This is a genomic window from Streptomyces sp. NBC_00659 (assembly GCF_036226925.1).
In the GTDB taxonomy this organism is placed as follows: Bacteria; Actinomycetota; Actinomycetes; order Streptomycetales; family Streptomycetaceae; genus Streptomyces.
Map to the genome: position 1 here is coordinate 6,371,185 of NZ_CP109031.1, position 57,087 is coordinate 6,428,271.

The 57,087-nt window shown below is 68.6% G+C and carries 54 protein-coding genes, 1 tRNA gene and 5 pseudogenes (2 of these 60 cut by a window edge); 42 read left to right on the forward strand and 18 right to left on the reverse strand.

What is annotated here, in order from left to right:
• Window positions 1-436: the final stretch of a ferritin-like domain-containing protein gene (locus OG410_RS27940; protein ID WP_329301641.1), read on the forward strand. It extends 674 nt beyond the left edge of the window; the window shows 436 of its 1,110 coding nt (coding positions 675-1,110); its start codon lies beyond the left edge, outside the window; the stop codon is at window positions 434-436.
• Here the strand turns inward: OG410_RS27940 and OG410_RS27945 are convergent, their stop codons facing one another.
• From OG410_RS27945 to OG410_RS27970, 6 genes and pseudogenes are all read right to left on the reverse strand, one after another.
• Entirely contained in the window at window positions 437-901 is a 465-nt protein-coding gene (locus OG410_RS27945; RefSeq protein ID WP_329301642.1) for a DUF3291 domain-containing protein, read from the reverse strand.
• 259 nt (window positions 902-1,160) lie between these two features.
• Complete coding sequence (locus tag OG410_RS27950; RefSeq protein WP_329301643.1) at window positions 1,161-2,618, reverse strand: penicillin-binding transpeptidase domain-containing protein; 1,458 nt, start codon at window positions 2,616-2,618, stop codon at window positions 1,161-1,163.
• Window positions 2,615-4,000: an FtsW/RodA/SpoVE family cell cycle protein gene (locus OG410_RS27955; protein WP_443063801.1), complete on the reverse strand. Its 1,386-nt coding sequence runs from the start codon at window positions 3,998-4,000 to the stop codon at window positions 2,615-2,617. Before OG410_RS27955 ends, OG410_RS27950 begins: the two co-directional genes overlap by 4 nt.
• 97 nt (window positions 4,001-4,097) lie before the next feature.
• A complete protein-coding gene (locus tag OG410_RS27960; protein WP_329301644.1) occupies window positions 4,098-4,763 on the reverse strand; it encodes an SH3 domain-containing protein in 666 nt (221 codons plus the stop codon).
• Between the two features lie 71 nt (window positions 4,764-4,834).
• Window positions 4,835-5,164 (reverse strand): annotated as a pseudogene (locus tag OG410_RS27965) (ATP-binding protein); the annotation flags it as partial.
• Between the two features lie 158 nt (window positions 5,165-5,322).
• Complete coding sequence (locus OG410_RS27970) at window positions 5,323-5,829, reverse strand: protein-tyrosine phosphatase family protein (protein WP_329301645.1); 507 nt, start codon at window positions 5,827-5,829, stop codon at window positions 5,323-5,325.
• 98 nt (window positions 5,830-5,927) lie between these two features.
• Here OG410_RS27970 and OG410_RS27975 point away from each other — a divergent pair, with 98 nt between their 5' ends.
• Entirely contained in the window at window positions 5,928-6,731 is an 804-nt protein-coding gene (locus OG410_RS27975; protein WP_329301646.1) for a nuclease-related domain-containing protein, read from the forward strand.
• A 137-nt stretch (window positions 6,732-6,868) separates the two neighbouring features.
• Here the strand turns inward: OG410_RS27975 and ligD are convergent, their stop codons facing one another.
• A complete protein-coding gene (ligD, locus tag OG410_RS27980) occupies window positions 6,869-7,750 on the reverse strand; it encodes a non-homologous end-joining DNA ligase (RefSeq protein ID WP_329301647.1) in 882 nt (293 codons plus the stop codon).
• A 62-nt stretch (window positions 7,751-7,812) separates the two neighbouring features.
• Here ligD and ku point away from each other — a divergent pair, with 62 nt between their 5' ends.
• The 3 genes from ku (at window position 7,813) to OG410_RS27995 (ending at window position 10,608) form a co-directional block, all read left to right on the forward strand.
• Entirely contained in the window at window positions 7,813-8,994 is a 1,182-nt protein-coding gene (ku, locus tag OG410_RS27985) for a non-homologous end joining protein Ku (protein WP_329301648.1), read from the forward strand.
• A gap of 259 nt (window positions 8,995-9,253) precedes the next feature.
• Window positions 9,254-9,385 carry a hypothetical protein gene (locus tag OG410_RS27990; RefSeq protein ID WP_329301649.1) on the forward strand — a complete coding sequence of 44 codons (132 nt, stop codon included), beginning with the start codon at window positions 9,254-9,256 and terminating at the stop codon, window positions 9,383-9,385.
• 263 nt (window positions 9,386-9,648) lie between these two features.
• Window positions 9,649-10,608, forward strand: a complete 960-nt coding sequence (locus tag OG410_RS27995; protein WP_329301650.1) for a hypothetical protein — start codon at window positions 9,649-9,651, stop codon at window positions 10,606-10,608.
• A 242-nt stretch (window positions 10,609-10,850) separates the two neighbouring features.
• Here the strand turns inward: OG410_RS27995 and OG410_RS28000 are convergent.
• A pseudogene (locus OG410_RS28000) lies at window positions 10,851-11,034 on the reverse strand (IS5/IS1182 family transposase); the annotation flags it as partial.
• Window positions 11,035-11,107: 73 nt separating this feature from the next.
• Here OG410_RS28000 and OG410_RS28005 point away from each other — a divergent pair.
• Window positions 11,108-11,491, forward strand: a complete 384-nt coding sequence (locus OG410_RS28005) for a hypothetical protein (RefSeq protein ID WP_329301651.1) — start codon at window positions 11,108-11,110, stop codon at window positions 11,489-11,491.
• 440 nt (window positions 11,492-11,931) lie between these two features.
• Here the strand turns inward: OG410_RS28005 and OG410_RS28010 are convergent, their stop codons facing one another.
• Window positions 11,932-12,525 (reverse strand): ferredoxin, encoded by a 594-nt coding sequence (locus OG410_RS28010; protein WP_329301652.1) that lies wholly within the window; start codon window positions 12,523-12,525, stop codon window positions 11,932-11,934.
• A gap of 389 nt (window positions 12,526-12,914) precedes the next feature.
• Here OG410_RS28010 and OG410_RS28015 point away from each other — a divergent pair, with 389 nt between their 5' ends.
• The gene (locus OG410_RS28015; RefSeq protein WP_329301653.1) at window positions 12,915-13,676 is read left to right on the forward strand and encodes a tetratricopeptide repeat protein; all 762 of its coding nucleotides are present in this window, start codon (window positions 12,915-12,917) and stop codon (window positions 13,674-13,676) included.
• A gap of 75 nt (window positions 13,677-13,751) precedes the next feature.
• Window positions 13,752-13,861 (forward strand): annotated as a pseudogene (locus OG410_RS42640) (IS5/IS1182 family transposase); the annotation flags it as partial.
• Window positions 13,862-13,869: 8 nt separating this feature from the next.
• Here the strand turns inward: OG410_RS42640 and OG410_RS28020 are convergent.
• The 3 genes from OG410_RS28020 to OG410_RS28030 all read right to left on the reverse strand — a co-directional run bounded on the left by OG410_RS28020 (window position 13,870) and on the right by OG410_RS28030 (window position 15,585).
• Window positions 13,870-14,187 (reverse strand): hypothetical protein, encoded by a 318-nt coding sequence (locus OG410_RS28020; RefSeq protein WP_329301654.1) that lies wholly within the window; start codon window positions 14,185-14,187, stop codon window positions 13,870-13,872.
• Window positions 14,188-14,559: 372 nt separating this feature from the next.
• Window positions 14,560-15,120 (reverse strand): PIN domain-containing protein, encoded by a 561-nt coding sequence (locus OG410_RS28025; RefSeq protein WP_329301655.1) that lies wholly within the window; start codon window positions 15,118-15,120, stop codon window positions 14,560-14,562.
• A gap of 3 nt (window positions 15,121-15,123) precedes the next feature.
• Window positions 15,124-15,585, reverse strand: coding sequence for a helix-turn-helix domain-containing protein (locus OG410_RS28030; protein ID WP_329301656.1), 462 nt, complete (start codon window positions 15,583-15,585; stop codon window positions 15,124-15,126).
• Window positions 15,586-16,283: 698 nt separating this feature from the next.
• Here OG410_RS28030 and OG410_RS28035 point away from each other — a divergent pair.
• Entirely contained in the window at window positions 16,284-17,345 is a 1,062-nt protein-coding gene (locus OG410_RS28035) for a beta family protein (protein ID WP_329301657.1), read from the forward strand.
• On the opposite strand, the gene OG410_RS28040 is transcribed toward OG410_RS28035, so the two are convergent.
• Window positions 17,295-18,593 (reverse strand): VanZ family protein, encoded by a 1,299-nt coding sequence (locus tag OG410_RS28040; protein ID WP_329301658.1) that lies wholly within the window; start codon window positions 18,591-18,593, stop codon window positions 17,295-17,297. The genes OG410_RS28035 and OG410_RS28040 overlap by 51 nt on opposite strands.
• A 237-nt stretch (window positions 18,594-18,830) precedes the next feature.
• Between OG410_RS28040 and OG410_RS28045 the strand changes: the two genes are divergently transcribed.
• From OG410_RS28045 to OG410_RS28070, 6 genes and pseudogenes are all read left to right on the forward strand, one after another.
• A complete protein-coding gene (locus tag OG410_RS28045; RefSeq protein ID WP_329301659.1) occupies window positions 18,831-19,490 on the forward strand; it encodes a hypothetical protein in 660 nt (219 codons plus the stop codon).
• Window positions 19,487-19,681, forward strand: a complete 195-nt coding sequence (locus tag OG410_RS28050; RefSeq protein ID WP_329301660.1) for a helix-turn-helix transcriptional regulator — start codon at window positions 19,487-19,489, stop codon at window positions 19,679-19,681. The genes OG410_RS28045 and OG410_RS28050 overlap by 4 nt, the downstream gene beginning before the upstream one ends.
• Entirely contained in the window at window positions 19,678-21,129 is a 1,452-nt protein-coding gene (locus tag OG410_RS28055; RefSeq protein WP_329301661.1) for a tyrosine-type recombinase/integrase, read from the forward strand. Before OG410_RS28050 ends, OG410_RS28055 begins: the two co-directional genes overlap by 4 nt.
• Before the next feature lie 39 nt (window positions 21,130-21,168).
• Window positions 21,169-21,422 (forward strand): annotated as a pseudogene (locus tag OG410_RS28060) (helix-turn-helix domain-containing protein); the annotation flags it as partial.
• Between the two features lie 191 nt (window positions 21,423-21,613).
• Window positions 21,614-22,204 carry a hypothetical protein gene (locus tag OG410_RS28065; RefSeq protein WP_329301662.1) on the forward strand — a complete coding sequence of 197 codons (591 nt, stop codon included), beginning with the start codon at window positions 21,614-21,616 and terminating at the stop codon, window positions 22,202-22,204.
• 149 nt (window positions 22,205-22,353) lie between these two features.
• A pseudogene (locus tag OG410_RS28070) lies at window positions 22,354-22,510 on the forward strand (IS5/IS1182 family transposase); the annotation flags it as partial.
• 608 nt (window positions 22,511-23,118) lie between these two features.
• On the opposite strand, the gene OG410_RS28075 reads toward OG410_RS28070, so the two are convergent.
• A tRNA-Arg gene (locus OG410_RS28075) sits at window positions 23,119-23,190 on the reverse strand.
• A gap of 178 nt (window positions 23,191-23,368) precedes the next feature.
• Between OG410_RS28075 and OG410_RS28080 the strand changes: the two genes are divergently transcribed.
• From OG410_RS28080 to OG410_RS28210, 27 genes are all read left to right on the forward strand, one after another.
• Window positions 23,369-23,857, forward strand: a complete 489-nt coding sequence (locus OG410_RS28080) for a response regulator (protein ID WP_443063802.1) — start codon at window positions 23,369-23,371, stop codon at window positions 23,855-23,857.
• 687 nt (window positions 23,858-24,544) lie between these two features.
• Complete coding sequence (gene nrtL / locus OG410_RS28085; RefSeq protein WP_329301664.1) at window positions 24,545-25,723, forward strand: ArgS-related anticodon-binding protein NrtL; 1,179 nt, start codon at window positions 24,545-24,547, stop codon at window positions 25,721-25,723.
• Window positions 25,724-25,765: 42 nt separating this feature from the next.
• Window positions 25,766-27,157 carry a diaminopimelate decarboxylase gene (gene lysA / locus OG410_RS28090; RefSeq protein WP_329301665.1) on the forward strand — a complete coding sequence of 464 codons (1,392 nt, stop codon included), beginning with the start codon at window positions 25,766-25,768 and terminating at the stop codon, window positions 27,155-27,157.
• Window positions 27,158-27,413: 256 nt separating this feature from the next.
• A complete protein-coding gene (locus OG410_RS28095; protein WP_329301666.1) occupies window positions 27,414-28,706 on the forward strand; it encodes a homoserine dehydrogenase in 1,293 nt (430 codons plus the stop codon).
• Between the two features lie 6 nt (window positions 28,707-28,712).
• Window positions 28,713-29,771: a threonine synthase gene (thrC, locus tag OG410_RS28100; protein ID WP_326785500.1), complete on the forward strand. Its 1,059-nt coding sequence runs from the start codon at window positions 28,713-28,715 to the stop codon at window positions 29,769-29,771.
• Between the two features lie 719 nt (window positions 29,772-30,490).
• Window positions 30,491-31,420 (forward strand): homoserine kinase, encoded by a 930-nt coding sequence (gene thrB, locus OG410_RS28105; protein WP_037624966.1) that lies wholly within the window; start codon window positions 30,491-30,493, stop codon window positions 31,418-31,420.
• 388 nt (window positions 31,421-31,808) lie between these two features.
• Window positions 31,809-33,863 carry a transcription termination factor Rho gene (rho, locus tag OG410_RS28110; RefSeq protein WP_329301667.1) on the forward strand — a complete coding sequence of 685 codons (2,055 nt, stop codon included), beginning with the start codon at window positions 31,809-31,811 and terminating at the stop codon, window positions 33,861-33,863.
• Between the two features lie 178 nt (window positions 33,864-34,041).
• A complete protein-coding gene (locus OG410_RS28115; RefSeq protein ID WP_329301668.1) occupies window positions 34,042-35,868 on the forward strand; it encodes a trypsin-like serine protease in 1,827 nt (608 codons plus the stop codon).
• Window positions 35,869-36,087: 219 nt separating this feature from the next.
• The gene (locus OG410_RS28120; protein ID WP_329301669.1) at window positions 36,088-37,224 is read left to right on the forward strand and encodes an LCP family protein; all 1,137 of its coding nucleotides are present in this window, start codon (window positions 36,088-36,090) and stop codon (window positions 37,222-37,224) included.
• A gap of 213 nt (window positions 37,225-37,437) precedes the next feature.
• Window positions 37,438-37,659, forward strand: a complete 222-nt coding sequence (gene rpmE, locus OG410_RS28125; protein WP_100595864.1) for a 50S ribosomal protein L31 — start codon at window positions 37,438-37,440, stop codon at window positions 37,657-37,659.
• A 170-nt stretch (window positions 37,660-37,829) separates the two neighbouring features.
• The gene (gene prfA, locus OG410_RS28130) at window positions 37,830-38,906 is read left to right on the forward strand and encodes a peptide chain release factor 1 (protein ID WP_329301670.1); all 1,077 of its coding nucleotides are present in this window, start codon (window positions 37,830-37,832) and stop codon (window positions 38,904-38,906) included.
• A 78-nt stretch (window positions 38,907-38,984) separates the two neighbouring features.
• Window positions 38,985-39,824 carry a peptide chain release factor N(5)-glutamine methyltransferase gene (prmC, locus tag OG410_RS28135; RefSeq protein WP_326785495.1) on the forward strand — a complete coding sequence of 280 codons (840 nt, stop codon included), beginning with the start codon at window positions 38,985-38,987 and terminating at the stop codon, window positions 39,822-39,824.
• Window positions 39,821-39,943, forward strand: a complete 123-nt coding sequence (locus OG410_RS28140) for a hypothetical protein (RefSeq protein WP_329301671.1) — start codon at window positions 39,821-39,823, stop codon at window positions 39,941-39,943. Before prmC ends, OG410_RS28140 begins: the two co-directional genes overlap by 4 nt.
• The gene (locus OG410_RS28145) at window positions 39,944-40,591 is read left to right on the forward strand and encodes an L-threonylcarbamoyladenylate synthase (RefSeq protein ID WP_326785493.1); all 648 of its coding nucleotides are present in this window, start codon (window positions 39,944-39,946) and stop codon (window positions 40,589-40,591) included. It begins immediately after the preceding gene.
• 52 nt (window positions 40,592-40,643) lie between these two features.
• Window positions 40,644-41,291 carry an arsenate reductase/protein-tyrosine-phosphatase family protein gene (locus tag OG410_RS28150; protein ID WP_329301672.1) on the forward strand — a complete coding sequence of 216 codons (648 nt, stop codon included), beginning with the start codon at window positions 40,644-40,646 and terminating at the stop codon, window positions 41,289-41,291.
• A gap of 71 nt (window positions 41,292-41,362) precedes the next feature.
• Complete coding sequence (gene glyA, locus OG410_RS28155) at window positions 41,363-42,601, forward strand: serine hydroxymethyltransferase (RefSeq protein WP_329301673.1); 1,239 nt, start codon at window positions 41,363-41,365, stop codon at window positions 42,599-42,601.
• Between the two features lie 129 nt (window positions 42,602-42,730).
• Window positions 42,731-44,086 carry an MraY family glycosyltransferase gene (locus tag OG410_RS28160; protein WP_328671434.1) on the forward strand — a complete coding sequence of 452 codons (1,356 nt, stop codon included), beginning with the start codon at window positions 42,731-42,733 and terminating at the stop codon, window positions 44,084-44,086.
• A 294-nt stretch (window positions 44,087-44,380) separates the two neighbouring features.
• Window positions 44,381-44,818: a hypothetical protein gene (locus OG410_RS28165; RefSeq protein WP_326785487.1), complete on the forward strand. Its 438-nt coding sequence runs from the start codon at window positions 44,381-44,383 to the stop codon at window positions 44,816-44,818.
• 210 nt (window positions 44,819-45,028) lie between these two features.
• The gene (gene atpB, locus OG410_RS28170; protein ID WP_329304277.1) at window positions 45,029-45,865 is read left to right on the forward strand and encodes a F0F1 ATP synthase subunit A; all 837 of its coding nucleotides are present in this window, start codon (window positions 45,029-45,031) and stop codon (window positions 45,863-45,865) included.
• Window positions 45,866-45,937: 72 nt separating this feature from the next.
• The gene (atpE, locus tag OG410_RS28175; protein ID WP_028804225.1) at window positions 45,938-46,168 is read left to right on the forward strand and encodes an ATP synthase F0 subunit C; all 231 of its coding nucleotides are present in this window, start codon (window positions 45,938-45,940) and stop codon (window positions 46,166-46,168) included.
• Between the two features lie 42 nt (window positions 46,169-46,210).
• Window positions 46,211-46,756, forward strand: a complete 546-nt coding sequence (locus OG410_RS28180) for a F0F1 ATP synthase subunit B (protein WP_329301674.1) — start codon at window positions 46,211-46,213, stop codon at window positions 46,754-46,756.
• The gene (locus OG410_RS28185; RefSeq protein ID WP_329301675.1) at window positions 46,753-47,574 is read left to right on the forward strand and encodes a F0F1 ATP synthase subunit delta; all 822 of its coding nucleotides are present in this window, start codon (window positions 46,753-46,755) and stop codon (window positions 47,572-47,574) included. The genes OG410_RS28180 and OG410_RS28185 overlap by 4 nt, the downstream gene beginning before the upstream one ends.
• A 127-nt stretch (window positions 47,575-47,701) precedes the next feature.
• The gene (atpA, locus tag OG410_RS28190) at window positions 47,702-49,291 is read left to right on the forward strand and encodes a F0F1 ATP synthase subunit alpha (RefSeq protein WP_328671437.1); all 1,590 of its coding nucleotides are present in this window, start codon (window positions 47,702-47,704) and stop codon (window positions 49,289-49,291) included.
• 21 nt (window positions 49,292-49,312) lie between these two features.
• The gene (locus OG410_RS28195) at window positions 49,313-50,227 is read left to right on the forward strand and encodes a F0F1 ATP synthase subunit gamma (protein WP_329301676.1); all 915 of its coding nucleotides are present in this window, start codon (window positions 49,313-49,315) and stop codon (window positions 50,225-50,227) included.
• A complete protein-coding gene (atpD, locus tag OG410_RS28200; protein ID WP_329301677.1) occupies window positions 50,227-51,663 on the forward strand; it encodes a F0F1 ATP synthase subunit beta in 1,437 nt (478 codons plus the stop codon). The genes OG410_RS28195 and atpD overlap by 1 nt, the downstream gene beginning before the upstream one ends.
• A 127-nt stretch (window positions 51,664-51,790) precedes the next feature.
• Window positions 51,791-52,165: a F0F1 ATP synthase subunit epsilon gene (locus OG410_RS28205; RefSeq protein WP_328448111.1), complete on the forward strand. Its 375-nt coding sequence runs from the start codon at window positions 51,791-51,793 to the stop codon at window positions 52,163-52,165.
• A 160-nt stretch (window positions 52,166-52,325) separates the two neighbouring features.
• On the forward strand, window positions 52,326-52,772 hold the full coding sequence (locus tag OG410_RS28210) for a DUF2550 domain-containing protein (protein WP_329301678.1): 447 nt from the start codon (window positions 52,326-52,328) through the stop codon (window positions 52,770-52,772).
• A gap of 116 nt (window positions 52,773-52,888) precedes the next feature.
• Here OG410_RS28210 and OG410_RS28215 read toward each other — a convergent pair whose 3' ends face one another.
• The 4 genes from OG410_RS28215 to OG410_RS28230 all read right to left on the reverse strand — a co-directional run.
• Window positions 52,889-54,715 carry a glycoside hydrolase family 18 chitinase gene (locus OG410_RS28215; RefSeq protein ID WP_329301679.1) on the reverse strand — a complete coding sequence of 609 codons (1,827 nt, stop codon included), beginning with the start codon at window positions 54,713-54,715 and terminating at the stop codon, window positions 52,889-52,891.
• A 393-nt stretch (window positions 54,716-55,108) separates the two neighbouring features.
• Window positions 55,109-55,681 (reverse strand): cob(I)yrinic acid a,c-diamide adenosyltransferase, encoded by a 573-nt coding sequence (locus OG410_RS28220; protein WP_329301680.1) that lies wholly within the window; start codon window positions 55,679-55,681, stop codon window positions 55,109-55,111.
• Between the two features lie 13 nt (window positions 55,682-55,694).
• Entirely contained in the window at window positions 55,695-56,444 is a 750-nt protein-coding gene (locus tag OG410_RS28225; protein ID WP_329301681.1) for an ABC transporter permease, read from the reverse strand.
• 13 nt (window positions 56,445-56,457) lie between these two features.
• A protein-coding gene (locus OG410_RS28230; RefSeq protein ID WP_329301682.1) for an ABC transporter ATP-binding protein crosses the window boundary here: on the reverse strand, window positions 56,458-57,087 show its 3' portion. The gene runs 153 nt beyond the window's last position; the window shows 630 of its 783 coding nt (coding positions 154-783); the start codon falls outside the window, past its right edge — the gene reads right to left on this strand; it ends in the stop codon at window positions 56,458-56,460.

A 57,087-nucleotide genomic window follows, 5' to 3' on the forward strand; every position in this document is an offset into this window, starting at 1 on the left:
CGGCCGCATGGCCCTGCGCGACTACTACCGGCAGCTCTCCGACGCCGAACTCCGCGAACGCGAGGAATTCGTGATCGAGGGCTGCTATCTGATGCGGGACAGGCTGCGCGGGGTCGAGGTCCTGGAGAACTTCGGCATCCCGAAGACGGAGGCCGAGGAGTTCAGTGAGAACTCCGAATTCCTGCACCTCTTCCGCCAGTTGCTCTTCAGCCGCATCGTCCCGTGCGTCAAGGACATCGGCCTGTGGGGCGAACGCCTCCAGCGCGCCTACGTGGACATGGGCGTCTTCGACATGGGCAACTCCAACCTTGACCTGCTGATGGCCCAGGACGAGGAGATGGCCGAACAACTGGACGCGGAGCGGTTCGCGACCGAGGAGAGGGAACGCGTGGCGGAGGTCGGGAACACGATCGACGAGGGGCGCGGGAGCCCGTGATCACGGCCCCGCCGGCGGGAAGGAGGTCCGCAGGCTGAAGGCGTGCGGCGTGGGTCCGTGTTCGCGCAGGTGGAGGAGGCGGGACTCGGCTTCCGCGACCGTGGGACGGTGGCCGGCCGGAACCCACCACAGTGCGGTCACCGCTTCCTCCAGCCGCTCGAACCACTCACGGCGCCGTGCCATCAGCTCGCGGTGCCGGCCCTGGTACATGAACGCCGTCAGCGCGTTCGTGTCCCGCCAGGTGGACATGTTGATGATCGTCCAGGCGTCGCCGAGGACGCGGAAGTCCGTGGCGTCGCCGGAGTCGTCCTGCAGACGCCAGACGAATCCGTCCGCCGCGTCCGCGACGGCGTTCACGGGTTCGAGGGCTTCCACGAAATCTTTCAACTGGGGGGAATCCAAAGGGGCTTTGAGGCGAGCGACGTTGACCTGGGCGAGTTCGAACGAGGCTGTCGACGAAGTCATGGCCGAACGGTAGGTCGGCCGGGAGGAACGGCACAGCCCCCGTCTCACGGACTGGGCGACCCGAATCGGAACCCGGGGCGACCCGAACCGGAACCTGGGCGAGGCAGACTGAAACTGGGGCGACCGGAACCGGAACCGGGGCGGGGCGGACCGGAACCGGGGCGACCGGAACCGGAACCAGAGCGAGACCGGCCGAACCCGGGCCGCGACAGGCCAGGACCTGGGCGCGCGATGAAGCGCTCCGGAGTGGGAGCCCCCTTCAAGAGCCCAGCACCGCTTCCATCACAGTCCGGGCGATCGGCCCCGCGAACCCGCCCCCGGTGATGTCCCCGCGGTTCGCGGCGGCATCCTCGACGACGACCGCGACGGCCACCGCGGGCTCCATGGAGCCGTCGGCGCGGGCCCAGGAGATGAACCAGGCGTACGGGGTACCGGAGTTGCCGATGCCGTGCTGGGCGGTGCCGGTCTTTCCGCCGACGGTGGCACCGGGAATGGCGGCCACGGTCCCGGTGCCCTTCTCCACCACGTCGGTCATCAGCTCGCGCATGCGCTGCGCGGTCGACGCTCTCATCGCCTGATGAAGGACGCGCGGACCGGTCGTGCTGAGCGTCGCGCCTCTGTGCGTGGTCGTCCGCTCCACCAGATAGGGCGTTTTGACCGAACCGTCGCCCGCGACGGCCGACGCGATCATCGCCATCTGCAACGGAGTCGCCCGGGTGTCGAACTGGCCGATGGAGGAGAGCCCCAACTGCGCCCTGTCGAGCCGCAGATCGAAGTTGCTGGGCGCCACCGAGAAGGGGATGCGCAGCTTGCGGTCGTTGAAGCCGAAGTCCGCCGCCGTCCTCGTCATGTCGTCGAGCCCGATGTCCACGCCCAGTTTCGCGAAGACCGTGTTGCAGGACCAGGTGAAGGCGTACCGCAGGGAGGCGTCCTCGCAGCCCTCGATCTCGTTCGTGAGCCTGGTCGTGGTGCCGGGAAGCCGGTAGGGGTTCGGTGACCTGGTGGGCGCGTCGACATCGTCCACGACACCCGAGTCCAGCGCCGCGGCGGCGGTCAGCACCTTGAACGTCGACCCCGGCGGATACGTCTGCCGGATCGCCCGGTTGAGCATCGGCTTGTCGGCCCGGCCGTTCAGCCCGGCCCACGCCCCGGTGACGTCCGGCCCCGTCCCGGACAGCCGCGCGGGATCGTACGACGGCGTGGAGACCAGGGCCAGGATCCGCCCAGTCGACGGTTCGATCGCGGCGACCGCGCCCCGGCGGCCGCCGAGTCCCTCGTAGGCGGCCCGCTGCGCGGCCGGGTTGAGGGTGGTGACGACCCTGCCGCCGGAGCCGCGGGCCCGGGTGAGGCCGCTGAACAGGGGGAACGGGGTCAGCATCGGGTCGGTGCCGGAGAGGATGCCGTCCTCGGTGCCCTCCAGCAGCGTGGTCCCGTAGAGCTGTGAGGAGAAGCCGGTGACGGCGGCGTACAACGGCCCGTCCAGGTAGGTCCGTTCGTAGCGGAACTGCTCGCCGGTGTCCTTGGAGCCGGTGACCGTGCGGCCGTCGACGACGATGTCCCCGCGCGGCTGGCCGTAACGGGCGATCGCCGGACGGCGGTTGGCGGGATTGCGGTCGTACGACGGGGCCTCGACGACCTGGACGCGGGCGGCGTTGACCAGGAGGGCCACGAGCAGCACGGCGCACAGCCCGACGGCCCGGCGGATGTACTTGGTCATGGTGCCGGTGTCCCGTCGTACTGACCGCGGGCGCAGTCGCTGATCCGGATCAGCAGGGCCACGATGATCCAGTTGGTGACGACGGAGGAGCCGCCCTGGGCGAGGAACGGCATCGCCATGCCCGTCAGCGGGATCAGGCCGGTCACGCCTCCCGCGATGACGAAGACCTGGAGCGCCACGATCGAGGCGAGGCCGATCGCGAGCAGCCGGCCGAAGGGGTCGCGCAGAGCGAGGCCCGCGCGGTAGCCGCGTTCGACGAGGAGGGCGTAGAGGAGGAAGACCGCGGACAGGCCGGTCAGACCGAGTTCCTCGCCCGCGGTGGCCAGAATGAAGTCGGACTTGGCGGCGAAGCCGATGAGGACCGAATGGCCGAGCCCCAGGCCGGTGCCGAGCATGCCGCCGGCGGCGAACGCGAAGAGGGACTGGGCGAGTTGGTTGGGTCCCTGGCCGGCGGTGATCGAGGCGAAAGGGTCCAGCCAGTCCTCGACCCGGCTGTGGACATGCGGTTCGAGGCGGCCGACGGCGAGGGCGCCGACGCAGGCGAGCAGCAGCCCGACCGCGATCCAACCGGTGCGGCCGGTGGCCACGTAGAGCAGGATCACGAACAGGCCGAAGAAGAGCAGCGAGGTTCCGAGGTCCCGCTCCAGGACCAGGACCAGGACGCTGAGCAGCCAGATCGCCACGATCGGGCCGAGGACGCGGCCGGTGGGCAGCTGGAGCCGCCGGAACCGCCAGATCTGGCGGCCGCTGTACGCGAGCGCGTTGCGGTTGGCGGCGAGGTAGCCGGCGAAGAAGACGGCGAGCAGGACCTTCGCGAACTCGCCCGGCTGGATGGAGAATCCGGCGATCCGGATCCAGATGCGGGCGCCGTTCACCGCCGGGAAGAAGATCGGCAGGACGAGCAGGGCGAGGGCGCCGACCACCGAGACGTAGGTGTAGCGCTGGAGGACACGGTGGTCGCGCAGACAGAGCACGACGACGATGAAGAACGCGACGCCGAGCGTGGACCAGACGAGCTGGATGGGAGCCGCCTGGTCGGCCGGGGTCTCCAGGTCGAGCCGGTAGATCAGCACCAGGCCCAGGCCGTTGAGGAGGACGGCGATGGGCAGCAGCAGCGGATCGGCGTAGGGGGCCCGCAGGCGCACGGCGACATGGGCGAGGAGCGCGAGCACGCCGAGCCCGGCGCCGTAACCGGCGGCGCCGGGCGGAACGGTGCCGTGCCTGGCGAGACCGACGGCGCAGTAGCCGTACACGCAGAGCAGGACGGCGACGACGATGAGGGACAGCTCGATGCCACGGCGCCTGGGCAGGCGTTCGGCGGGAGGAGCCGGGTCAGCCGCCACGGCCGTTCCGGAGGTTCCGGACATTCCGGGCTGGATCATGTCCGGAACGTAGCAAGCGGGCGACCCGATGTCCCGTTACCCGATGTCCCGTCATGCGATGACGAACCGAGGGTCCGGTCCGCCGTCGCCCCGGGTGTCAGCACCAGCGGGGGGCGGGGCCGATGTTGTCGATGTAGCGAGCGGCGCCCCAGGCCCAGGTGCCGTCCGTGAGGAGGTACCAGTTCGGGTTGCCGTCGACGGTCTCGCCGGGGGTCTTGCAGAAGATGGAGACGATCTCCCCCTGCCGCGCGACCCGGATCAGCTGGCTGCCGCGTGTCGGGGAGCTGCGCAGGGCCAGCCCGCCATGAGCGGTGACCCGGCCCTGGTACAGCCGCGGATTGTTCTGGCCGTTCCCGTTCCCGTTCCCGTTCCCGTTGACGTTCGCCGGTTCGCGGCCGTCACCGCCACCGCCGCCGTTGTTCCAGTTCTGGTTGCCGCCCCCGCCCCCGTTGTCCCAGCTGTTGCCGCCCCCGCCGCCGTTGTCCCAGTTCTGGTTGCCCCCGCCGTCACCGCCCCCGCCGTCACCGTTGCTCCACGACTGGCCGCCCCCGTCGCCACCGGCGCCCTGCTCGCGGCCGTCACCGCCTCCGTCACCACCGTCGCTCCACTGGTGGCCGTCGGCGCCGTTGCTCCACTGCTGATGGTCACCGCTTCCGGAGCCGCCGTCGCCGTCGGCGAGGGCGGGGGCGGCACCGGCGAGGGCGACGAGGCTGCCGGTGGCGAGGGCCATACCGATTCGGGTGTATCGGGACCGCAGGGACATGGAGGGCTCCTCCAGGAAGGGGGTGAAGCTGACTTATCGCCACATTAGGATCGGGAGCCCGGGAGCGCAGTTCACACTCCGCCATCGGGGACGCCCGGCTCCCGCCGTCCGCCCTGAGGGAGCGTCAGTGTCGCCGGCGCACCGCCGTCCGGGGCGCCGGCGGACTCCGGACGCGCATCCAGGACCTCCGCCCGGCCGAGCGCGATCGTCAGGCCCAGCCCGTGGCCCTTGGCGCCGCCCTCGGTACGGAAGCGTTGCGGGCCGTGCTCCACGAGGTAGCCGGGGTAACCGTCCCCGTGGTCCCGGACGGTGACGACCGGGCCGTCCAGGGTCAGCACCACCGGCCTTCTGCCGTGCTTGTGGGCGTTCGCCACCAGATTCCCGAGCACCAAGTCGGCCTTCCCGTCGCCGGTGAGATCGCGGTAGTACGCCCGCAGGACCGGGCACGTGCGGCCGCGCGCGCCCGGCTGCCCGCAGTCCTCGAGCAGCCGCGCGGTCTCGGCGTACGCCGTATGGGGCCCGTTTCCTCTCCTCGCCGCGGGAGCGCCTGCCCCGGCGGCTACTCCGCGAGTTCTTCGAGAAGGCGTGCCGTGGGGAGCCCGGCCCGCAGGTACTCCACGAACAGCTCGTTGTGCAGAGCCCAGGGCGAGCGCCGGGCCCGGATCAGCCGTATCGCGTCGTCGGCGGTGTACCCCGCCAGGGCGAGCGCGTGCGCGACGACCAGCCCCGAGCGGTTGTACCCGTGATGGCAGCGGACGAGCACCCGGCGCCCGTCCTCCAACGCGTCGTCGGCGGCCCGCGCGAGCCGCATGACCCCGGTGAGCTGCGTACCGTCCAGCGGCCCGTCCGGTATCGGCCACACATGATGCTCGACCCCCGGGTCGGGCCCGTGCCCCGGCTGCCGCAGCAGCGTCAGCACCAGGTCGAACTCGTCGTTCACGACGACGGATTGCGGCTGTCCCGAACGCCCCGTGAACTCGTGGCCGCCCATCCACAGGCCGGGCACGATCTCACTCCACGGGCTGTCCGGGGCCGGAACATCCGGATACCTTCTGCGAGTTCGCAACGGCGCCTCCCACCCAACTGCCCCAACTCCTGCCAAAGGTAACCGGGTTCTTGCCCCTGGAGCACCCCGCCTGTTCCCATGGTCATGGGGTGATGGGTATGAACGGACTGCGCGTCGTACCGGCCCGGCGCCATGGACAGGAGCGCCTGTACGTGTGCCTGACCGACGGGAGGAGCGTCGCCTGGTACGACCGTGACACGGCCAGGGTCAATCTGCTCAGCGAGGACCGGCGCGAGGACGTGCTCGGCGTTCTGCGCCCGTTCCTGACCGGCCCGGTGACGGTCGGACCACCGCCCGTGCCGACCTCGGCCGAGCTGGCCCGCCTGACCCTCCACCCGGACGACGACCTCGCGCCCAACCGGCCGGGCGAGGCCCTGCTGATCGACCTCGACCGGGACCCCGGCCCGGCGCACCGGCTGCGCCCCGACCCGCGCCGCCGCGCGCTCGCCGCCGAGCAGACCGTCGGCGTGGCCCTCGACCGGCTGGAGGGAGGGGGCCTGCACATCCTGCACTCGGTCCCGCTCCCGGGCGGCGACCGCATCCATCACCTGCTGATCGGCCCCGCCGGCCTCTTCTCCCTGCACGCCCTGCACGCCCACAAGCAGCGCGTCCTGATCACCGACCCGATGGTCACCGTAGGCCGCCGCGCATCACGTCCGCTGCTCCGCCGGATCCGTTCCGACGCCGACCGCGCGTCCCATGCCCTGACCGCCGAGGTCCACGCCGTCCTCGCCGTGGTCGGCCCCGCGCGCCTGGACGCGCCGACTCCTCCGCGCGAGGTCCGTGTCCTGCGGGACACCGACATCGCGGACCTCGGGCGGCTCGGCGGGGTGCTCAAACCGGCGGACGTGGAGGCCCTGCACGCGATGGCCCGAGACCGGCATACGTGGCTGCGCGCGTGAAGGGCCCCTCGCCTCGTACCCCGCGGCTCTCGCCTTGCGCCCCAGTGTTCATGGCAGCCGCCCGCACGCCCAAGCTCTCACGGCAGCCGTCCGGCACGCCCCGGCGTTCACGGCAGCCGTCCGGCACGCCCCCGCGTTCACGGCAGCTGTCCGGCACGATCCGGGTCGAACAGCGGGGCCAGGAGATCGCCGAAGTCCTGCACGCGGGGCGGGATGTCCGTTGCCTGGAAGGCGAGTTGAGCCGGCGACCCGCATCCCTCGACCTCGTCCCAGGTCACGGGTGCGGACACCGTCGGCTCCGCCCGGGCCCGTAGCGTGTAGGGAGTGGCGGTCGTCTTGCGGCCGGCGTTCTGACTCCAGTCGACGAACACTTTTCCCGGGCGCAGGTTCCGTGTCATCCGGTGCACGACCCGTCGGGGCAGCGCCTTCTCCGCCTCCACGGCCAGCCCCTTCGCGTACGCGCTGACGTCGGCGGACGGCGTCGGCGCGACGGGGGCCAGCAGATGGAGCCCCTTCGACCCGGACGACTTCGCGTACGTCTCGATCCCGTCGGCGGCCAGCCGCTCGCGCAGCCACAACGCCACCTCGCAGCACTCCACGACCGTGGCAGGCGTGCCCGGATCGAGGTCGAAGACGATCCGGTCGGCGATCCCGGGCGTGCCGATCGTCCACTGCGGCGTGTGGAACTCCGTCACGAGGTTCGCCGCCCACATGAGCGAGGCCAGATTCTGGACGAGGACCATGCGCGCGGGTCCCTCCGTGTGTGGCACCTCGGCCGTGGTGACCCAGGCGGGTGTACCCGGCGGAACGTTCTTGGTGAAGAAGACCTGCCCGTCGGGCCCGTCGGGATAGCGCAGGAAGGAGACCGGCCGGTCCCGCAGATGGGGGAGGAGCACCTCCGCCACCGTGGCGTAGTAGTGCAGCACCTCGCCCTTGGTGAATCCGGTGGCCGGGTGGAGGACCTTGTCGAGATTGGTGAGCGCGAGCCTCCTGCCCTCCACCTCCGTGATCGGCGTCATACGATGACAATCCCACGAAACCGGCACATACCTTACTTAAAGTGATCTGAAGGGTGCTGAACGTGCGATCCATCTGGAACGGCGCCATTTCCTTCGGCCTGGTGAGCATCCCGATCAAGGTCATGAACGCCACCGAGAGCCACGCGATCTCCTTCCGCCAGATCCACCTCGACGACGGCGGCCGCATCCGCTACCGCAAGGTGTGCGAGCTGGAGGACAGCGAGGTCTCGACCGCGGAGATCGGGAAGGCCTACGAGGACGTGGACGGAACCCTGATCCCGATCACGGACGAGGACCTGGCCTCGCTGCCCATCCCGACCACCCGGACGATCGAGATCGTGGCCTTCGTCCCGGCGGACCGCATCGACCCGCTCCAGATGGACACGGCGTACTACCTGGCCGCGAACGGCGTCCCCGCCGCCAAGCCGTACATCCTGCTGCGCGAGGCCCTCAAACGCAGCCAGAAGGTCGCCGTGGCGAAGTTCGCGCTGCGCGGGCGGGAGCGGCTCGGCATGCTGCGCGTCGTCGACGACGTCATCGCCATGCACGGCCTGCTCTGGCCGGACGAGATCCGCGCCACCGACGAGGTCGCCCCGGACACGGCCATCACGGTCCGCGACAAGGAGCTCGACCTGGCCGACGCCCTGATGGACACCCTCGGCGAGGTCGACCTCGAAGACCTGCACGACGACTACCGCGAGGCCGTGGAGGAACTCGTCACCGCCAAGGCCGAGGGCCACGAAGCGCCTGCCGCTCCATCGGGGGAGGAGTCCGGCGGCAAGGTGCTCGACCTGATGGCGGCCCTGGAGAAGAGCGTGCGCGCGGCCAAGGAATCGCGGGGCGACGAGTCCGAGAAGGCCGCCGGGACCGGTGAGGACGCCGAGGTCACCCAGCTGCCGAGCGGCAAGACACGGGCCGGTGGGTCGGCCCGCACGGTACCCAAGGAGGTCGGCGGAAAGAAGTCGACGTCGACCGCGAAGAAGACAGCGGCGAAGAAGACCACACCGAGAAAGTCGACGACGAAGTCGACGGCGGGAAAGAAGTCCACGACGGGAAACCGAACTACGGGAAACCGGACGACGGAAGGCCGGACGACGAAGGCGAAGTCGGCCGCCGGGACGGCCGCGAAACAGTCCGCCGACACAGCTGCCGCCGCCTCCTCCTCCCGGACAGCGGCCAAGAAGACCGCCGCGAAGAAGACGCCCGCGAAGAAGTCGACCCCACGCAAACGAGCGTCGGCGTGAGAACGGGCAGGGACCCCTCACCACGTTCTTCAAGGGCAGGGCACCCGCCGCCGGGCCGGACCGACCGGAACTCACTCATGTCCGCCACGGCGGCCGAGACCGTGCGGCGTAAGCGGTGGACCCTCGTCAATGCCGCGAACTACGCGGTCGACTTGGGGGAGCTGCGCGAAATCCGATCACGGCTCTCCGCTGGCGGAAACCGAAGGCCTCCAACCAGGTTGACCCTCGTGTTGCCGCCGACCTGAGCAGGCGCGCAATCGTGGAGGCCCTGCTGACCCGCTACGCGAAGTGCCTCGACGGGCGGCAGGACGTGGTCAACCGGCGTATCGGGGACCGGCTTCGCGAGCACGATGACTGGCGTATCGAGGACCGGCTTCGCGAGCACGAGTGACTGAGGGCACGATCCTGCGGTCACCACCTCCGTACCCAACGGCTTCCCAGCCGCCTTCGGCCTGTGTCACCGCCGCTGGTGCGCCCTTCGCCGTGCCGACCGCGCGTGCCGGCCGGCACGCGTCGATACCTGGCCGCCGGTCCTGCCTTTGCCGCGAATGACAGGTTGCGGGCTCGCGGAAAACTGGTCATGGTCGCTGAAGGTGATCAATTGATCACGCAATGCGACCTGGAGAAAAGATGCTCAGACGTCAACTCAGCCCCGTGGTCTTGGCTGTGCCGATTGTTGCTGTGCTTGGCATGGGAAGCGCGGCAAGCGCGGAACCCCAGGTGTCCATCCCCTGTGATGTCGCCGCGCTCAACAATGCGATCGTCGCCGCCAACGACAACACCGGACCGCACACCATCAGGCTCGCGCCCAAATGCGTCTACAACGTCACGACTCCGGCGTCGACCGGTGGGCTCGGCGCCAACGCCCTGCCGCGGATCACGGGCACCGTCACCCTGCTGGGTCACAACACCACCATCCGACGGGACCCCGACGCCTCCGACGCCTTCCGCATCGCGCAGATCGACGGTCCCAATGGGCGCCTGACCGTGGACGGTGTCACGGCGACCGGTGGCGGCTACCTCGATTACGCCGGCACCTACCTGCCCACCGACGGAGGGACGCTCATCCTCCGGCACAGCACGGTGACCAACAGCACGGCAAACCAAGGGGGCGCCATTTTCGTCAACCAGGGCAGCACCCTCGAAGTCCATGACAGCGTTCTGCGGGACAGCGCGGCACAGCGGGGAGGCGCCATCTACAACGGGCCGCGCAGCACCACCCTGCTCGACAACACCAAAGTGGAGCGGAATCAGGCTACGCAACTTGGGGGTGGCATCTTTACCGCCGGGGCCTCTCTGACCATCAAGAAGTCGTACATCGGCGGCAATCGCGCTTTCGAGCAGGGCGGCGGAATCTACAACGACCGCGCCCCGATGGACATCTCCTCGACGACCATCGCCGACAATCGTGCGGGCCAGATGGGCGGCGGTATCGCCAACGACGGCACCAGCACGCTGACGAAAACAGTGGTGCAGCGCAACAGTGCGCTCAACGGCGGCGGCATCTGGCAAGCGCCGTCCCCCAGCGTCCTGAACCTCGTCAACAGCCGGATCGTCGACAACACCCCCAACAACTGCCGGCCTGTCGGCTCGGTCCCTGGCTGTACGTCCTGACCGCGGAGCGGGCGCATCGACGGTGCGGCCCTCGGTGATCGGTGATCCGGGGCAGAGGACGGAGGCGGCGAAGGAGTCGGCCCGCTCTTTGCGCCCAACGACCGGGGCCGCTGCCTCAAGATCCCGTCCACACTCGTCCACAGCCCCCGGCATAGAGCCGCCTCGGGCTGCAACTGCCTGCACATACGCGAAGACCCCGGCCTCAGCGTTTCCGCTGCTGACGGGGTCTTTGGGCACCTCATCGTGCGCCAGTGCGCCGCCACCAGCAGTGCTCGGTCCTCCAGCGGCAGGCTCCACGGTCGGCCCCGCACCGCATCCGCACCCCTCGCGGCGCAACACGGTCACCAGCTTGGCGAACTGGCGCGGGCTCAGCCCAGTGAATGGAGCTATCCAGGTCGACTCCGACGCCGTGATCACACCAGCCATCACGTGATCGTCTCAGTTGCACGTGTGGCTCTCTCCAGCCGATCCTGTGTACTCGGCGGACGAGGAGGACGACGTGGGGCTGATCCTGTTCCCGGGCGACGGGGACACCGCCAGTCCGGATGTCGCCTGGTCCTCCACCGGCTTCAACGCGTTCCGCCGCCGCTTGACGCAAGCGGAAGGGTTCGTCCTCGACGAGATGCGAGGCTTCGGCGGAGAGCGCCCCTGGAGCGATGTCTCCACCACGCTGGAGCCCTTCCTCGACCGTCCGGACGACGGTGGCGGTGAGCTCTCGACTGCCGAGTGCACCGCGTTCTTGCCCCGGTTGGAAGCGATCACCGGCGAATGGCGAGCGCAGGCCGCCGACCCCCTCCTCCAGCAGCACATCGAAGACGCCCGACAACTGGCGCTCGTCCTACGCCTCTGTATCCGGAAAGACGTCGAACTCCTCTTCCTGTGACGTCTGACAAATGATCGTTTCTCACGTCTGCGGCTTGGGCCGATGGCCTTGCCGTGGCGGGCTGGGGCATTGATGCTGATCTGGTGCCAGGACAGCGGAAGAGGAAACGCAAGGAACGAGACTCACGGGCACGGGCCGCCGCTCGCACCGCTCCGGACAAGGGTCGCTGGGAAGTGGTCTTCGAGACTCGTGATGAGTCGGAATTCAATGCTCACCTCCGTGGCCTGCGTGCCGGGAAGGAGAGGTTCGACGGGGAGCTGGCTCGGATCGACACGCTCTGCGGGCGTCTGACGCATCCGACCACCTACCGGCTGAGCCTGTTCGTGCCGTACCCCGCGGGTGATCCTGACCGCGAATACCTTGATGATGGATCTTGTGGTGGTCGAGGTGAGTCGACGGACAGATACGGCCTGGACGAGTAGATCCGAAAGCCTGGTGGACTACAGCCTGGGTAGAGCCTCGGTGGGGTCCGGAGAGCGACGTTCTTGGAGCCGGTAGAGGTAGACGCGCAGGTCGGTTGCGAGTGCGCCGTCGAGGTAGGTGAGGAGGTCGTTCAGTCCCGCGGTCGCCTCCCGGTGGCTCTCATCGGAGTGGGCGGACCATGCGGTGTTGAGGCTTGTGGCCCATTCACGCAGTCGGCTCCGCTCGTGCCACCACGACCGGACAGAGTCCGCGGTCCAGTGCTGGTCTCCGTCCCAGCCGTAGCCGCTGAGGGGATCGGCCCAGGCGGCGAAGAGCAGCCGGTCGACCTCGAAAGCGTTCTTGGGCTGGCGATAGACGAACTCCTGGCCTGTCACATCGTCGTAGAGGACGTGATCGGGGGCGGCCATCCGCCCGGACCAACAGTTGTCGGTGTCGGCGCCGTAGAACGGTCCTGGTACGTTGCGCCGGTTCCGTTCTTCCCAACGGCCCATCAGGTACGTCTCGGGGTGCGGCAACGCCGGAACCAGATTGGGCACCGCTTCGGGCACCGGAGCGTCGGCAGCAGCTCGTGAGGCCGGGAGCGGGTCCCAGTACCCAGAGTGACCGTTCATCCTCGTACCTTGCTATCTCTGTGTTCGTCTGCGAGAACGCGACGAGGGTGCCCAGGATCAGCGTTGCTGAGCAACGTTGACCAGGAGGCCACGTGCACGCCGATCTGGACATACTCGTCTAGTCGGAGTGCGGGGCGCCCCCGTGCCCCGCACCGCCGGCCCCGACGCAGGGCACCGTGGCCTGCCGGAGCCCGGACGGGTGTCCTTGCCGACATGGCAGAGTGCCCCGGCCGGCAAGTCATCGGCTGCTTCGGCGAGTTGGGCGAGACAGCAATTGCGGACCTGCCTCGAACATGCGTGCGCGGTGTTCGTAGGATCCGGGCATGAAACTCTTCCGGCGCGGCCGATACGAGCTCGGACAGATGATGAGAAGCCCTCTGGTGCCGGCCATGACCCTGTACGTGACCGGACGCTATGCCGATGCCGAGGCGGAGGCCCGTGGCGTAGCGGCGGCCCACTCCCGGCGGCGCGGTGATGCATGGGCGCCGATCGCGCTGGGCATCGCGGCGCTCGCCACAAATGCCCAGGGCCGTCACGCCGAGGCTCTGGCCGCATACGACGAGCTGCTGCCGGTCTTCGGCCGGACCTTCGGCGCCGAGCATGTGCAGACCCTGAAGCTACGCTCGGACCGCGCCCAAGCGCTGACCGCGCTCGGCCGGCACGCCGAATGCGAGGCGGAGTGCGCAGCCGTCTCCCAGATCGCGGCCCGCGGAACAGGTCCGGAGATGGCGCTCACCGCTGCGGGCGCGCGCAACGGCCTGGCCTTCGCCCTCAACGCGCAAGGCCGCCACCAGCAGGCTGAGACGATCATCCGCGAGGCCCTGGCCGACCACCAGGCTTCGGACCGGTTCACCGTAGTCCTGCGGCTCGGCCTGGCCCGCAGTCTCAACGGACAGGCCCGCCACGAGGAGGCCCTCGCCGAAGCGGAGCGCGTCGACCAGCTGCACCGCGCCCTGCGGGACGAACTAGGCCGCTCCGAGACCGGCGCCGTCGAGCTGGCTCTGGCGACCGCCCTGCTGGGACTGGGCCGCGCCGCCGAGGCCCGCCCCCGTGCCGCGGCTGCCCACGATGCCTGCCTGGCCTTGTTCGGTCCGAATCACCGCCGCACCGTCGAGGCCCAGGAACTGCTCGACCGCATAGACGGCATCTGACCAGAACCCAGAACCAAGAACCAAGAACCAAGAACCAAGCCCCTCATTTCGCTGCCCCCAAGTGCAGGCCTCCCCGACAGGCTCAAGACGTTCAGGGCGGTCACGACCCGTTACGGCAAGAGGGCCTACGTCTTTCATGGCACAGTGACGGTTGCTTCTTCCGCCTGTGGCTCCGTACTGGATGAGGGGCCGCTCAGAGCGCGGTAGTGCCCTGGTAGTGGTGCTGAAGTGCGCTGAGCACGCGCTCGTCAACACTCCTGACGTCCCAAAACGAGCTGTCCACCTCGGTCAGGACGACCACCAGTACGTCCTCCGCGAACCCGCAAGCTTCGGCGTCGATCAGTTGGACTCCAGGGGTTGTCAGTGAGAGCAGCGTCAGGGCGTCCATACCGTCGCCCGCGGACCGACGCTCCAACTCCGCGGTGAGGTCCCACTTCTCCTCGCACTCGACACGCCACCGCAGACCCAGGCCAAAGCTGCCAAGACGGACCAGCAGTTCAGCCAGCGTCACATAGTGAGGTCCGTGCCAGGCAGGAAAGGTGATTCCTTTCATCCCGGCTTCCGCTTCTGCCGTGTACCTCGACAAGAGACCCCCTCGTTCGGCATCAAACACTAGGTGTATTGCCCTGTGAGGCTGAATGCCGGCGATGCGGTCGGGGTGCGGAGAGAGTCTCGGGAACTTCCGTGCCAGCCGGTATTTCCTTCAGTCATTCCCACTCATCGTTCACCGCATCGTCCCCATCGCGGTTGGCGCGGCCTGGTGCCAGGCTCTACGGCTTACGAGTGTGTCGGAGGCGTGTCGCGCGCACGGGTTGCGAAAGCTTGCTCACGCCTGGAGCCCCGTGCTCTGCCGGGCTGGCTAGGCACAGGCGGCAGTAGGTACCTAGGTCAAGGCTCGCAGCGCGGCTGCTGACGCCACCAGGCCTTCTCGCTCCAGTGAACCGATCACGTCCGCGACCACTGCGTTCGGCGGGTTCTCCCAAGCATCCGCTATCTGCGTAAGCACCCCGTATACCAGCCTGGGGGAGAGATCGACCTGCGCCTCGACGAAGGCGTCTGGATGGACGGCCTGCACGTTCCACACAGACAGCTTGTCGGCAGGGAAGTCCTTCAGGTTGGAAGTGACGATCACCTGTGCTTTTGCTTTGATGGCAGCGGCCAGGACGTGCCGGTCGTCGGGGTCCGGCAGATCGAGTATGTCGGTCAACGGTTCGTGCCCCTTGACCAGCACATCCCGGATCGCCCCTGACATCAGCTCCCGCGTACGATCTAATTTCTTCTCATCCAGGTCCGGCCGATTCTTCTTTAGATTGCGGAAGGTCTCATCGAGGATCTGGTCCGTCCACTTCGCCTGTACAAGCCCTGCCTGCGCCACGCGAATGAGAACGTCACGCAAGGTACTCGGATACAGGACGTTGGCGTCGTAGACGGCGACGAAAGCCATGGCCTAGATCATTCCCATCTCCTGGCCGAGCTGGGTGAGCTCATCAGCCACACCTCGGCGACGGTGGTCGTCCCTGCGCTGGTACTCCAATAGAGACGACGCGGTGATTCTGCGGTGTGTGCCAACGGTCCGGTATTCAATCTCATCGGCATCCAAGAGGCCGATGAGGAAGGGTCGGGACACGTTGAGCATGTCGGCTGCTTGCTGAGTGGTGAGCTCGGCGTCGGACGGAACGACTGACACGGCCCGGCCGGCGCCAAGGTGTGCCAGGAGTGAAGCGAGGAGCTCTACGGCCTCGCGAGGGAGAGCCAAGGGCTCACGATCGCCTCCGTCTTGAACAGTGACAGTGATCTGGGAAGCCTCCTGGTGCTCTGTCAGGTAGGCCCGGACCCTGGTGAGGGCATGGTTCGCAGTCTCTTGTTTGTCGTCCGGGAGCTTGACCGGACGAATGTCAGTCTTGGTCATGTGTGCGCCCCTAGATTTGGTGGGTGGGCGCCAGGGATAGTCCGCCGCCGTTGGCGCGGTGGCGGGCTGGCGTGACGGTAGGCCCCGCGGACGTTGGCGCGGCGACGGGGCCTACCGCCAGGGTGGCCTGGTGATCGTTCTGGGGTCATGGCGGGCAGCTGCCTTACTCATCGAAGTATCCGCAATATTCGAAACAAGCGCAACAGATGAAAAGGGTGATTCAAGACCGCAGGCGTTGTCGAGGCTCTGACCTGCGACGAAGCTAGGGGGTGCGTGCGGCGTTACAGAGTGCGACAGGAGGCACCACGTGGGAGTAGGTCAGATCGGAAGTCGCCTCCGGCTCCTGCGTCCACTGGGAGGTCGGCTCCGCCGACGAGCTGTAACACCCGCGCTGGGTGTTACAGCCATCTGTGACCGGACAGCCCGGACAGCGGTTCTCTGAGCTGTCCGGCTTGTTGGTGCAGGTGACGGACTTAACCGGACAGCCGGACAGCTCGGACACCTGCCGCGCGGTCCCGGCTCCGGAGGGCGCTCAGGCGTAAGTGGCATGCGGCAGCTGCGCGGCCTGCATGCGTTGTTCGACCCTCAGCTTTGAGCCCTGTGGCTCGAACAGCGCTCTACCTGCCTTTGTTTCCCGAGGTCACTCTGGCAAGTGCGACTAGCTCGACAACTGGCTGAGTGTGGGGAGCGCTTGGGGGGTGCTGGTGGTCTACGTTCCGATTTTGAAGGGCAAAGCGGGCGAGTTTCTGGCGTTGGGCCACGCCTCGGTGGAGGTGCAGGCTCAGCTCCGCCCAGTGATGGAGATCGTGCCGGACTTGGAGCTCCGAGATTTGCTGGAGACCTTCTGCGAGCACGCCATGGACAACGTTCCGGACGGCATGGTCCTCACGGTTGACTGTGGCGCACTGCCACCCGTCCGCGTGCTCAAGGGAGACGTCGGTGGGCCTGTAACACGAGTTGGTGAGTCTTTGGGGCTACGTGGTGTTGCTATGTCCCCAGTCTTCAGGTGTTCCGACCCTGATGACGTGTTGGGAGAGGTGGCAGGGGTGGCCGCGGCCCACCAACAGGGAGCATGCCTGCGGATCTCTACAGCCGCTGATCTCGGCGAATCGCTACCCAGCGAGGATCGGGTGCGCGATTTGCTTCGTGCAGTGCAGCTGGCCCCTGGGGAGGTCGACTTGCTGGTTGACGCCGGTCCGGTGTACTCGGACCGGACTAGGGAGGTTCTGGCGGAAGAGACCACCGAAGCCCTGAAACATCTCTCGCCCTGGCCCTGGAGACGCCTCTGCGTGGCGGCCGGCGCTTTCCCTGTAAACCTGACAGGCTTCAAACGAGGCCAGGCCACGCCGGTCGTTAGGGAAGATGCCCGGCTCTGGGCGAAGGTCGTCGAGAAGTGGCACGGCCCGCAACCTGACTTCGGGGACTTCGGGGTGACGTACCCCCGCATCCTGCCCAAGAGCCGCGGGACCCCGGACCCCAACATGCGCTACACCACGGCGGCCGACTGGCAGGTCTTCGTGTATCCGCGGATTCGGCAAGGCAACGACGACTTCTTCACACTCAGTCAGGACCTCGTCAATTCACCTCACTGGCCTGTCGCGGGAGCTGCCACGTCCTGGGGCGACGCGCGCCTTCAGGAGTGCGCCCAACGCAGGCGCCAGAAGGCGGGAGGAGGTACTGAGTGGCGCGCCTGGGCAACATCGCACCATCTAGCTGTCGTGGTGTCTCAACTGACGGCCACCGGGCACCCCGAGGACTGAATGGTGCCGGCGTGACGGACACGTGACTTCGGGACTTGCAGGTGCGGACGCGCGCTTAGAAGGCGCCTGGTGCCGCCACGCGCCTGCTATCTGCTGCGCCAGGAGCAGCGTGGATTCGGTGGCCTTCCCAGTAGCGTCGTGTGCGAGTTCACGCGCCTTCTCCTCGTCCACGGTGATGCTAGGAAGTTTTGGGTCTGCCAACGTTCGAGCGTTGAAGCCGAGGATGCGCTTCGCGGTAGTAATGGTGATGTCCAGGCGCATTGGCATCAGTACGCCGTCCTTGTACCGCCGGTACGTCACCATGTAGGCGCGAGTCGGACCTTCACCCAGCACGCGCACCTTTTGCGTACTTCCGTCGACACTGTCAGGGAACCATTTCCGGGCGAATCGATCGGCCGTGGCTACCGCATCCTTCTGGCTTGCGGTTCCCTTGTCGCCGCGATTGTCTTTCGCCCAGGCAGTTTCGAGGTGCTTCTCGGGCCACCATCCCGCGATACTCCCGCGATTAGTCTCAGCGGTGACCTTCTGCTTGTCGCCGATGAATTTCACACTGCTACTGACGATTTCAGTGTCGGTGCCGAAGGTTGCTTTCGCTGCCGTGGAGAGCCACTCGTTTGCGTCGATCGCCACGTCGACGCGCCGCTGCCGAGCATCGTCCTTGGCAACGACGTCGACTGACTCAATTTGGGTCAAGAACAGGGCCGCACACAAGCCGCCGCCGAGAATGAGAACGGATACCCCCCACGCAACGTCTCGCTTGGGGCGATATACGGGGGTTCGGTGAACCAGGCACCAGAGTGTCCCGGCACCCACCCCAAGGACCGATCCCGTCGCATTTGCCGTGAGATCCGTCAGGGTGCATGAACGTCCCAGATGCCCCAGCGACTGGATGAGTTCAACGGCTCCGCTGAGGCACGCGAAGGCGGCTGCGACAGTCACCGGGCGCCGCAGGGCGAGAACAGCGAGGAAGGCGCCGGGAGCGAAAAGCGCGACATTCAGCAGTGCGCTTTCGTCGGTGAACAGATGGATCGGCGCGCCCATATCGCACTGCGCGGCCTCCAGGCCAGCACTGCCAGGCAGCATGGTAACGGAAAGGATGCCGGCCACGTATACGGCGAGGGCGGTCGGCAGTCGCCACGGCTTGGCGCGGGCTTTCAGCAGGAAAACCGTGGGCAGGGCGAATAGTGCACCGAAGATCAGGAAGGCTGTTATTAGGCCCGGCACGGCGGAGATTGACGCTTCGAGCACGGAAGATCCCTAGAGACGGGGCCGGGGCACTTCATTGAGCGCCCCGGCTGTCGCATGCCGGGTTCAGCAGATGCTGAGGTTCGGCGTGTAGTAGTTGCCTGCTTGATGTCTGAGCCGTCCACCGCGGTCTTCTGGGAGTCGAGGAACAGGTCTTCTCCCGTGGTCATGGCGAGCTGAATCGTGACTTTACTTCCGCCCGTCTTCTTGTACTCCGTGGCGGAGTAGTACAGCGAACAGTTGTTGCTGACGAGGCAGCCGTCATCCTCGTGTGACGCGCATTACGTTTCCGTCGGCTACGCGAAGCGCCTTGCGGAGCATTACGGCATCGAGGTCGTCCTGGTCCACCACGTCCGCAAGGCAGGCTCGGACGATTTCCTGACGGAGGTCTCCGGGACCAACGGCATCGCGGGCGCCGCGGACGCAACGCTCGTACTGAAGCGGGCGCGCGGGCAGGCGGACGGCATCCTGCACGTCACCGGCCGCGACGTGGACGAAGCCGAGTACGCCCTCAGCTTCCAACCCGCCTCCGGAGCCTGGCACTTGCTGGACGGCCCGGCCACCGACCACACCGTCGGAGACACCCGAGCCACGATCCTCCGCTACGTCCGTGCCCACCCCGGGGCGAAGCCCAAGGACATGGCAGGCGAGCTGCCGCACGTCGACATGGACACGATCCGCCGGACCTGCGCCCGCATGGCCGAGGCGGGACAGCTCACCAGGGACGCCGGCGGCCGGTACTACCCGGACACCGAGACCCGGACACAGGGTGCCCCGGAGGTGTCCGGGCTGTCCGGCTGTCCGGTTAACCCCCCTGAGCTGCAAGAACGACCCGGACAGTCGGAATTGGAGCTGTCCGGGCTGTCCGGGTCGACCGACGCCGAAGGGACGGCGGTATGAGCGCCCGCGCGTTGGAAGAGAGGTTGACCATCGCCGAGGTCATCACTGATCTGAAGGTGGCTCCGTCGACCTTCTACCGGTGGCGTCAACTCGGGAAGGGCCCGCGCTCGATCAAGCTGCCGAACGGCGACGTACGCATCCGCAGGTCGGAATACGAGCGGTGGCTTGCGGAGCGGGAGGACGCCGCGTGAGCACGACCGAAGACACCCCGGCTCTCCGCCCCCACGGGGAGGCCCGGCCGGGGTACTCCCTCGACGTCCGGCTGTGGAAGGCCACGAAGGTCGACCGCAAGGCGCGTCCGTACCAACTCCGCTGGGTCGTGGGCGGGAAGGTGAGCAGCGCGACGTTCGCCACGTCGGCACTTGCCGAGAGCCGACGCTCGGAACTCCGACAGGCCATGCGTCGAGGCGAAGCGTTCGAGATCGCGAGCGGACAGCCCGAGTCCGAAGTCCGTGCGGCGGCGACGGCGGCTGAGGCCGAGCCGTCGTTGCGGTGGTTCGAGTTCTGCCGGAAGTACGTTGCCGGGCGGTGGCGTATGAGCGCCGCGAAGACGCGTGAAGGCATGGCGGACGCGCTCGCCGCCGTGGCGCTGGCCATGGTGAAGCGCGGGGACGACGCCCCTGACGACAAGCACCTGCGGCTGGCATTCCGGTGGGGGATCGTCCCCGCGAACGCGAGGGAGGATCCGCCGGCTGAGCTGAAAGCCGCGTACGAGTGGCTCACGACGCAGGACCGGCCGGTTGTCGACCTGGTGGACGTCGAGGTGTTCGAGGACGTGGTCTACCGCCTCAGCTACCGGCTGGACGGCACCCCGGCGGCGGGGGAGACCCACAGACGGCGGCGCCGCGCCCTGAACACGGCCCTCGAACACGCAGTCGCCGCCAAGGAACTCCCCGAGAACCCGCTCCAACGAGCCCGCGGGAAGCGCGTGGGTTCCGGTGGGGTGGTGGACCGCCGTGTGCTCGTGAACGCCGTACAGGGGCGCCAGTTGCTCGCCGCCGTCTCCTACGTCGGCTCGTGGGACCGCAGTCGCGGGCGCCGCCTGGTGGCGTTCTACGCGGTCATGTACTACGCAGGGTTAAGGCCCGCTGAGGCAGTTGGGCTGAGGCTCCCTGACTGTCACCTATCGGAGGAGGGTTGGGGCACGCTGACGCTGCGGGAGACGCGCCCTGTATCGGGCAAGCAGTGGACCGACTCCGGGGAGCGGCACGACCGCCGGGGCTTGAAGGCTCGCGAGTCCGACACCGACCGCCCAGTCCCCATCCCGCCCGTCCTGGTCGCCATCCTCCGGACCCACCTGAAGATGTTCGGGACCGCCAAGGAAGGGCGCGTGTTCGGGAATGAGCGCGGGGGAGTCGTCGGCTCATCCACGTACTGGCGCGTGTGGGAGGAGGCGCGGTTGTTCGCACTCCCGCCGGACCGCGTCGAATCGCCGCTCGCCGGACGCCCGTACGACCTGCGTCACGCCTGCATCACGCGATGGCTTAACGCAGGGGTCCCAATCGCCGAGGTAGCACGGCGGGTCGGCAATTCCCCAGAGGTGATCCACCGCCGATACCACGGCTGTATCGACGGGCACGAGGAAGCCGCCAACGCGAAGATCTCGAGGGTTCTAGAGGAGGAGGGAGACGCCCCCTAAAGGTGTTGCACGAGGCTCTGATCTGGGCGTCTCCGTTTTATGGCCGGGGTGTTGAGGGATGAACGAATTTGGGTGGAGACGTCCAAGGGACTGCGAGTGACTCAGTTTGCACGCCTGTTGAAGGCGGTGCGGGAACGAGATGGCAACGGCACCTGCGAGGTCGGCCATGGTCGTTGCCGCTGTCCGAACGGGTGTTGAAGGGCGCGGGGTATTGCCGCACGAACCTGACGATGCGGCAGCTCGGCCCGCTATTCAGCGTCTCCTCCTCCACCGTATGCCGGGTTATTCAGCGCTGGGTTCGCGCTGCGGAAGTCCTGTGACTCGGTCCAACCGACGCCGCATCAACCTCAGATGTTCCTCAAGTTGCGTGGCTTCGGCAATTCCATGGCTGTAATTTGACAAGGACCTATCAACAGCAAGCAATACGACACGCGACCGTCACGGTGAGGTGGTTGGCGGTGCCGTATGAAAACGGGGAGCGATTTTGAGCAAGAAACTGGTTTCGGTAGTGGCGGCCACCGGCCTGGCAGCGGCCTCAGTCGTGCTGCTCGGGCCCGTGACGTCGGCCAGTGCGGCGCCGATCGTCTGTGAGCCGGGTTACAAGAGCGCCACCTGGACCGGCCAGAGCAGCGGCTGGGTGATCACCCACGCCAAGCAGATCAACATTCCCGCCCACGGTACGGGTAGCTACACGAAGTCGGCGACGTATCGCAAGACCGTCACCTCGGGGCGTGAGGTCACGGCCGGAGGCAGCTACTCGGCGAGCTGGGTCATCTCCAGCATGGACGCCCACGTCTCGGGAACCCTTTCCAGGGCAGGGGAGAAGACAAAGGAGACGAGCGAGTCGGTCACCTTCAACTTCAACAGGACGGGGACCTACGTGGTCTTCAGCGGGGTCAAGAAGGCGAGCGGCTACTACAAGGCCAAGACCTGCAACTCGCGCGGCACGGGCTGGGGGAACGTGGGTTACGGGAAGGCCCGCAGCTGGAACATCCAGGCAGAGGGTGCCGTCAAGTGCAGCGAGAGGCCGGCGAGCGGAAGCGTGAAGCTCGCTGCCAAGAGGGGATACTGCTGATCCTTGCACGCCCCGGGTTCCGCGACCCGGAGATAGAGCGACTGCCGCGCCCGTCGCGGTGACTGTGGCCGGGCCTCTTGTCGGAGGCCCGGCCGCGGTGCGTCCCGGGTCAGATCGGATCGACACCATGGTCGAGGTCGAAGGAACGCAGCCACTCTCACAAGCAGGTCCGTGGCTGCGTGGAGCACGTTTCTCCGCGCACATGAAGACCTGGAAGATCCTTCGCGAATGCCGCCTGAAGGGCGACGGCGTCCACACCGCCATGCTCGGCTCACCCGCTCGCACAACATGCTTCAGGCCGCATGACGGAACTGGGGAGGCAAGCCCTGCGCTTTGGGCCAACAAAGATCAATAGCGGGACAGCCTTTAAGGGTGTTTTCCGTAGGCTTCGTAGTTCGGCGAATCGGTCGCTCCACCGGTGCAGCCTTCTATCCAGACGGTCCGGTCGCTGACGTCATCGGGCATCTGCTCACCACACTGTTCATGGATTGTGGCCTGCGGAGGGCTTTCCGGTCCGCTGCACGACATCAGGTACTGCGCGGTGTCGGTGATGCTCCCGTCCGTGCACTCAGTGCGCTGAGGGCCTTTGGGCGGTGGTCGGTAGTCCTGGGTGACTTGGACACCAACGTCGAACGCGTTCCAGTAGGTGTCTTCGCGAGATGCTGAACAGCCTGCTGCTGCGAGGGCACTGATCGAAGCCAGCGCAGCCCCGACGAAAAGGCGCTTTACGCTGTCTCCTTCAGAAGGGGATCTTGATGCGTCACGTGCGTCGGAGCTGTGTCATATGTATCGCAGATAGTGCGCGAACAGTGAGAGAGAACGAGAAAGAGCGGGAGTCAGTGAGACTGACTCCCGCTCTCTCGTCTAGGCATCCGCCCAGCTCAGCGGGTGATTCTTGCTGGCTGTGTGGCGAGTGCCCCCGGCAGGATTCGAACCTGCGCACACGGCTCCGGAGGCCGTTGCTCTATCCCCTGAGCTACGGGGGCGTGTCGGGCGCTTTGTGTGCGGCGACGGGTAGAACCCTACCAGCTCTTTCAGGGGTGATCGCCACGTGTTTTGGTCGGGGTCGGGTGGTGTTGCGGGAGCGGGGGAGGAGCGTGGGACGGGTGTAGCGGGTGGCTGGGGTGGGGCTGTGGGGGGTGGTGTGGGCCGCACGGGGTGGAAGTGGGGAAAACCCGGACGCGGCGGTGGGCGCGGACCTACTCTCGAGTTGTGCCAGGCGTGTCCGGTCGGGTGCTTGTTGTGGACGACAACAAGGTCATCCGGCAGCTGATCAGGGTCAACCTCGAGCTGGAGGGTCTCGAGGTCGTGACCGCGGCTGACGGTGCCGAGTGTCTGGACGTCGTCCATCAGGTTCGGCCCGATGTCGTCACCCTCGACGTCGTGATGCCCCGGCTCGATGGCCTGCGTACCGCTGCTCGGCTGCGTGCCGACCCCCGGACCCGGAACCTGCCCCTCGCCATTGTCAGCGCCTGCACGCAGTACGAGGTCGAGAGCGGGCTCGACGTCGGTGTCGACGCCTTTCTCGCCAAACCTTTCGAGCCGTCCGAACTCGTGGACCTTGTAAGGCGGTTGATGGGGCGGCGTGAAGTGGGCGGTGTCGCGGACGCCACCGTTGAGGAGACCGAGCGCGCGGGGCGCAGCGGTCATTGAAGTGTGTGGGTGTGTGAGTGTGTGGGCGTCGGGGTGTAGAGGGGTGCAGTAGAGCCGTATCGGGTGGGGTGGGGCCTCCGTTGAGTTCCCGGGGCTGGGGCGACGGGTTCTTCTTCGCTGGTCGGCCGGTGGGCTGTGTCAGTACCCGTTCCGGTCCCCGCCTGCGTACGTCGGCCCCGCCGTCGATCACCGGGTCTCGCTCGTCCCTCCCGCGCTCGCCTGCTCGCCTGCTCGCGTCAGGTTCACGGATCCCGGCTCGAATGGACGAGACCGGCTCAGCTACACCGATCCGGCTTCGCCCCCCGTCTCGACGGCGGCTGGCTTCGGCGCCGTCTGTCTGTGCCTCTGGCCTCGACGGCGAGACTCGTCTCCCCGGTCCAGTACCTCCGCACGCCGACGACGACAACGCCGCCCCCTGCCGACGACCCGCGCTCCGGCCCCTGGCATTAGCCCTGGTGCCAGCCCCCGGCATCAGCACTCCCAGCATCAGCCCTCAACAACCGCGCCCCCGACGACCGCCCCCACCCCTCGGTCATGCCCGCCCCCTGCTGACTCCGCTCGGCCACCCCCTTCAACGCCACCCCTCCCCACTCCGACCCCGCGTCCTTCCCCGCCCCCCGTCCACATCCCGGACCATCACCCAAACCGGCTCGCTTTCCTACCCCCCCTCTCCCCTAGGCTTGTGCCGTGACTCCCGTCGAGCTCTCCCGTACCGTGCTGCGCGCGGTGCGTTGTGCTGTCGACGTGGGGGAACTGAGCGTCTCCGTGCCCACGAGTGCGGTGGTCACCCCGCCGGGGCCGGGTGGGTGCGGGGACTACGCCACGAACATCGCGTTGCGGCTCGCCGGTCCGGCCGGGCGGCCGGCTCCTGAGGTCGCCGAGATCCTGCGGCCGTACATCGCGCGTGATCCCGGTGTCGCCGACGTGACCGTCACCGGACCCGGTTTCCTCAACATCACCCTCGCGGGTGGCGCCCTCGCCGACCTGGTGGAGGTGGTTCTGGAGCAGGGGACGCGCTACGGGTACGGCGACACCCTCGCCGGGCAGGTCGTCGAGCTGCGCGTGCCCTACGACGCCCGGGCCGAGATCGTCGCCGACGCCCTCGTACGGATCGTCGCCACCCAGGGCGGACGTGTCGAGGTCCGCCACCTCGAGCCGGTGAACCTCCGGCCCGTGCCCGCGCCCGAGGACCCCGCCCCCCTCGGCCACGACGCCGCTCGCTGGGCGCTGCTCCACCCCGCGCCGCACGACCAGCCCCGGATCAGCGCCGACCATCTTCTCCAGCGCGAGAACAACCCTCTCTTCCGCGTCCGTTACGCCCACGCCCGCACCCGCGCCCTGCGCCGCAACGCCGCCGCCCTCGGTTACACCGGCGCCCCCCTCCGGGAAGTACGTCCCGCAGGCCGTTCCCGTGTTCTCGCTGGTGCCGGCGCCGGTGCCGGTGCCGGTGCCGCCACCGGTGTGGGTGCTGGTGCTGGTGTGGGTCTCGGTGTCGGGGGCCCCGGTGACGCCCGTCGTGCGGGTGTCCCGCCCCGGACCGCCGGCTCCCCCCTCGTCGGACCCACCCCCGCCGAAGTCGATCGCCTCCTCGGCCCCACCCCCGCCGAATCCGACCTCCTCACCGCCCTGGCCGAATATCCGCATGCCCTGCGTCTCGCCGCGCGGCATCGGGCGCCCGACCGGCTGGCGCGGCATCTTGTCGTGACCGCAGACGCTGTTCTCGGTTTTCAGCACAGCGTGCTGCCGCTCGGCGACGAGAAACCCTCGGCCGCCCACCGTGCCCGGCTCGCGCTCGCCGAAGCCGCCGGGACGGTGCTGGCCGGCGGCCTGTCCCTGCTCGGCATCAGCGCACCCGAACATCTCTGATCAGCAGATGACACAGATGACACAGCAGAAAGCCCTACAGACATGAGCCGTTCCGCACATCCCGCCGGGCCCCGTCACGCCGACGTTCTCACCGAGGGCCACTACAGCGCCCCGCCCGCCGACCTCAACGTCCTCGACCCGAAGGTGTGGTCGCACACCGTGAGCCGTACGGAGGACGGTGTCGTGACCGTCGGCGGGGTCGAAGTCACCGCGCTGGCCGAGGAGTTCGGCACTCCGGCGTACTTCCTCGACGAGAGCGACTTCCGCGAGCGGGCGCGTGCCTGGCGTACCGCGTTCGGGCACGACGCCGATGTCTTCTACGCGGGCAAGGCCTTCCTCTCGCGCGCCGTCGTACGGTGGCTGCACGAGGAGGGGCTCAACCTGGACGTGTGTTCCGGGGGTGAGCTGGCGACCGCCCTGTCCGCCGGGATGCCCGCCGACCGCATCGCCTTCCACGGCAACAACAAGTCCGTGAACGAGATCCGTACGGCCATCGAGGCCGGTGTCGGGCGGATCGTGCTCGACTCCTTCCAGGAGATCGTGCGGGTCGCCCACATCGCGCAGTCCCTGGGCAAGCGGCAGCGGGTGCAGATCCGGGTGACCGTGGGCGTCGAAGCGCACACGCACGAGTTCATCGCCACGGCGCACGAGGACCAGAAGTTCGGGATCGCGCTCGCCGACGGGCAGGCCGCCGAGGCCGTGCGGCGGACGCTGGCGCTCGACGCGCTCGAACTCGTCGGGATCCACTCGCACATCGGCTCGCAGATCTTCGACATGGCCGGCTTCGAGGTCGCCGCCCGACGGGTCGTGGCGCTGCTGGCCGCCGTGCGCGACGAGCACGGCGTCGAGCTGCCCGAGATCGACCTCGGCGGCGGTCTCGGCATCGCGTACACCAGCGACGACGACCCCCGCGAGCCGCACGAGATCGCCAAGGCGCTGAGCGAGATCGTGACGCGTGAGTGCGAGGCCGCGAAGCTGCGTACGCCGCGGATCTCCGTGGAGCCGGGGCGCGCCATCGTGGGCCCCACCGCGTTCACGCTGTACGAGGTCGGCACCATCAAGGCGCTCGACGGGCTGCGGACGTACGTCTCCGTCGACGGCGGCATGTCCGACAACATCCGGACCGCGCTGTACGACGCCGAGTACAGCGTCGCCCTCGTCTCGCGCACCTCCGACGCCGAGCCGATGCTCGCGCGCGTCGTCGGCAAGCACTGTGAGAGCGGGGACATCGTGGTCAAGGACGCCTTCCTGCCGGCCGACCTCGCACCGGGTGACCTGATCGCCGTGCCGGCCACCGGCGCGTACTGCCGGTCCATGGCCAGCAACTACAACCACGCCCTCCGCCCGCCGGTCGTCGCCGTGAAGGACGGCGCGGCGCGGGTGATCGTCCGCCGTGAGACGGAGGAGGACCTCCTGCGTCTCGATGTCGGGTGAGCGGGAGAGCGGGAGAGCTGGGAGTAGTAGCGGCGGCGTGGTTCCCGATCGTTCAGGGATGACGTCAAGTGACAGGAGGTGACTTCAGGTGGTCGGATGGACCGGATCGGCCGGGTGTGGACCGGGACGGAAGATCTCCTGTCGTCACCTACCAGAAAAATGAAATGGACGTCTCACGATCCGGACGAAGGGTAGAAACTCCCGTCCGGTGAGTGAGACTGGTCCAACCGAACACGGTATGAGGAAACGAGGTCGGATGATGCGTACGCGTCCGCTGAAGGTGGCGCTGCTGGGCTGCGGGGTTGTCGGCTCAGAGGTGGCGCGCATCATGACGACGCACGCCGACGACCTCGCGGCCAGGATCGGAGCCCCCGTCGAGCTGGCGGGCGTGGCGGTCCGCCGGCCCTCCCGGGTGCGCGAGGGCATCGACGCCGGTCTCGTCACCACCGACGCCACCGCCCTCGTCAAACGCGGCGACATCGACGTTGTCGTCGAGGTCATCGGCGGCATCGAGCCCGCCCGGACGCTGATCACCACCGCGTTCGAGCACGGCGCCTCCGTCGTCTCCGCGAACAAGGCGCTGCTCGCCCAGGACGGTGCCGCCCTGCACGAGGCGGCCGAGGAGCACGGCAGGGACCTCTACTACGAGGCCGCCGTCGCCGGTGCCATCCCGCTGATCCGGCCGCTGCGCGAGTCCCTCGCCGGCGACAAGATCAACCGGGTGATGGGCATCGTCAACGGGACCACCAACTTCATCCTCGACAAGATGGACTCCACGGGCGCGGGTTACCAGGAGGCCCTCGACGAGGCCACCGCGCTCGGGTACGCCGAGGCCGACCCCACTGCCGACGTGGAGGCCTTCGACGCCGCCGCCAAGGCCGCCATCCTCGCCGGGATCGCCTTCCACACGCGGGTGCGCCTCGACGACGTCTACCGCGAGGGCATGACCGAGGTCACCGCCGCCGACTTCGCCTCGGCGCGGGGGATGGGCTGCACCATCAAGCTGCTCGCCATCTGCGAGCGCGCCGCCGACGGGGGCTCGGTGACGGCGCGCGTCCACCCCGCGATGATTCCGCTGACCCACCCCCTCGCCTCCGTGCGCGGCGCGTACAACGCCGTGTTCGTCGAGGCGGAGGCCGCCGGTCAGCTCATGTTCTACGGGCCGGGCGCCGGCGGCGCCCCGACCGCCTCCGCCGTCCTCGGCGACCTGGTGGCCGTCTGCCGCAACAAGCTCGGCGGTGCCACCGGCCCCGGCGACTCCGCGTACACCCAGCTTCCCGTCTCGCCCATGGGCGATGTCGTCACGCGGTACCACATCAGCCTCGACGTGGCGGACAAGCCCGGTGTTCTCGCCCAGGTCGCCACGGTCTTCGCCGAGCACGGGGTGTCCATCGACACCGTGCGTCAGTCGGGCAAGGACGGCGAGGCCTCCCTCGTCGTCGTCACCCATCGTGCGTCCGACGCGTCCCTCGCCGGGACCGTCGAGGCGTTGCGCAGCCTCGACACCGTGCGGGGTGTCGCCAGCATCATGCGGGTTGAAGGAGAGTAACCAGCAATGACCCACCAGTGGCGCGGAATCATCGAGGAGTACCGGGACCGGCTTCCGGTGTCCGACAGCACGCCGGTCGTGTCGCTCCGCGAGGGCGGCACGCCGCTCGTACCCGCGCAGGTGCTCTCGGAGCGCACGGGGTGCGAGGTCCACCTCAAGGTGGAGGGCGCCAACCCGACCGGTTCCTTCAAGGACCGCGGTATGACCATGGCGATCACGCGGGCGAAGGAGGAGGGCGCGAAGGCCGTCATCTGCGCCTCCACCGGCAACACGTCGGCGAGCGCCGCCGCGTACGCCGTGCGCGCCGGGATGGTCTGCGCCGTCCTCGTGCCGCAGGGCAAGATCGCGCTCGGCAAGATGGGCCAGGCCCTCATCCACGGCGCCAAGATCCTCCAGGTCGACGGCAACTTCGACGACTGTCTGACGCTGGCGCGCTCGCTGTCCGACAACTACCCGGTGGCGCTGGTCAATTCGGTCAACCCGGTGCGTATCGAGGGTCAGAAGACCGCCGCGTTCGAGATCGTGGACATGCTCGGCGACGCGCCCGACATCCATGTCCTTCCGGTGGGCAACGCGGGCAACATCACCGCGTACTGGAAGGGGTACACGGAGTACGCCGCCGACGGCATCGCCGGACGGACCCCGCGCATGTGGGGGTTCCAGGCCTCCGGCTCCGCGCCCATCGTGCGCGGCGAGGTGGTCAAGGACCCGTCGACCATCGCCACCGCGATCCGGATCGGCAACCCGGCCTCGTGGCAGTTCGCGCTGGCCGCGCGGGACGAGTCGGGCGGCCTCATCGACGAGGTGACGGACCGTGAGATCCTGCGCGCCTACCGGCTGTTGGCGGCGCAGGAGGGCGTCTTCGTCGAGCCCGCGTCCGCCGCGTCCGTCGCCGGTCTGCTGAAGGCGGCCGAGCAGGGCAAGGTCGACCCGGGGCAGCGCATCGTCTGCACCGTCACCGGCAACGGTCTCAAGGACCCCGACTGGGCCGTCGCCGGCGCTCCCCAGCCGGTCACGGTCCCGGTGGACGCGGCGACGGCGGCGGAGCGGCTCGGTCTGGCGTAGTCCCGGTCCGGTCCGGTCGAGGTTCACGACCGGACCGCCGGCCGAGGTTCAGGACCGGGCTGTCGGACGTCGACCGTCGGCCGTAGGCCGTAGCGCGGGACCGGGCCGTCGGCCGAAGCGCAGGACCGGTCCGGTGTGAAGCCGGGCCGGGTCCGCTGTGAGGGCAGGGCAGGGCAGGGCAGGGCAGGGCAGGGCAGGGCCGGTCCGGCCTGAAGTCGCGCTCGATCCGGGGTGACGTCACGACCGGTCCGGCCCGAAGACAGGCTCGGATTGGCGTGAAGTCAGCCTCGGATTGGCGTGAAGTCAGGCCTTGTCCGGCGTGAATCCGCCGGTGGCGACACGCCGGGCGTGAACCCGGGGCGCGGGGCGGGCGGACTCTTCTTGAGCCGTCCATCCCGGGGAACTCGCTGTGAACGGGCGGGAAACCGTCCGAAAGCCGACGGAAACCGCCCGCTCGCGGGGGGTATCCCCATGCCGACCCGACGGGGGGTGCACGAGGGGCTTACGACACGCATCGTGCGCCTCCTGTGCGCCCTATGTCGCCACAGAACCTTCCTTCGATAGGCTGTACCGAACCCGCCCGCCGCATATGCCGCGGTGCCGCGTGGTCTTTGCGGACTCCGGGTCCTGGTACCCGTCCGTCGCAGTTCGTCTCGTGGTTCATCTCGCAGTTCTCGGAAATCTCGTACATCACGCAGCTCAAGGAGAGTCATCGAGCGATGGCCGGTCCAGCGTTCCGCGCCGCCGCCGTCCGGGTGCGCGTCCCCGCCACCAGTGCCAACCTCGGCCCGGGTTTCGACGCCTTCGGCCTGTCACTGGGGCTCTACGACGACGTGGTCGTCCGGGTGGCCGACTCAGGACTGCACATCGACATCGCGGGTGAGGGCAGCGAGACGCTGCCCCGCGACGAGAAGCATCTCCTCGTACGTTCCCTGCGCACCGCTTTCGACCTGCTCGGCGGACAGCCGCGCGGCCTCGAGATCGTCTGCGCCAACCGCATCCCGCACGGCCGGGGTCTCGGCTCCTCGTCGGCCGCCATCTGCGCCGGCATCGTCGCCGCCCGCGCGGTGACGATAGGCGGGGAGAGCAGGCTCGACGACACCGCGCTCCTGGAGCTCGCCACCGAGATCGAGGGACACCCCGACAACGTCGCGGCCTGTCTGCTCGGCGGATTCACGCTCTCCTGGATGGAGTCCGGTGCCGCGCGGGCCATCAGGATGGACCCCGCCGACTCCATCGTCCCGGTGGTCTTCGTACCCGGAAAGCCCGTGCTCACCGAGACCGCGCGCGGCCTGCTGCCGCGCACCGTCCCGCATGTCGACGCCGCCGCCAACGCGGGCCGCGCCGCACTGCTCGTCGAGGCGCTGACCCGGCGTCCCGAGCTGCTGCTGCCCGCGACCGAGGACCGGCTGCACCAGGAGTACCGCGCTCCGGCGATGCCGGAGAGCGCCGCCCTCGTGGAGCGCCTGCGCGCCGACGGCATCCCGGCGGTGATCTCCGGCGCGGGACCCACGGTCCTGGCGCTGGCGGACCGCGCGTCGGCCGACAAGGTGGCTGATCTCGCAGGTCAGAGCTGGGCCGCCAACCGTCTGGACCTCGACGCCCAGGGGGCGTGCGTGCTGCCCCTCGCACCTGTCGAGGTCGATTGACGACGCACGGTCGCCGGATTTGGAGAGGGGGAATGTTTGTTGGATCCGGTAGTGTTAACCTCAAGTCTGCACCCGACCCCACCATGGCGAGGTGCTTCGCGTCCCTGTTCGGGACACCCATTCTTCCGGGAGCCTCCCAAACTGCTACGTGCCTTGCATTGGGTGCTATGCGCTGAGCAGTGCTGAGCACGCTCCGGAACCGGCGTGACCGAGCCGATGACACCGAAACTCAGTGCCACGGCTCCGGAATCGTCATCACCAGCAATGTCTTCCGCCGCTTTGGCGGACCACCGCCCCGGCACGGTCCACACAGCAAGGGCCAATGCCGGACAGCACAACCGGTCGCCGAGCCAGACAGGCCGACGTCCGCTCCAGGGAAGGACCCTTCGTGAGCGACACCACCGATCTGATGGGCGCACGTGTCGAGGAGACCGCTGCCGCGCCCGCCACGGACGCCTCCGCGCCTGCCACCGGTGCCGGCTCCAGGCGACGCCGCGGTACCGGCCTCGAAGGCATGGTGCTGGCCGAGCTGCAGCAGGTCGCATCCGGCCTCGGAATCAGGGGCACCGCGCGGATGCGCAAGAGCCAGCTGATCGAGGTCATCAAGGAGGCGCAGGCCGGAGCAGGTGCTCCGGCCAAGACGGCGTCCGACGCCGCCGCCGAGACCAAGCCGAAGCGCCGGACCGCCTCGAAGGCCCGTACGGGTGACGAGGCCGCCGCGCCGGCCGAGGCCAAGGCCGAGAAGGCCGCCGAGAAGGCCGTGGCCCAGCAGCAGATCGAGATCCCCGGCCAGCCGGCCGGAGGTCCCTCCCGCCCGAGCGAGGCCGACCGCGGGGGAGACGACGCCCCCGCCGAGCGCCGCCGTCGCCGTGCCACCGCCGAGGCGGGCAGCCCCGAGACGGTCACCGCCGAGGCGAAGACCGAGACGCAGGGCGACGCCGAGAGCGCCGAGGGCCGTCGTGAGCGCCGTGACCGCCGTGACCGCGACCGGGGCGGCCGTGACCGCGACCGCCGCCCGGTCAAGGGCGACGAGCAGCAGGGCGGCCAGGGTGCCGGCCAGCAGCGCCCGGACCGTCAGGAGCGCCAGGACCGTCCGGACCGTCAGCAGCAGGGCGGCGGCCGTCAGGACCGCCAGCAGCAGCCGCGTGACGTCGGTCCCCGCGACAACGGTCCCCGCGACAACGGCCCGCAGGACGACGACGACTTCGAGGGCGGCCGCCGCGGCCGGCGCGGTCGTTACCGTGACCGCCGCGGGCGTCGTGGACGCGACGAGATCGCCGAGCCGCAGGTCGCCGACGACGACGTGCTGATCCCCGTCGCGGGCATCCTCGACATCCTCGACAACTATGCGTTCATCCGTACGTCGGGCTACCTGCCGGGTCCCAACGACGTGTACGTCTCCCTCGCCCAGGTCCGCAAGAACGGTCTGCGCAAGGGTGACCACGTCACCGGCGCGGTCCGTCAGCCCAAGGACGGCGAGCGCCGCGAGAAGTTCAACGCGCTCGTGCGCCTGGACTCGACCAACGGCATGGCCCCCGACTCCGGTCGCGGCCGGCCGGAGTTCAACAAGCTCACGCCGCTCTACCCGCAGGACCGGCTCCGCCTGGAGACCGACCCGGGCGTGCTGACGACCCGCATCATCGACCTCGTCGCGCCGATCGGCAAGGGCCAGCGCGGTCTGATCGTGGCCCCGCCGAAGACCGGCAAGACCATGATCATGCAGGCGATCGCGAACGCGATCACGCACAACAACCCCGAGTGCCACCTGATGGTCGTCCTGGTCGACGAGCGTCCGGAAGAGGTCACCGACATGCAGCGGTCGGTCAAGGGCGAGGTCATCTCCTCGACCTTCGACCGTCCGGCCGAGGACCACACCACGGTCGCCGAGCTCGCCATCGAGCGCGCCAAGCGTCTGGTGGAGCTGGGCCACGACGTCGTCGTGCTGCTCGACTCGATCACGCGTCTGGGCCGTGCGTACAACCTCGCCGCCCCGGCCTCCGGCCGCATCCTGTCCGGTGGTGTCGACTCGACCGCGCTGTACCCGCCGAAGCGCTTCTTCGGTGCCGCGCGCAACATCGAGGACGGCGGCTCGCTGACCATCCTGGCCACCGCGCTCGTCGACACCGGCTCGCGCATGGACGAGGTCATCTTCGAGGAGTTCAAGGGCACCGGCAACGCCGAGCTCAAGCTCGACCGGAAGCTCGCCGACAAGCGTGTCTTCCCGGCGGTGGACGTGGACGCGTCCGGTACCCGTAAGGAAGAGCTCCTGCTCGGCAGCGACGAGCTCGCCATCACCTGGAAGCTGCGTCGCGTGCTCCACGCGCTCGACCAGCAGCAGGCGATCGAGCTGCTGCTCGACAAGATGAAGCAGACGAAGTCGAACGCCGAGTTCCTGCTCCAGATCCAGAAGACGACGCCGTCGCCGGGCAACAACAACGACTGACGTCTTCGCGACCGAGGTCGTCCGCGACCGGAGTTCGCAGAGCAGAAACCGCAAAGGGCCGCCCCCGTCACCCAGGTGACGGGGGCGGCCCTTTGCGCTGTTCGGGACACGTGTACGATCGCGCCCTTGAACAGCTGCTGAAGCAGATCTGAACTCTTATCTCTGAGGGGGGACTTGAGTGGATACGTCCACGCCCGGGGGCGGTAGGCACAGACGCCGCATACGGATCGCCGTTCCGGTCGCCGCGGCCGGCCTCGCCGCCGCCGTCGCCGGTGCGCTCCTGGTGTCGTCTGCGAACGCCACACCCAGCCCGCCGACGCTGTCCCTGCCCGCCGTGAACATCGTCGGCTCCGTGCCGTCCCAGGCCACGCTGGAGAAGCGTGTCGCGGGCGCGCTCGCAGGTGATGACACCGCAGGCCGGACGACGCAGAAGGCGTCCCTGAGCGCCTCCACGACCCCGGCGCACGTGGATCCGAAGATCATCGGCGGTACCGCGACCACCATCTCCACGGCCCCGTGGATGGCGCAGCTCTGGTACTACGACGAGGCCAAGGACATCGGCTTCTTCTGCGGTGGCTCCGTCGTCTCGCCGACGAAGATCCTCACCGCCGCGCACTGCACCAAGGACGAGAACGGCAAGATCTATGACTGGGCGGCCAACGGTGCCGTCATCACCGGCACCTCTCAGCTGCCGACTGAGACCAGCGTGAACGGCGGTACGGTCACCGCCGTCTCGCGGCAGTGGACCCACTCGTCGTACAACCCGAGGACCATCGACAACGACATCGCGGTCCTCACGCTGGCGAAGCCCGTCGCCGCCAAGCCGATCCGTATGACGACCTCCGGTGACACCACGTCGTACGCGTCGGACAAGGCGACGCTCTACGGCTGGGGCCGCACCACCTCCACCACGCAGGACATCTCCGAGACGCTGAAGACGGCCACGCTGTCGATCAAATCCGACAGCACGTGCAACACGGCCATGCGGTCGGTCCTCGGTGAGGACGACTTCGTCGAGGGGCACATGGTCTGCGCGGGCAGCGCGGCGGGCACCGCGGCGACCGGCACCGACGACGGCACCACCAGCGCCTGCAACGGTGACTCCGGCGGCCCGCTGATCGTGAACGGCCGCATCGTCGGTGTCGTGTCCTGGGGTGTCGAGAACTGCGTCGCTAAGGGCGCGTACAGCGTCTTCTCGAAGGTCAGCACCTACGTCGGCGCTGCCTGGCCGCGCGTCGAGGACACCAACCTGAACGGTGACCACAAGGCCGACCTGATCGTCCGCAACTCGTCGACCAAGACGGGCTACGAGAAGGACTCCAACGGCACCTCGTTCGCCGCTCGCAAGTCGATGGGCTCGTGGGCCGGCGTGAATGTCGTACTCCAGACCGACCTCAACCGCGACGGCCACCAGGACCTCGTGTCCCGCAACAGCACCACGGGCGACGTCTACTGGTCGCACGTGGTGCCGTCGACGAGGGAGACGGTCACCGACAAGATCTTCACCAACTGGAAGGCCCGCACCCGGATCATCGCCCCCGGCGACCTCACCGGCGACGGCCTGCCCGACATGCTCTCCGTCGACTCCACCGGAGCGATGTGGGAGTACCCGGGCAAGGGCAACGGCACCTTCTCGGCGCGGGTCCAGGTCAGCACCGGCTGGAGCCAGTACAACTCCGTGCGCGCGCACGGCGACTTCACCGGCGACGGCAAGGCCGACCTGATCGCGCGCAGCTCGTCCGGCTCGTACATCTACCTGTACAAGGGCACGGGCAAGACCGGCAGCGGTGCCTTCTCCACTCGCATCAAGGTGCGCACCTGGGCGGACTACAACGCCTTCGACGCTCCCGGTGACGTGACCGGCGACGGCAAGGCCGACTTCCTGGCCCGCACCCCCGGCGGCACGCTCTACCTGTACAAGGGCACCGGAAAGGCCACCTCCGAGATCTTTGCCACGAGGATCTCGGTGGGTACCGATTTCAAGCAGTACGACATCTTCGGCTGACATCGCAGGTGAGCGGGTTCTTCCCCGCTCCGGCCGAGTGCACAGGGTGCCCACCGCGTCACGCGGTGGGCACTTTGCGTCGTGCAACCCCTTCCCGGGTTTCCCCGTCTGACCGTACGGAGTGACCATGGAGCGGTACGCCTTGTCACGACCGGATGGGCCTGGCCCTGAAAGCAGGGGGTAACCGACCGTAAACGTAAAGAGGAAGCCGAGGAACACATGCCCGCCGAGAGCACGCCGGAGCCCGCCATACCGGGCGACCCCGGCGACAGCACCCCGCCCCGCCCGAAGGACGGCCGCCGCAAGGCCCGCAGCCCGCGCAGCAAGGCCCTGCTCGTCACGGCCTGGACCGCGGCGGGTGTCGTGGCGCTCGGCGGCGCCGGAGCCGGGTATCTGTTCTTCAAGCTCAACGGCAACCTCAAGAGCGTCGACATCAACCAGGCGCTAGGCAGCGAGCGGCCCCTGAAGGTCGACAACGGCTCGGAGAACATCCTGGTCCTGGGCTCCGACACCCGCTCCGGAACCAACAAGAAGCTCGGCGGCGGCACCGACGACGGCAGCGCCCGCTCCGACACCGCGATGATCGTCCACGTGTACAAGGGCCACAAGCGGGCCAGTGTGGTCTCCGTCCCCCGTGACACGCTCGTCGAGCGGCCCTCCTGCACCGACTCCAAGGGCACCGTCCACGGCGCGGTCTCCGGCGCGATGTTCAACTCCGCCTACTCCACCGGCGGCGCCGCCTGCGCGGTGAAGACCGTCGAGTCCATGACCGGCATCCGCATGGACCACTACATCGAGATCGACTTCAGCGGCTTCCAGAAGCTGGTCGACGACCTCGGCGGCGTCACGATCACCACGACCAAGGCCATCTCGGACCACGAGAGCCATCTGCAGCTGACGGCCGGGTCCCACGAGCTCGACGGCAAGCAGGCGCTCGGCCTGGTCCGTACCCGGCACGGCGTCGGCGACGGCTCCGACCTCGGCCGCATCCAGCTCCAGCAGGCGTTCATGAAGGCCCTGGTCGACCAGGTCAAGGACATCGGTCTCCTGTCCAACCCGAAAAAGCTGTACGACCTCGCCGACACCGCGACCAAGACGGTGACCACCGACTCCGACCTCGGCAGCGTCACCGCCCTCGCCTCCTTCGCGGGCGGCCTCAAGGGCATCGGCTCGTCCCACATGACCATGGTGACGATGCCGGTCCAGTACGACCCGGCCGACGCCAACCGCGTCCTGGTCGACAAGACCAAGTCCGAGCTGATGTGGAAGGCGCTGAAGGCCGACCGGCCGATCCCGAAGGCGGCCACCGAGGGAACCGCCACCGGCACCGCGAAGGGCGTCGTCAGCCCCGGCTGAGCCCCCGCCGAGCTTCCACCGAGCCCCGGCCGAGCCCGTGCGGCCCGGGCGCGGACCGTCCCCGAGCCGCACGGGGCCGCACGGGGAATAGATCGTCGCGTCCCTCCGTTTTGGGGGATACGGCCAGTGCTGGCAGACTGGTACGTCGGCCCCGGTTCACGCATCCGCATCCAGCGGCGGCGACCCGGTGCCCTCCCGAAACTAGGAGACACCTTGAAGCGCGACATCCACCCCGAGTACGTCGAGACGCAGGTCAGCTGTACCTGTGGCGCGTCGTTCACCACCCGCAGCACGATCTCCAGCGGCACCGTCCGCGCCGAGGTCTGCTCCGAGTGCCACCCGTTCTACACGGGCAAGCAGAAGATCCTCGACACCGGTGGCCGTGTGGCCCGCTTCGAGGCCCGCTTCGGCAAGGCTGCCGCTGCCAACAAGTAGCGAGCCCACAGCGCCGGTCTTCGGAGTCCCCCGCACGGGGACGCCGGGACCGGCGCTTTGCGGTCCAGCCCCCTCCCCGGGCTCTCGACGCGTTCGAGCAGGGGAACCCCACGCCGTACCTACGTCCCCACGCCCTGCACAGAGCCGGGGACAGTCCATTGGAGCCGGAGATGTTCGAGGCGGTCGAGGAACTGATCGGCGAGCACGCCGATCTGGAGAAGAAGCTCGCTGACCCGTCGGTGCACGCCGACCAGGCCAACGCGCGCAAGCTCAACAAGCGCTACGCCGAGCTGACCCCGATCGTCGCGACGTACCGCTCCTGGAAGCAGACCGGGGACGACATCGGCACGGCCAAGGAGTTCGCCGCCGTCGACCCCGACTTCGCCGCCGAGGTCAAGGACCTGGAGAAGCAGAAGGAGGAGCTCACCGAGAAGCTCCGCCTGCTGCTGGTCCCGCGCGACCCGAGCGACGACAAGGACGTCATCCTGGAGATCAAGGCGGGCGCCGGAGGCGACGAGTCCGCCCTGTTCGCCGGTGACCTGCTGCGCATGTACCTGCGCTACGCCGAGCGCGTCGGCTGGAAGACCGAGCTCATCGACGCCACCGAGTCCGAGCTCGGCGGCTACAAGGACGTCCAGGTCGCGGTGAAGACCAAGGGCGGACAGGGTGCCACCGAGCCCGGCCAGGGCGTCTGGGCCCGGCTGAAGTACGAGGGCGGTGTGCACCGGGTGCAGCGCGTGCCCTCGACCGAGTCGCAGGGCCGGATCCACACGTCGGCCGCCGGTGTCCTGGTCACGCCCGAGGCCGAGGAGGTCGACGTCGAGATCCTCGCGAACGATCTCCGCATCGACGTCTACCGCTCCTCGGGCCCCGGCGGCCAGTCCGTCAACACGACCGACTCCGCGGTGCGCATCACGCACATTCCCACCGGAGTCGTCGCCTCCTGCCAGAACGAGAAGAGCCAGCTGCAGAACAAGGAGCAGGCGATGCGTATCCTGCGCTCCAGGCTCCTCGCGGCGGCGCAGGAGGAAGCGGAGCGGGAAGCCTCCGACGTCCGCCGCAGCCAGGTCCGCACGGTCGACCGCTCCGAGAAGATCCGTACGTACAACTTCCCGGAGAATCGCATCTCGGACCACCGCGTCGGCTTCAAGGCGTACAACTTGGACCAGGTGCTGGACGGCGAGCTCGACTCGGTCATCCAGGCCTGCGTCGACGCGGACTCGGCCGCCAAGCTCGCCAACGCGTAACAGCAAACGACAACAGCTCAGCCCCGGAGGACCAGCGTGCAGCAACATTTTGGGGGTCGACCCCCAAACCCCCGCAGCGTGCTGCTCGCGGAAGTGGCCCAGGCCACCCAGCGGCTGGCCGACGCCGGCGTGCCCTCGCCGCGCAACGACGCGGAGGAGCTCGCCGCCTTCGTCCACGGAGTGAAGCGGGGCGAGCTGCACAGCGTCAAGGACGCGGACTTCGACGCCCGCTACTGGGAGGTGACCGCGCGCCGTGAGGCCCGCGAGCCGCTCCAGCACATCACCGGGCGCGCCTACTTCCGCTACCTCGAACTCCAGGTGGGGCCCGGCGTCTTCGTCCCCCGCCCGGAGACCGAGTCGGTCGTCGGCTGGGCCATAGACGCCGTCCGCGCGATGGACGTCGTCGAACCGATGATCGTCGACCTGTGCACCGGCTCGGGCGCCATCGCGCTCGCGCTCGCCCAGGAGGTCCCGCGCTCCCGTGTGCACGCCGTGGAGCTGTCCGAGGACGCCCTCCGGTGGACGCGCAAGAACGTCGAGGGGTCCAGGGTCGACCTGCGCCAGGGAGACGCCCTCACGTCGTTCCCGGACCTCGACGGCCAGGTCGACCTGGTGATCTCCAACCCTCCGTACATCCCGCTCACCGAATGGGAGTACGTGCAGCCTGAGGCCCGGGACCACGACCCGGAGCTCGCCCTGTTCTCCGGCGAGGACGGACTCGACCTCATCCGCGGCATCGAGCGCACCGCGCACCGGTTGCTGCGGCCCGGCGGCGTCGTCGTCATCGAGCACGCCGACACCCAGGGCGGACAGGTGCCGTGGATCTTCACCGAGGAGCGGGGCTGGGCCGACGCGGCCGACCACCCGGATCTCAACAACCGGCCGCGGTTCGCGACCGCCCGCAAGGCGATGCCGTGAGCGCGGCTCACCCGGTCCCGGCGCGCGGCGGCGCCGTGGTGCGCCCGCGCGTCGCCTTCGACCGCATCGCGTTTCTTCGCACCCCCAGCCAGCAGTACGTGTATGAGGAGGCCCGCTAAATGGCACGGCGATACGACACCAACGACGCGACCGACCGCACCACAGGTCTGCGTGAGGCGGCGTCCGCCGTCCGCCGTGGCGAACTGGTGGTCCTCCCCACCGACACCGTCTACGGCATCGGCGCCGACGCGTTCACCTCGGAGGCCGTCGCCGGCCTGCTCGACGCTAAGGGCCGGGGCCGCAACATGCCCACCCCTGTCCTCATCGGCTCCCCGAACACCCTGCACGGCCTCGTCACGGACTTCTCCGAGATGGCCTGGGAGCTCGTCGACGCGTTCTGGCCGGGCGCCCTGACCCTCGTCGCCAAGCACCAGCCGTCGCTCCAGTGGGACCTGGGGGACACCCGGGGCACGGTGGCGATCCGTATGCCGCTGCACCCTGTCGCCATCGAGCTCCTCACGGAGGTCGGCCCGATGGCCGTCTCCTCCGCCAACCTCACCGGCCACCCCGCGCCGGAGGACTGCGACGCCGCCCAGGGCATGCTCGGCGACTCCGTCTCGGTCTACCTGGACGGCGGTCCGACCCCGGGCAACGTGCCCTCCTCGATCGTCGACGTCACCGGCAAGGTCCCCGTCCTGCTGCGCGCGGGCGCCCTGTCGGCGGAGGAGCTCCGCAAGGTCGTACCCGACCTCGAGGTGGCGAATTGACAGCCCCCGAGTCCCCCGGGCTCCCGGCTCGGCCGGAGCAGGGAGCAGTCCCATGCGTGGCATAGGCGCGGGGTTCACCGGGACCGGCGGATCCCCGAGCGGATCCTTCCGCATCCTCCACGTCAGCACCGGCAACGTGTGCCGCTCGCCGATCACCGAGCGGCTGACCCGGCATGCCCTGGCGGACCGGCTGGGCGACCCCCTGTGGGGCGGCCTCATCGTGGAGAGCGCCGGCACCTGGGGCCACGAGGGCGCGCCCATGGAGGCCAACGCCGCGACCGTCCTGACCGACTTCGGCGCGGACCCCTCCGGCTTCGTCGGGCGCGAGCTCCTCGACGACCACGTCATCCGCGCCGACCTGGTCCTGACGGCCACCCGCGACCACCGTGCCCAGGTCATCTCCATGGGGCACTCCGCCGGCCTGCGCACCTTCACGCTGAAGGAGTTCACCCGGCTGGTGCGCGCCATAGACAGCTCGACCCTGCCGCCCCTCCAGGACGGCGTGGTCGAGCGCGCCGTCGCGCTGGTACGGGCCGCCGCCGCGCTGCGCGGCTGGCTGCTGGCCCCGACCGCGGAGGCCGACGAGGTGTTCGACCCCTACGGGGCGCCCCTGCCGTTCTTCCGGGCCATCGGGGACGAGATCAACGAGGCACTGGACCCGGTCGTCACTGCTCTGACGGGGGTACCCGCGCGGACGTGACACCGGGCGTGCGACCGGTCCCGGTTCTACATTGGACATAAGCGTCCCCCCGCAGATGTCCGGAGTCCACCATGCCGGTCGCCACCATGCCCGAAGCGGATGTCCTGAGCCGCCAGGATCCCGAGCTCGCCGAGATCCTGCTCGGTGAGCTGGACCGGCAGTCGACCACGCTGCAGCTCATCGCGGCGGAGAACTTCACCTCGCCGGCCGTGCTGGCCGCGCTCGGCTCGCCGCTGGCGAACAAGTACGCCGAGGGGTATCCCGGCGCCCGCCACCACGGCGGCTGCGAGATCGTCGACGTCGCCGAGCGGATCGCCGTCGACCGCGCCAAGGCCCTCTTCGGCGCCGATCACGCCAACGTCCAGTCCCACTCCGGGAGTTCGGCCGTCCTGGCCGCGTACGCCGCCTTGTTGCGCCCCGGGGACACCGTGCTGGCGATGGGCCTGCCCTTCGGTGGTCATCTCACCCACGGGTCGCCCGCGAACTTCTCCGGCCGCTGGTTCGACTTCGTCGGCTACGGCGTCGAGGCGGAGTCGGGACTGATCGACTACGAGCAGGTGCGCGCCCTGGCCCGCGCCCGTCGCCCCAAGGCCGTCGTGTGCGGGTCGATCTCGTACCCGCGGCACATCGACTACGCGCTGTTCCGGGAGATCGCCGACGAGGTCGGCGCCTATCTCATCGCGGACGCCGCCCACCCCATCGGGCTCGTCGCGGGGGGAGCGGCGCCGAACCCGGTGCCGTACGCCGATGTCGTGTGCGCCACCACGCACAAGGTGCTCCGGGGGCCGCGCGGCGGCATGATCCTGTGCGGTGGCGAACTGGCGGAGCGGGTCGACCGGGCCGTCTTCCCGTTCACCCAGGGCGGTGCGCAGATGAACACCATCGCGGCCAAGGCCGTCGCGTTCGGCGAGGCGGCGACCCCGGCCTTCACGGCGTACGTCCATCAGGTGACCGCGAACGCCCGGGTGCTGGCCGCGGGTCTCGAGGCGGAGGGGCTCGCGGTCACCACGGGCGGCACCGACACCCATCTGCTGGTCGCCGATCCGGTATCGCTCGGCGTCGACGGGCGTACCGCGCGCGGCCGGCTGGCCGCCGCCGGTATGGTCCTCGACACCTGTGCGCTGCCTCACGGCGACGCCCGGGGCCTGCGGCTCGGCACCGCGGCGCTGACCACCCAGGGGATGGGCGAGCCGGAGATGGCACGGGTCGCGGCACTGTTCGCGGGGGTGCTGCGCGACGAGATCGAGGGCCGGTCGGCACGCGAGGAAGTGCGGGAACTCACCGGGAGATTTCCGCCTTATCCGGACTGACCGGGGGTACGCGTACCGAGCCGCACAGCCACACGTGCAACCATCGTCGCTACCCGAAAGTCCTCAACCGTATGCGTGCATCGCTAGGGTGTGGGGCTGTGATGGCCAGCGAGACCTGTGGGGAAGCCCGTGCGTGAATACCTGCTGACGCTCTGCATCACGGCCGCGGTGACGTACCTGCTGACAGGGCCGGTACGGAAATTCGCGATCGTGGCCGGAGCCATGCCGGAAATCCGGGCGCGCGACGTGCACCGTGAACCCACGCCGAGGCTCGGCGGCATCGCGATGTTCTTCGGTCTGTGCGCCGGCCTGCTGGTCGCGGACCATCTGACGAACCTCAACGAGGTCTTCGCCAACTCGAACGAACCGCGTGCCCTTCTCTCCGGCGCCGCGCTGATCTGGCTGATCGGTGTGCTGGACGACAAGTTCGAGATCGACGCCCTGATCAAGCTCGGCGGCCAGATGATCGCCGCCGGTGTGATGGTCATGCAGGGTCTGACGATCCTGTGGCTGCCGATCCCCGGGGTCGGCCTGGTCGCGCTGACCCAGTGGCAGGGCACGCTGCTGACGGTGGCGCTCGTCGTCATCACCATCAACGCGGTCAACTTCGTGGACGGCCTCGACGGACTGGCCGCCGGCATGGTGTGCATCGCGTCCGCCGCGTTCTTCCTGTACGCCTACCGGATCTGGTACTCGTACGGCATCGAGGCGGCCGCCCCGGCGACGCTGTTCGCGGCGATCCTGATGGGCATGTGCCTGGGCTTCCTGCCGCACAACATGCATCCCGCGCGGATCTTCATGGGCGACTCCGGGTCGATGCTCATCGGTCTGGTGCTGGCCGCCGGCGCTATCTCCATCACCGGGCAGATCGACCCCGACGTGATGAACCTCTTCACCGGTTCCCCGCGCAACACCGTGCACCAGACGGTGCCCGTGTTCATCCCGCTGCTGCTGCCGCTGACGATCATCGCGATCCCGGCCGCCGACCTGGTGCTCGCCATCGTGCGGCGCACCTGGCGCGGGCAGTCGCCGTTCGCCGCCGACCGGGGCCACCTGCACCACCGCCTGCTGGAGGTCGGCCACTCGCACAGCCGGGCCGTCCTGATCATGTATTTCTGGTCGGCGCTGATCTCCTTCGGCGCCCTCGCGTACTCGGTCAACTCCGGGGCCATGTGGAGCGTGCTCGTCATCGCGGCGCTCAGCGCGGTCGGTCTCGTGCTGCTCCTGCTGCCGCGCTTCACACCGCGCGCCCCGCGCTGGGCCGAGCACCTCCTGCCGCCGCGCTACCGCCGCCGCAGGGCCGCCGCGGCCGCGGCCCGGGAGGTGGCGCCCGTGACCCACGAGGCGGCGCTGGAGAGCGAGCCGGACGAGGCGCGCGAGCACCGTGCCCCGGCGGTGGCCGGAGTCTCGGGAGTCAATGGAGCGACGGCGATCGGGACCCGTGCGCGACTTCTGGACCGGCGCGAGGCCGAGTCCTCGCGCTGAGCCGAAGGTAAGAATCTGACTAACGCGTGACCAAATCGTGGGGAAGCAAAGCGCCCCAATACCAGACAATTGGGCGCTTGAAGTGCACAGACGCGCAGCTTCACTCTCATGTGTGACAGTCAGCACACCAACCAGGTAAAGACCTCATCAAATAGTTTGTGATACGGTTCACGAGAACCCAGGGCAGAGCCGAAGGACCCCAGTACGAAGGTCCTTTGGCGTGAGGTTCTCTCTCAGCCCGGGACTACGCTCGTCCATGACGACACGCCCCCCTTAGCAAGCGGAGTTGCCGCCATGCCGTCCAATGACGCCCGGATCCTCCTTCAGGCCGCTGTACCCACAGCTGCCGTCGGCGCGATTGCCGCCGTCGTCAGCGGTGTGGTCGCCGGCGGCAAGGGAGCGCTCGGGGCGGTCGTCGCGACGCTGGTGGTGATCCTCTTCATGGGGCTCGGCCTCTACGTCCTGCAGCGCACCGCCAAATCGCTTCCGCACTTGTTCCAGGCGATGGGTCTCCTGCTCTACACGGCGCAGATTCTTCTGCTGTTCATCTTTGTCGCCGCGTTCAAGAACACATCGCTGTTCAATCCCAAGTCCTTCGCGCTCACCCTGGTCGTCACCACACTCGTGTGGATCGGCGCACAGGCACGTGCCCATATGAAGGCCAAGATCCTCTACGTCGAACCCGACTCCTCGAAGGCCGAAAAGCCCGAAAACAAGGGGCACTCGTCGTGAGGGGTAGGGCCGGGATAAGTGCACGCGGGAGATCCTGCTATCGTCCGGTGCCAACTGCGGCATCGCGGGCGCGGGCATCTGAGCTGACGCCTGTTCGATCGCGAGGCTTGATGCCCCACTGCCGCCCTCACATCCGTAACACCAGTCCAGTGCCGAACCGCGGCTGTGCGCCGCGCCGACACAACGAGGTTGCCGTACCTATGCGCCACGCTGAAGGAGCCCGCGGTGAGTGCTGACCCGACGCAGGTGCTCGCCTTCGAGACCGACTGCCACATCTTCGACGGCTGTGGCTTCCCGGCTCCCGGCCTGCACTCGTTCATGTTCGAGCCCCTCTGGGGCGACGCGGACAGCAACGTGTACTTCAACAAGACGATGCTCCTGGCGCTGCTCGGCTCGATCGTCGTCGTCGGCTTCTTCTGGGCCGCCTTCCGTAAGCCGAAGGTCGTCCCGGGCAAGCTGCAGATGGTCGCCGAGACCGGCTACGACTTCATCCGCCGCGGTGTCGTCTACGAGACGATCGGCAAGAAGGAGGGCGAGAAGTACGTTCCGCTGATCGTCTCGCTGTTCTTCTTCATCTGGATGATGAACCTCTGGTCGATCATTCCGGTCGCGCAGTTCCCGGTCACGGCGATCATCGCCTACCCCGCGGTTCTCGCCCTGATCGTCTACGTCGTCTGGGTTTCCCTGACGTTCAAGCGCCACGGATTCGTCGGAGCGTTCAAGAACTTCAGCGGCTACGACAAGTCGCTGGGCCCGGTTCTCCCGCTGGCCATGTTCATCGAGCTGCTCTCCAACCTGATCGTCCGGCCGTTCACGCACGCGGTGCGACTCTTCGCGAACATGTTCGCGGGTCACACCCTGCTGCTGCTGTTCACGATCGCGTCCTGGTACCTGCTCAACGGCTTCGGGATCGCCTACGCCGGCGTCTCGTTCGTCATGGTCATCGTCATGACGGCCTTCGAGCTGTTCATCCAGGCCCTGCAGGCGTACGTGTTCGTGCTGCTGACCTGCACCTTCATCCAGGGCGCGCTGGCCGAGCACCACTGAGCGCCCGTCTCTGAACCCGCAGTCGTCCGGTGGCCAACCCCCACCGGTCCGTAAAGAAAAGGAAGAACTGGCATGTCCCAGACCCTTGCCGCTGTCTCCGGCTCGCTCGGCTCGATCGGTTACGGCCTCGCGGCCATCGGCCCCGGCGTCGGCGTCGGCATCATCTTCGGTAACGGCACCCAGGCTCTCGCCCGTCAGCCCGAGGCCGCCGGTCTGATCCGCGCCAACCAGATCCTCGGCTTCGCCTTCTGTGAGGCGCTCGCCCTCATCGGTCTGGTCATGCCGTTCGTCTACGGCACCTGATCCACCCGATCAGCGACAGCCCACTAGACGAAAGGCACTGACATGAGCCACCTGCTCATTCTGGCGGCCGAGGAGAAGGAAAATCCCCTCATCCCGCCGATCCCCGAGCTTGTCATCGGCCTGCTCGCCTTCGTCATCGTCTTCGGCTTCCTGGCCTGGAAGCTTCTCCCGAACATCAACAAGGTTCTGGAGCAGCGCCGCGAGGCCATCGAGGGCGGTATCGAAAAGGCCGAGGCCGCGCAGACCGAGGCCCAGAGCGTTCTCGAGCAGTACAAGGCTCAGCTCGCCGAGGCCCGTCACGAGGCCGCGCGCCTGCGCCAGGAGGCACAGGAGCAGGGCGCCACGCTCATCGCCGAGATGCGCGCGGAAGGCCAGCGGCAGCGCGACGAGATCGTCGCCGCCGGTCACACGCAGCTCGACGCCGACCGCAAGGCCGCCGCTCAGTCGCTGCGTCAGGACGTCGGCACGCTTGCCACCGACCTGGCCGGCAAGCTCGTCGGCGAGTCCCTCGAGGACCACGCCCGACAGAGCCGCGTCATCGACCGTTTCCTCTCCGAGCTTGAGGAGAAGGCCGAGGCGGCTCGATGACTGCACACGGAGCGAGCCGCGAGGCAACCGCAGCCGCACGTGAGCGTCTCGACGCGCTGACGGACTCGACGTCCGTGGACGCGGCCCAGCTCTCCGACGAGCTGGCCGCGGTCACTGCGCTGCTGCACCGCGAGGTGTCGCTGCGTCGGGTCCTCACCGACCCGGCGCAGCCCGGCGAGGCCAAGGCCGAGCTGGTCCAGCGCCTGCTCGGCGGCCAGGTGGGCGGCACCGCCGCCGACCTGGTGTCCGGCATGGTGCGTTCCCGCTGGTCGCAGCCCCGCGACCTGGTGGACGCCCTCGAGGAACTCACCGCCACCGCCGACCTCACGGCGGCGCAGCGGACGGGCGCGCTCGACAACGTCGAGGACGAGCTGTTCCGCTTCGGCCGGATCGTCGCCTCGAACACCGAGCTGCGCGCCGCGCTGACCGACCGGGCCGCCACCACGGCGGCCAAGAGCGAGCTGCTGCGCAGCCTGCTCGGCGGCCGGGCCGACGTGACGACCGAGCGTCTGGTGACGCGCCTCGTGACCGCGCCCCGCGGACGTAGCCTGGAAGCGGGACTCGAGTCCCTGTCCAGGCTCGCCGCCGAGCGCCGTGACCGCATGGTCGCCGTGGTCACCTCGGCGGTGCCGCTGAGCGACGGACAGAAGCAGCGCCTCGGCGCCTCTCTGGCCAAGCTCTACGGCCGCCCGATGCACCTCAACCTCGACGTGGACCCCGATGTCCTCGGCGGGATCCGGGTGCAGGTCGGCGACGAGGTCATCAACGGTTCCGTCGCGGACCGTCTCGAGGACGCCGCCCGCCGCATGGCGAGCTAGTAATCCCATAAGCAGTAGGCAATTACGGCCCTGGTTGGGCCGTGCAGAGGATTCACCTCATCATCGGGGGGAGTCCCCATCCCCCCAAGTGAAACTTCGGGCCCAACAAGGAGAGCAGGGAACCCAGATGGCGGAGCTCACGATCCGGCCGGAGGAGATCCGGGACGCACTGGAGAACTTTGTCCAGTCGTACCAGCCGGACGCGGCCTCGCGCGAGGAGGTCGGTACGGTCACCGTCGCCGGCGACGGTATCGCCAAGATCGAGGGTCTTCCCTCGGCCATGGCCAACGAACTGCTGAAGTTCGAGGACGGAACCCTCGGTCTCGCGCTGAACCTGGAAGAGCGCGAGATCGGTGCGGTCGTCCTCGGCGAGTTCAGCGGCATCGAGGAGGGCCAGCCGGTGCAGCGCACCGGTGAGGTGCTGTCCGTCGCCGTGGGCGAGGGCTACCTCGGCCGCGTCGTCGACCCGCTCGGCAACCCGATCGACGGCCTCGGCGAGATCGAGACGTCCGGCCGCCGCGCCCTCGAGCTGCAGGCCCCGGGCGTCATGGTCCGCAAGTCGGTGCACGAGCCGATGGAGACGGGCTACAAGGCCGTCGACGCGATGACCCCGATCGGCCGTGGCCAGCGTCAGCTGGTCATCGGCGACCGTCAGACCGGCAAGACCGCGCTGGCCGTCGACACGATCATCAACCAGCGCGACAACTGGCGCTCGGGCGACACCAAGAAGCAGGTCCGCTGCATCTACGTCGCCATCGGCCAGAAGGGCTCGACCATCGCCTCCGTGCGTGGCGCCCTCGAAGAGGCCGGTGCGCTGGAGTACACGACCATCGTCGCCGCCCCGGCGTCCGACCCGGCCGGCTTCAAGTACCTTGCGCCGTACACCGGTTCGGCCATCGGTCAGCAGTGGATGTACGAGGGCAAGCACGTCCTCATCATCTTCGACGACCTCTCGAAGCAGGCCGACGCCTACCGCGCCGTGTCCCTGCTGCTCCGCCGTCCGCCGGGGCGCGAGGCCTACCCCGGTGACGTCTTCTACCTGCACTCCCGTCTGCTGGAGCGCTGCGCGAAGCTCTCCGACGACCTGGGCGCCGGTTCGATGACGGGTCTGCCGATCGTCGAGACCAAGGCGAACGACGTGTCGGCGTTCATCCCGACCAACGTCATCTCCATCACCGACGGCCAGTGCTTCCTGGAGTCCGACCTGTTCAACGCCGGTCAGCGTCCGGCCCTGAACGTCGGTATCTCGGTCTCCCGCGTCGGTGGCTCCGCCCAGCACAAGGCGATGAAGCAGGTCTCCGGCCGACTTCGCCTCGACCTGGCCCAGTACCGCGAGCTGGAGGCGTTCGCCGCCTTCGGTTCCGACCTGGACGCCGCGTCGAAGGCGCAGCTGGAGCGCGGTCAGCGACTGGTCGAGCTGCTCAAGCAGGCTCAGTACCAGCCGATGCCGACCGAGGACCAGGTCGTCTCCGTGTGGTCCGCCACCACGGGCAAGATGGACGACGTACCGGTCGCCGACATCCGCCGCTTCGAGAAGGAGCTCCTGGAGTACCTGCACCGCAAGGAGCAGGGCCTCATGACCTCCATCAAGGAGGGCGGCAAGATGTCGGACGACACGCTCACCGCCATCGCCGACGGCATCACGGAGTTCAAGAAGCAGTTCGAGACCTCGGACGGGAAGCTTCTCGGCGAGGACGCTCCGGCCGCCGCCAAGTGACGTAAGGAAGGGACCTGACTCATGGGAGCCCAGCTCCGGGTCTACAAGCGTCGCATCCGATCCGTCACCGCGACCAAGAAGATCACCAAGGCGATGGAGATGATCGCCGCCTCGCGCGTCGTCAAGGCGCAGCGCAAGGTGGCGGCCTCCACGCCGTACGCGACCGAGCTCACCCGCGCGGTCACGGCGGTCGGCACCGGCTCGAACACCAAGCACCCGCTGACCACGGAGGCGGAGACGGCGACCCGTGCCGCGGTGCTGCTCCTCACGAGCGACCGCGGTCTGGCCGGCGCCTTCAACTCCAACGCCATCAAGGCGGCGGAGCTGCTGACCGCCCGTCTCGAGGCCGAGGGCAAGACGGTCGACACGTACATCGTCGGCCGCCGCGGTCTGGCCCACTACAACTTCCGCGAGCGCAAGGTCGTGGAGTCGTGGTCGGGTTTCACCGACGAGCCCACCTACGCGGACGCGAAGAAGGTCGCGGGTCCGCTGATCGAGGCCATCGAGAAGGACACGGCGGACGGCGGCGTGGATGAACTCCACATCGTCTACACCGAGTTCGTCTCGATGATGACGCAGTCGGCCATCGACGGCCGTCTGCTGCCGCTTCGCCTCGAAGAGGTCGCGGAGGAGGCGCCGAAGGGCGAGATCCTCCCGCTGTTCGAGTTCGAGCCGTCGGCGGAGGACGTCCTCGACGCCCTGCTGCCGCGCTACGTCGAGAGCCGTATCTACAACGCGCTGCTCCAGTCGGCTGCCTCCAAGCACGCCGCCACGCGCCGCGCGATGAAGTCGGCGACCGACAACGCGGGAGACCTGATCACCACGCTCTCCCGACTTGCCAATGCGGCCCGCCAGGCCGAAATCACCCAGGAAATCAGCGAGATCGTCGGCGGCTCCGCAGCCCTTGCCGACGCGACCGCGGGGAGTGACAAGTAATGACGACGACTTCTGAGACGGCCGTTGCCACGGGCCGCGTCGCCCGGGTCATCGGCCCGGTCGTCGACGTGGAGTTCCCCGTCGACGCGATGCCGGAGATTTACAACGCCCTTCACGTCGAGGTGGCCGACCCGGCCAACGCCGGCGAGCTGAAGACACTGACCCTGGAAGTCGCCCAGCACCTGGGTGACGGCCTGGTCCGTACGATCTCCATGCAGCCCACCGACGGTCTGGTCCGCCAGGCCGTGGTCACCGACACCGGAACGGGCATCAGTGTCCCGGTCGGTGACTTCACCAAGGGCAAGGTGTTCAACACCCTCGGTGAGGTGCTGAACTCCGACGAGAAGTACTCGGGCGAGCGCTGGACCATCCACCGCAAGGCCCCGCGCTTCGACGAGCTCGAGTCGAAGACCGAGATGTTCGAGACCGGCGTCAAGGTCATCGACCTCCTCACCCCGTACGTCAAGGGTGGAAAGATCGGTCTGTTCGGTGGTGCCGGTGTCGGCAAGACGGTGCTCATCCAGGAGATGATCTACCGCGTCGCCAACAACCACGACGGTGTCTCCGTGTTCGCCGGTGTCGGTGAGCGCACGCGTGAGGGCAACGACCTCATCGAGGAGATGGCGGAGTCGGGCGTCATCGACAAGACCGCCCTTGTCTTCGGCCAGATGGACGAGCCCCCGGGCACCCGTCTGCGCGTGGCCCTCGCGGGTCTGACCATGGCGGAGTACTTCCGCGATGTGCAGAAGCAGGACGTGCTGTTCTTCATCGACAACATCTTCCGCTTCACGCAGGCCGGTTCCGAGGTCTCGACCCTGCTCGGCCGTATGCCCTCCGCGGTGGGTTACCAGCCGAACCTGGCCGACGAGATGGGTCTCCTCCAGGAGCGCATCACCTCGACCCGTGGTCACTCGATCACCTCGATGCAGGCGATCTACGTCCCCGCGGACGACCTGACCGACCCGGCCCCGGCCACCACGTTCGCCCACCTCGACGCGACGACGGTTCTCTCCCGTCCGATCTCCGAGAAGGGCATCTACCCGGCCGTGGACCCGCTGGACTCCACGTCCCGGATTCTGGACCCCCGCTACATCGCGGCGGACCACTACGCGGCCGCGATGCGCGTCAAGTCGGTTCTTCAGAAGTACAAGGACCTTCAGGACATCATCGCGATCCTCGGTATCGACGAGCTGGGCGAGGAGGACAAGCTCACCGTCCACCGTGCCCGTCGCGTGGAGCGCTTCCTGTCCCAGAACACCCACGTCGCCAAGCAGTTCACCGGCGTCGACGGGTCGGACGTCCCGCTGGACGAGTCGATCGTGGCCTTCAACGCGATCATCGACGGTGAGTACGACCACTTCCCGGAGCAGGCGTTCTTCCTCTGCGGTGGCATTGAGGACCTCAAGGCCAACGCCAAGGAGCTCGGCGTCTCCTGAACCTCGTGTTCTGAGTGAGGGGGCGGGACCGCGCCTCGCGGGGTGCGGTCCTTCCCTCTCCGTACGCCTACTAGACTTTGACCCAACACCCGGCAGCAACGCCGGGTGGTGACCCGAGGAGCCCACCTTGGCTACTGAGCTGCACGTCGAGCTCGTCGCCGCGGACCGCAGTGTCTGGTCCGGCGAGGCCACCCTGGTCGTCGCGCGTACCGCGTCCGGCGACATCGGCGTCATGCCCGGTCACCAGCCGCTTCTCGGTGTGCTGGAGTCGGGCCCGGTGACCATTCGTACGAGTGATGGCGGGACGGTCATCGCCGCGGTGCACGGCGGTTTCATCTCGTTCGCCGACAACAAGCTGTCGCTGCTGGCCGAGATCGCCGAGCTTTCGGACGAGATCGACGTCCAGCGTGCGGAGCGGGCGCTCGAGCGCGCGAAGTCGGACGCCGACGCGTCCGCCGAGCGTCGCGCGGACGTCCGCCTGCGTGCGGTGGCGACCCGCTGACCATCGGTGCGACCCCGGCACCGCAGGCGCCGGGGGAGCACTGTGCAAGGCTTTGACTCAGCCGCGGCTGGGACCGGATCACTCCGGCCCTGGCCGCGGCTGAGGCGAATCCGGAAGTTTTTTCTTTTCCGTTACCTAGGAGACGAGGAGGTCGGTGTCGATGGTCCTCGCTCTGACTGTGTGCGGAGTGGTAGTGGCGCTCGTGGTGGTGGGGCTGTTCGTCTTCGGCCTCCGCCGCCGGCTCATCCAGCGTTCCGGCGGAACGTTCGACTGCAGCCTGCGCTGGGACGTCCCCGAGAAGGGTGACCCCAGCGGCAAGGGCTGGAGCTACGGAGTGGCCCGCTACAACAGCGACCGGATCGAGTGGTACCGCGTCTTCTCCTACGCCCCCCGCCCGCGCCGCGTCCTCGAACGCTCGGCGATCGAGGTGGACGGCCGTCGCGCCGCCGCGGGCGAGGAGGAGCTCGCGCTGCTCTCGGACGCGATCATCCTGGCCTGCCTCCATCGCGGGACGCGTCTCGAGCTGGCGATGAGCGAGGACGCGCTGACGGGATTCCTCGCCTGGCTGGAGGCGGCCCCGCCCGGACAACGGGTGAACGTCGCGTAGCGACGTTCAGGGCCCGTTGGACGGCCCCCCTACAGCGAACCGCGGGCAGACCATGAGGTCTGCCCGCGGTTCGTTTCGTGGTGCGGGGTGGAGCGGTGCTCAGTGCAGGCCGGTGATCAGCTCAGGCCGCTGTTGATGGCGCTGACCAGTTCACCGTTGCTGGTGTCACCGCTGAACTCCCAGAAGAAGGCGCCGCCCAGGCCCTGGCTCTTGGCCCACGACATCTTCGTCCCGATGGTGGCCGGGGTGTCGTACGACCACCAGTTGTTGCCGCAGTAGGCGTACGCCGTACCGGCGACGAGGCCGGTGGAGGGGCAGGACGTCTTGAGGACCTTGTAGTCCTCGATGCCCTGCTCGTACGTACCGGCGGCCGGGCCGGTCGCCGTGCCGCCGGGTGCGGACTGGGTGACCCCGGTCCAGCCGCGGCCGTAGAAGCCGATGCCGATGAGCAGCTTGCTTGCGGGCACGCCCTTCGACTTGAACTTGGCGATCGCGTCGGCCGTGGTGAAGCCCGGCGTCGGGATGCCGCTGTACGAGGTGAGCGGGGAGTGCGGGGCGGTCGGGCCCTGTGCGGCGAACGCGCCGAAGAAGTCGTACGACATCACGTTGTACCAGTCGACGTACTGCGAGGCGCCCGCGTAGTCGGCGGCGTCGATCTTGCCGCCGGAGGTGCCGTCGGCCGTGGTGGCCGCGGTGACCAGGTTGTTCGAGCCGAACTTGGCACGCAGGGCCTGCATGAGGTTCTTGTAGGCCGCGGCACCGCTGGTGTCACAGGACAGACCGCAGGCGTTCGGGTACTCCCAGTCGATGTCGATGCCGTCGAAGACATCGGCCCAGCGCGGGTCCTCGACCAGGTTGTAGCAGGACTGCGCGAACGCGGCCGGGTTGGCGGCCGCCTGGGCGAAGCCGCCGGACCAGGTCCAGCCGCCGAAGGACCACAGGACCTTGATGTTCGGGTACTTGGCCTTCAGCTCGCGGAGCTGGTTGAAGTTGCCGCGCAGCGGCTGGTCCCAGGTGTCGGCGACGCCGCTGACCGACTGGTCGGCGGTGAAGGCCTTGTCGTAGTCGGCGTAGGAGTCGCCGATCGCGCACTGGCCGTTGGTGACGTTGCCGAACGCGTAGTTGATGTGCGTGATCTTGGCGGCCGAGCCGGACGTCACCAGGTTCTTGACGTTGTAGTTGCGGCCGTAGATGCCCCACTCGGTGAAGTAGCCGAGCTTGACGTTCTTGCCGGTGGGCGGCGGGTCGGTGGTGCCGCCGGTGGTGTGGACCGCGACCGCGCCGCTGACCGGACCGGTCTGGTCGGCGGTGTCACGGGCCTGCACGGTGTACGAGTAGTCGGTGCCGGCGGTCAGGCCGGTGTCCGTGTACGAGGTCGTCGTCACGGTCGCGACCTTGGTGCCGCCGCGCAGAACGTCGTAGTTCTTGACGCCCTTGTCGTCGGTGGCCGCGCTCCAGGAGAGCTTCACCGAGGTGTCGGTGACCGAGGAGGCGGTGGGGGTGCCCGCCGCGGACGGCGGGTTGTCGCCGGGGACGGTGGTGCCGCCGTCACAACTGCCGCCGTTGAGCGTGCAGTTGGACGGGGAGCCGGAGCCCGCCCCGTTGAAGCCGAAGGAGACGGAGGCGCCCGCGGCGAGGGTGCCGTTCCAGGACTTGTTCTTGGCGGTCCAGTGGTTGCCCGAGCTGGTGACGTCCGCGTCCCAGGCCGAGGTGACGGACGTGCCGGAGGGGAAGTCCCACTGGATCGTCCACGAACTGATCGCGGTGGTACCGGTGTTCTTGACGGTCCACTTGCCTTCGAAGCCCGTACCCCAGTCCTGGGTCTTGGAGTACGTGGCGGTGGCGCTGTCGGCGGCGTGCGCCGGACTCGCGAGACCGACCAGGCCTGCCAGGGGGAGCAGCAGGGTCGCGAGCCCTGCCGTCGCTCGTTGTCTGAAGCGCATTCCGCGCCTCCTCGGGGGGAGTTGAGGGAGGGGGGCGTGACTGAGCCTTCACACCCACGGTGCCCGTGAGGATAGGAAGGTCTGGACCATAGGTCAATAGGTCTGGACCACTTGTTCCATTGTTGCACTTGATCATCAACTCCCTTGCGGTAGGGGCGGGTTGACGACCGGCGCGCACGGTCCTGGCGGTCCGGCAGGCGGATGAAGTGGGGCTTCGTGTTCCTGCCGCGGTCGGCTGGAGCCTTCGGCGGGAACGACGAAGGGCGCCTGCGGCGGAGGGCTCGAAGGTCGTTTCGAGCCCGGCGCAGACGCCCTGGTCGTGTTCGGCGTGTTCGGCGTGTCCGGGGTGTTCGGCGTGCAGGGGGTGTACGGCGTGGAGGGCCGAGGAGCCGCTCAGCGCTCCCCGCCCGGGACCCACAGCACGTCGCCGGTGTCCTTGTTCGCCGTGCGGGCCAGGATGAACAGCAGGTCCGAGAGCCGGTTGAGGTAGGTGGCGGTCAGCGGGTTCATCGCCTCGCCGTGGACCTCCAGCGCCGCCCAGGTCGAGCGCTCGGCCCGGCGCACGACCGTGCACGCCTGGTGCAGGAGTGCCGCCCCGGCGGTGCCGCCGGGCAGGATGAAGGAGCGGAGCTTCTCCAGGCGCTCGTTGAACAGGTCGCAGTCGGCCTCCAGCCTGTCGATGTAGAACTGCTCGACCCGCAGCGGCGGGAACTTCGGGTCCTCGACCACCGGAGTCGACAGATCCGCGCCCACGTCGAACAGGTCGTTCTGCACGCGGGTGAGGACCTGGACGACCTCGTCCTCCAGGCCGCCCAGGGCGATCGCCGTTCCGATCACCGCGTTCGCCTCGTTGGCGTCGGCGTACGCCGAGATCCGCAGATCGGTTTTGGCGACCCTGCTCATGTCGCCGAGGGCGGTGGTGCCCTGGTCGCCGGTCCTGGTGTAGATGCGCGTCAGATTGACCATGAGGTCAGCCTAGTTACGCTCCGGCCGTGCGGAACGCCCGTGTGCCCACCGTCACGGCGAGCGCGCCGAGGGCGAGGGCCACCAGCACCCCGTACAGCATGTGGGCGGAGGTGTACGAGCCGACGTAGGCGTCCCGCATCGCGTCCGCGAGGTAGCGCAGCGGCATGAGGTGCGAGAGGACGTCCAGCCAGCCGGGGGCGAGCGCCATCGGCAGGATCAGGCCGGACAGCAGCATGGACGGCACGGTGAGCGCGTTGACGGCGGGGCCGAACTCCTGGGGCGTACGGACCTTCATGGCGAGCGCGTAGGACAGGGAGGCGAGCGAGAGGGTCAGCAGGGCGACGAACGCGAAGCCGATCAGGACGCCGGCGAGCGGCGCCCGCAGACCCGTCACCAGCGCCGCCAGGACGAGCAGCACCGACTGGAGCACCAGGACGGCGGCGTCGCGCAGGATGCGGCCCAGCAGGAGCGCGAGGCGGCTCACCGGAGTGACACGCATGCGCTCCACGACGCCCAGGTTCTTCTCGACGATGACGGAGAACCCGGCGAACGCGGCACCGAACAGGCTCAGCTGGAGGAGCAGTCCGGGGACGAGGATCTGCCAGGACGTGCCCCGGGCGCCGAGCGGCAGACCGGTCAGGAGCGGGCCGAAGAGGAGCAGGTAGAGCAGGGGCATGAGGACGCCGAAGAGCATCGCGAAGCGGGAACGCAGGGTCTGGCGGGCATAGCGCCCGAAGATCAGCGCGGTGTCGTGGAGAAGCATCGGCCGGTACGTCCTATACGGCTACGGAGGCGGCACCGGCGGGCTCCGGGCCGCGGCCGGTGATGGCGAGGAACGTGTCCTGGAGGCTCGCGTCGAGGGAGCCGGTGTGGGCGAGCTTCAGCGCGGCGGGCGTGCCGTCGGCGACCACGACGCCCCGGTCGACGATCACGATCCGGTCCGCGAGCGCGTCCGCCTCGTCGAGGTGGTGGGTGGTCAGGAAGACCGTGGTGCCGTAGGTGTCACGCAGCTCGCGGACGAGGTCCCAGAGGGCGGCCCGGCTGCCGGGGTCGAGACCGGTCGTCGGCTCGTCGAGGAACAGCACCTCGGGGCGGTGGGTGAGGCCGAGCGCGATGTCCAGGCGCCGTCGCTGCCCTCCGGAGAGCGCGGCCGTCCTGCGGTCCAGCACGTCGGCGAGGCCGAGCTCGTGGGCCAGTTCCCCGGCCCGCTCGGCCGCCCGCGGCTTCGTCAGCCGGTACAGCCGTCCCTGGGTGACGAGTTCCTCCCGCACCGTCACCTGAGGGTCGACGCCGCCCGACTGCGCCACGTAGCCGCAGGCGCGGCGGACACCGGCCGGATCGCCGGCCAGGTCGCGGCCCGCGACCGTCGCCGCGCCGCCGGTGGGCGCGAGCAGGGTGGTGAGCAT

Coding starts and splice junctions, on each gene's coding strand:
- OG410_RS27945 (WP_329301642.1), bottom strand. CDS start 901: ATGACTTCGTCGACAGCCTCGTTCGAACTCGCCCAGGTCAACGTCGCT.
- OG410_RS27950 (WP_329301643.1), bottom strand. CDS start 2,618: ATGACCAAGTACATCCGCCGGGCCGTCGGGCTGTGCGCCGTGCTGCTC.
- OG410_RS27955 (WP_443063801.1), bottom strand. CDS start 4,000: ATGATCCAGCCCGGAATGTCCGGAACCTCCGGAACGGCCGTGGCGGCT.
- OG410_RS27960 (WP_329301644.1), bottom strand. CDS start 4,763: ATGTCCCTGCGGTCCCGATACACCCGAATCGGTATGGCCCTCGCCACC.
- OG410_RS27975 (WP_329301646.1), top strand. CDS start 5,928: ATGAACGGACTGCGCGTCGTACCGGCCCGGCGCCATGGACAGGAGCGC.
- ligD (WP_329301647.1), bottom strand. CDS start 7,750: ATGACGCCGATCACGGAGGTGGAGGGCAGGAGGCTCGCGCTCACCAAT.
- OG410_RS28010 (WP_329301652.1), bottom strand. CDS start 12,525: ATGAACGGTCACTCTGGGTACTGGGACCCGCTCCCGGCCTCACGAGCT.
- OG410_RS28015 (WP_329301653.1), top strand. CDS start 12,915: ATGACCCTGTACGTGACCGGACGCTATGCCGATGCCGAGGCGGAGGCC.
- OG410_RS28025 (WP_329301655.1), bottom strand. CDS start 15,120: ATGGCTTTCGTCGCCGTCTACGACGCCAACGTCCTGTATCCGAGTACC.
- OG410_RS28030 (WP_329301656.1), bottom strand. CDS start 15,585: ATGACCAAGACTGACATTCGTCCGGTCAAGCTCCCGGACGACAAACAA.
- OG410_RS28050 (WP_329301660.1), top strand. CDS start 19,487: ATGAGCGCCCGCGCGTTGGAAGAGAGGTTGACCATCGCCGAGGTCATC.
- lysA (WP_329301665.1), top strand. CDS start 25,766: ATGAGCCGTTCCGCACATCCCGCCGGGCCCCGTCACGCCGACGTTCTC.
- OG410_RS28095 (WP_329301666.1), top strand. CDS start 27,414: ATGATGCGTACGCGTCCGCTGAAGGTGGCGCTGCTGGGCTGCGGGGTT.
- thrC (WP_326785500.1), top strand. CDS start 28,713: ATGACCCACCAGTGGCGCGGAATCATCGAGGAGTACCGGGACCGGCTT.
- thrB (WP_037624966.1), top strand. CDS start 30,491: ATGGCCGGTCCAGCGTTCCGCGCCGCCGCCGTCCGGGTGCGCGTCCCC.
- OG410_RS28120 (WP_329301669.1), top strand. CDS start 36,088: ATGCCCGCCGAGAGCACGCCGGAGCCCGCCATACCGGGCGACCCCGGC.
- prfA (WP_329301670.1), top strand. CDS start 37,830: ATGTTCGAGGCGGTCGAGGAACTGATCGGCGAGCACGCCGATCTGGAG.
- OG410_RS28145 (WP_326785493.1), top strand. CDS start 39,944: ATGGCACGGCGATACGACACCAACGACGCGACCGACCGCACCACAGGT.
- OG410_RS28150 (WP_329301672.1), top strand. CDS start 40,644: ATGCGTGGCATAGGCGCGGGGTTCACCGGGACCGGCGGATCCCCGAGC.
- glyA (WP_329301673.1), top strand. CDS start 41,363: ATGCCGGTCGCCACCATGCCCGAAGCGGATGTCCTGAGCCGCCAGGAT.
- OG410_RS28165 (WP_326785487.1), top strand. CDS start 44,381: ATGCCGTCCAATGACGCCCGGATCCTCCTTCAGGCCGCTGTACCCACA.
- atpE (WP_028804225.1), top strand. CDS start 45,938: ATGTCCCAGACCCTTGCCGCTGTCTCCGGCTCGCTCGGCTCGATCGGT.
- OG410_RS28180 (WP_329301674.1), top strand. CDS start 46,211: ATGAGCCACCTGCTCATTCTGGCGGCCGAGGAGAAGGAAAATCCCCTC.
- OG410_RS28185 (WP_329301675.1), top strand. CDS start 46,753: ATGACTGCACACGGAGCGAGCCGCGAGGCAACCGCAGCCGCACGTGAG.
- atpA (WP_328671437.1), top strand. CDS start 47,702: ATGGCGGAGCTCACGATCCGGCCGGAGGAGATCCGGGACGCACTGGAG.
- OG410_RS28195 (WP_329301676.1), top strand. CDS start 49,313: ATGGGAGCCCAGCTCCGGGTCTACAAGCGTCGCATCCGATCCGTCACC.
- atpD (WP_329301677.1), top strand. CDS start 50,227: ATGACGACGACTTCTGAGACGGCCGTTGCCACGGGCCGCGTCGCCCGG.
- OG410_RS28210 (WP_329301678.1), top strand. CDS start 52,326: ATGGTCCTCGCTCTGACTGTGTGCGGAGTGGTAGTGGCGCTCGTGGTG.
- OG410_RS28215 (WP_329301679.1), bottom strand. CDS start 54,715: ATGCGCTTCAGACAACGAGCGACGGCAGGGCTCGCGACCCTGCTGCTC.
- OG410_RS28220 (WP_329301680.1), bottom strand. CDS start 55,681: ATGGTCAATCTGACGCGCATCTACACCAGGACCGGCGACCAGGGCACC.
- OG410_RS28225 (WP_329301681.1), bottom strand. CDS start 56,444: ATGCTTCTCCACGACACCGCGCTGATCTTCGGGCGCTATGCCCGCCAG.